The following is a 57671-nucleotide window of genomic DNA, read 5'->3' on the forward strand; positions in this document are numbered from 1 at the left end:
TCCCGAAAATTATCCGGTATTAGCACCGATTTCTCGATGTTATCCCAGTCTGAGGGGCAGGTTGCCCACGTGTTACTCACCCGTCCGCCGCTGAATCCCCTGACGTCATCCCGAAGGAATCAATCAGGTTCATCCGCTCGACTTGCATGTATTAGGCACGCCGCCAGCGTTCGTCCTGAGCCAGGATCAAACTCTCCATAAAAATGGTGAGCTGATTAAGCTCTTACGTTAATAATTTGACAGTCGCTTCACGCTGCATCCTGTGCAGGCTCCGCTGACTTTTTTACGGTGACATTCGTCACCTTTTTCGCTTGGCTTTTGTTCAGTTTTCAAAGAACTCGTTGTCGTTTATGGCGACTTTATAATAATACAAGCCTCCCACCAAAAAATCAAGAACTTTTTCAAGTTATTTTCTGGTGGGCCTGAGTGGACTCGAACCACCGACCTCACGCTTATCAGGCGTGCGCTCTAACCAGCTGAGCTACAGGCCCTAAAAAAGGCATAAAAAAAGCACCTTGCTTTTATTTCATATTGGAGCGGGTGATGAGAATCGAACTCACGACATCAGCTTGGAAGGCTGAGGTTTTACCACTAAACTACACCCGCATGACAATTCATAATACTACACTTTTCTGAACACGCTACTTTATGCCTCTTCCTCTACTCGTGATTCAATGAAGTTCAATGCGTCGAGGCAACTCGATGCTTTTTCTTGGATGTATGGCTCGTGGCTGAGGTTTTACCACTAAACTACACCCGCATGACAATTCATATACTATACTTTGCTGAACACGTTACTTTATGCCTCTTCCTCTGCTCGTGATTCAATGAAGTTCAATGCGTCGAGGCAACTCGATGCTTTTTCTTGGATGTATGGCTCGTGGCTGAGGCTTTACCACTAAACTACACCCACATTCACACTAATTCAGAGATGGTCGGGAAGACAGGATTTGAACCTGCGACCCCCTGGTCCCAAACCAGGTGCTCTACCAAGCTGAGCCACTTCCCGTTTCGATTTTCCAGTTGCTATCCAGCACATTATTCTTTCGACAAGAATTAATATAGCACGCTTCCCGCTCGAGATGCAAGCTTTTTTTTATTTAAATTAAAATCGATTTTGTTGCGCCGCTCAAAAGACTTGCCTGGCGCTTATTAAAAAGCAAGAAAGTGTATGAAAGACAGCTGCCATTCATACACTTCTTGTCAGCTATTTCTTATTCCTATAAAGATACATCGTCAGTGGCGCAAATAAAATAATCAGCACAGCCGAAGCTAGCAGCACCCAGCTAATATCCTGCAGCGTAGCCGTCCCATGCATCGAACCACGAACAGCATCGACCAACAGTGAAATCGGATTGATAGAAACAAAGCCCTGCAGCCAGCCTGGTAACGTCTCCGGCTCCACGAATACATTGCTGACAAACGTTAAAGGAAAGAGGACCATCATGCTCGCCATCATCAACGATTTTTCCGAGCGCATCACGATCCCGAGAGTCGTCCAGATCCAAGAAAGGCTGAAGCAGAAAACAATGATGAGGGCGATCGCTCCCAACACGCCAACGATCCCCCCTTCAGGCCGAAATCCCAGAATCAGCCCGAGAACAATCATGATTGATGATGCCATAATATAGCGGACGGAATCAACGAGCAACGACCCTGCCAATGCAGACGGGAGCCAGATTGGCAACGTCCGAAAACGGTCAAATATTCCTTTGCGAATATCATTATTAAGGTCAACACCTGTGTACATTGTAATTTGACAAACCGTCATGGCGAGGATACCCGGAAGCAAAAACTGCAGGTAATCACTAGTCGATCCGGCAATCGCACCTCCAAATAAATACGTAAACATTAGTAAAAAAATGATCGGAAAAGCGGTAACGTCAAATAGCTGTTCTGGAATATGCTTGATCCGCAACAATGCTCTGGTTGCAAACGCCATTGTTGAAGCAGCCGGGTTTGGCGGACTTGGTCGCTTACCTGATGCGATTGCCTTATGCAGCTTTACGCTGTCGACACGATCCTGCAAAGGAGCAGTAGTCGGTTTGTTCAATTTGACCCCTCCTCATTTGAGCGCTCAGCCTGAAGGACTGATTCTCCAGTTAAGGTTAGAAAAACCTCATCAAGGCTTGGCTGTCCTAATGAAAAATCACTTACTCCAATATTTTCGCGAATCAAATCATTCAGTGCTTCCGCGGCAAGAGAAGGTTCATCAAGCTGTGCAAGCAATGCCGACGCGTCCGCTGTCTCGTGAAGCGTCGTGCCGAGACGTTTTTCTAAAATCGCAGCAGCGCGATCCCGCTCTGATGAATCAAGCAACCGGACATGCAATGTTCCGGAACCGACAGACGCTTTTAATTCTCCACTCGTTCCTTCAGCAATGATTTTTCCTTTGTTGATGACTGCAATCCGATCGGCAAGTTGATCGGCCTCTTCCAAATACTGCGTAGTCAATAGCACGGTCGTTCCAACCTGCGTCAGCGCCCGGACGATATCCCACACTTGGTTGCGGCTGCGAGGGTCAAGCCCGGTCGTCGGTTCATCGAGAAACAACAAGTCCGGAGTGACAACAATACTGGCAGCAATATCAATCCTTCGTCTCATTCCGCCAGAGTAGTTTTTCACCTGGCGTCTGGCAGCCTCCGTTAAATTGAAAGCCGAAAGCAATTCACGCGCCCGCGCTTTCGCTTCACGACGTGGATAACCCATTAGCCGCGAAATCAAGACCAAATTCTCCATGCCCGTTAAATCTTCATCAATAGAAGCATATTGGCCGGTCAAACTGATTCGGCTGCGAATGGCTGCGGTCTCCGTCGCAAGATCATGGCCAAAAATCCGCGCGCTTCCTCCATCTGGGGTCAGCAACGTAGCCAGCATCCGGATTGTTGTCGTTTTACCAGCGCCATTCGGTCCTAAAAACCCGTATACTGATCCTTTTCGAATCTTTAAATCAACTCCGTCCACCGCCTTAAAATTACCGAATATTTTGACAAGTCCTTTTGCTTCTACCGCCCATTCTTCTGCCAGGTTTCTTGCTTGGTTAGTCGTCATCCTTCATCACCCTTCACTTTGACATTCGCCCACGATGATGGCCTTTCCTTTCATCAAGCAGCATAATACACTCGCACCAAAAGTCAGAAACCGCGGTTTCTGTTTGTCGAAGAGACATTAAGCAAACACGTCAGATCGCCCCATTCACCCTTTCTTCCCTGCTATATTAAAAAGGGATCCGTCAACTTTGCGGATCATCTTCCGCAACCCACTTCCCCATTATAAAATTTAACACTGAACCGAATCAATGAGAGATGGTCATTTCACACATCTTCTTTACATTCCGCCTATATTTGAGCCAATTACAGGCATCCCAATCCTAAGTCATCTGCCATACTCTATGCAGACGACAAAAAATACCAACGCTCAGAAAGCGTTGGTATAAATTCTTAAAAAGATGATGCGGTTGAGAGGACTTGAACCTCCACGGGATTTAACTCCCACTAGGCCCTCAACCTAGCGCGTCTGCCATTCCGCCACAACCGCTTATTCAATTCAAAAAACTAAAAACAAGTGCGGGTGAAGGGACTTGAACCCCCACGTCACAAGGACACTAGATCCTAAGTCTAGCGCGTCTGCCAATTCCGCCACACCCGCAAAAGTGTTGGCGGTCCGGACGGGACTCGAACCCGCGACCTCCTGCGTGACAGGCAGGCATTCTAACCAACTGAACTACCGGACCAAATATGGTGGAGGATGACGGGATCGAACCGCCGACCCCCTGCTTGTAAGGCAGGTGCTCTCCCAGCTGAGCTAATCCTCCATCTACTTTTCAAGGCTTGTCTCTCTAAACGTTTTGCTTATTTCTTAGCCGATCTAAAAAATGCAAATGACCCGTACGGGATTCGAACCCGTGTTACCGCCGTGAAAGGGCGGTGTCTTAACCGCTTGACCAACGGGCCAGATTTTTTAAAAGTGGCGGAGAAGGAGGGATTTGAACCCTCGCGCCGCTCGCGCGACCTACACCCTTAGCAGGGGCGCCCCTTCAGCCACTTGGGTACTTCTCCGTGGCTCCACAGGTAGGACTCGAACCTACGACCGATCGGTTAACAGCCGATTGCTCTACCACTGAGCTACTGTGGAATATATCATTGAAGTTGTTCATTCATGCGCTTGTGGTTCCTGTCTCTTCCTCTTGACAGTCTCGCTCCGATGCTAGCTGCGTCGAGACAACTCGTAGCCTCTCCAAACGAGGTTTCCCTTATCACCTAGAAAGTCCAAATATCGACTTTATGTATTATATAAAATCAGTAGAAACAAGTCAACTATTTCTTCTCTCCGTTCAGCGACTTCTATAATATAGCATAGGCGTATCAAAATAGGCAATAGGTTTTTTTATATTTTTTTCAGCTTGCTGCGACATCTCCCACACACATATTTTTGTAAATTTATCCGTCGTTTCCGTTCAAAAACAAGCTCACATTTCGTGCATTGATAAATATGAGTCGTTTGCTTCTTGTTAAGAGTACCGGGGATCACCTGACAATAGCGAGGTGCTCCAACCTTCTCCAATAACTGTTTAAATTCAGGATCGCGATGCTGATAGCCCTTCCCTTGCAAATGGAGATGATAATGGCACAGTTCATGCTTGATGATCCCAATCACTTCAGCCAATCCAAAATGTTTCAGCTGCTTCGGGTTAATCTCGATATTATGACTTTTCAGCATATATCGCCCCCCTGTCGTTCGGAGCCTGTTATTAAAGAAGGCCCGGTGCACAAAAGGAAGGCCGAAGTACTCCAATGATAGTTCCTCCACTAATGCTTGAAGCTGTTCATTCTCTAAATGCAAAAAATTTTTATCCATAATTTTCACCGTTTCTTCAACTTTGACAAACCTTGCTTCATATACTAACGAAAATAAGGCATGTTATAAGGAGATGGACGCTTATGCCTACTTGGCTAAGACAACAATTGAAACGTGCATACCTCCAAAAAGACAGCTACCAAATCAAAATTTTGAATCAATGCTGGTTTTATTACAAGCAAAAGTACACCCACACAAACACAAACACCAACAATAAAAATAAAGCCGGGAGATGACTCAAAAATCACCCTTTCACGCGAAAAATCCCTGCCAGGTCATCTTCCGGTGAGGAAGCAGGCAGGAATTAGAGGCCTGCTCTGCTTGCTTTGCGCCTGTCTTTTGAGCCAACCCGAACGGCTTCCTTTACTAGAGACTACGATGACTGCTTCATTGTCAGGGCTATTCTCCCCTTTTGTACATCGACCTGTTCCACCCAGACCGTGACAATTTCTCCAACAGCGACGACCTCAAGCGGATGCTTCACAAAACGATTCGTCAGCTTTGAAATATGCACGAGGCCATCCTGTTTGACGCCGATATCAACAAAAGCGCCAAAATCAACAACATTACGAACCGTCCCTTGCAGTTCCATGCCAACTTGCAGATCCTCAAGCTGAAGCACTCCTTGCTTTAACAGCGGCTTGGCTGCTTCATCACGTGGGTCGCGCGAAGGACGGATCAGGGAATCAATGATATCCTTTAATGTTGGAACGCCAATCTCCAGCTTCTCTGCCATCTCCCTGATGTTGACCTTTTGCAGCTTTTCTTTCAACTGGTCCGTGCCGAGTTCCTTGACCGAAGAGCCGATCTCCTCCAGCAGCCGTTTTGTATCCTGATAGCTTTCCGGGTGGATCGCTGTCGCATCAAGCGGCTGACTTCCATCCAATATCCGGAGGAAACCAATCGCCTGTTCATACGTTTTCGCCCCAAGGCGCGGAACTTTCTTTAGTTGGGCACGGCTCGTCAACCTTCCCTCTTCTTCCCGGCGCTTTACGATATTTGTCGCGACCGTTTTCGAGAGCCCTGCTACATACTGCAATAAAGCGACAGAAGCCGTATTCACATTAACACCGACCTGGTTAACGACCGTTTCGACGACAAAGGTCAACGACTCATTTAAACGCTTTTGGGACACATCATGCTGATATTGACCGACTCCGACAGACTTCGGATCAATCTTCACCAGTTCCGCTAATGGGTCCTGCAGCCGTCTCGCAATCGAAGCAGCGCTTCTTTCCTCCACCTGAAGATCCGGAAATTCCTCCCGTCCTAATTCCGAGGCTGAATACACACTGGCTCCCGCTTCATTAACAATAAGATAATAAATCGAGCTGTCCAGTTCCTTCATTAGATCAGCGATAAATTGTTCTGTCTCTCTTGAGGCTGTCCCATTGCCGATTGCAATCATTTCGACGCCGTGTTTCTTGATTAACCCTTTTATCGTCGTCGCTGCTTTTTCCTTCTCATTGCGGGGAGGCGTCGGATAGACTACTGCAATATCCAATACTTTTCCGGTTTCATCAACGACTGCCAGCTTGCATCCAGTTCGGTACGCCGGGTCAACGCCGAGGACGACCTTGTCCTTCATCGGCGGCTGGAGCAATAAATGGCGTAAATTCTCCGAAAAAATATGAATCGCCTGCTCTTCTGCTTTCTCAGTCAGTTCATTGCGAATCTCCCGTTCAATCGAAGGTTCAATCAGACGCTTATAGCCTTCCTCGATCGCCTCCTTCACGATGGACGCAGCAGGGGAATGGGGCACTGATATGTACCTTCTTTCGATTTCACTAAGAATACGATCGACTGGAAAGCTGAGGCTGACACGCAAAACCCCTTCCTTTTCTCCACGATTCATCGCCAAAACCCGGTGGGGGACAATTGCTTTGATCGCTTCTTCGTATTCATAGTACATTTCAAAAACGCCTTTTTCATCCTGTTCCTTTTCCTTAACGGCCGTTTTCACTTTTCCTTCCTTGACACCAGTTAAACGAATCATTTTGCGAATGTCGGCATCATCGGAAACCCATTCAGCGATAATATCCTTCGCTCCTTGAATAACCGACTCCACATCCGGCAGCTCGTATTCTTCCGAAAGATATGCCTCAGCTTCTTTTTCAACCCTGCTTTCGAGCGGGAATGTAATCAGCCACTCAGCAAAAGGCTCCAACCCTTTTTCTTTGGCAATCGTTGCTCTTGTTCTTCTTTTTTGTTTGTACGGCCGGTATAAGTCCTCAATTTCCTGCAGCTTTTGCGCCTGCTCAATCGCCTGGCGCAGCTCAGGCGTTAACTTTCCTTGCTCATCAATTAACCGAAGCACCTCCTGCTGTCTCGTATACAGCTGGTTTGCGTACTCCCACTTCTCCATAATGGCGCGGATTTGCACTTCATCCAGTCCACCAGTCATCTCTTTCCGGTAACGGGCAATAAAAGGAACCGTATTCCCTTCCGCCACCAGTTGAATAAGCTGCTTTATGTATGTTTCCTTTATCGTAAGCTCGTCAGCAATCATTTTTACAGTCTTGCTCTCCAATTGGCTATCCATCTTCCCACACCTCTTTTAAACGGAATAAATCTATCATAGCACACAATAAGAAAGCCGCGCAGCGGCTTTCTTAGAAGCGACGGGTGGTGCCGTTACAAGCTTGTGGAGGAGGGATGGGAGGGCCACTCCTGCAGGGGGGGAAGGGCAGGTTGAAATCCACCAGCGTGCCCCCATCCGGGAGTGAGGTCGAAGAGTCGAACCCTGACTACTAAACAAAAAAAGAGTTTGTCTCAAAAGGAAGATGCCAGCGTCCCTTTGAGACAAACTCACCTTATAATTTCCCAACAAGCAATGTAACATCGTCAATCGCGTATCCGTCGGCCGGAAACAGCTCATTTGCCACCTTTTTTGGAGAAGCCATTTTCAACAGAAGATGTTTCGGCGGGGGATTTTGAATTCCGTCCGAAAACAAGAGGAAAGCACTTCCTTTTTGATACTTGAAGCACTGACTTTTTATCGTTTGCTTCTTGCCTGACAAATACCCTCGTGACGGGATCGGCTGAATGGTTTTTCCATCTGGAAAATGAAAGATAAACCCTATATTCCCGACATTGCTATAGCAAATTTCAGACTGGACGTAATCCACTTTTATAATCGTCATAACCGCTCCTCTCATAAAAAGGAGCGACTCGTTACAGGCTTCCATCATTTCTTCGACAGTAGCATGATGATTCATCTCAATCGTCTCAATTGCCGCTTTTGCCGACTGCAGGGCCCCTTCCCCGCTGCCAAGTCCGTCGGCGACAGCACACACTGTGTAATCCTCCGTATGAATCACAGTATGCGCATCTCCGCAGCAGGTCTTCCCCGGCTTGGCTTGCTCTAAAATAGCGACTTCAATTTTCCCATCATCGTAATAGCTAATCATTATAATATCTCCGTCGGTTCCATTCGAATCGACTCTCTCAGCTTTTCCAGCGCTCTTCGCTGCAGGCGGGAGACGTGCATTTGCGAGATTCCAAGCTTTTCTCCCGTTTCCTTTTGACTAAGATTGTCGAAATACGTCAAATAGAGAATCTGCTTTTCTCTTTCATTTAAAATCTGAAAAGCTTTTTCCAATAGAATTTTACGATCGGTCATTTCATATCCGGATTCTTCTTTTCCAACGAGGTCGAGCAATGTTACTTCCCCGCCCTCCTGATCCGCTTCTAAAGATCGATCAACAGATAGCGCTTGATAACTCTTGCTCATTTCCATCGTTTCGAGGACATCTTCCTCGGAAACATCTAAATAAGTCGCAATTTCATGCACTAAAGGGGAACGCTGATACTCGACCGTCAATGCTTCGACCGCTTTCTTTATTTTCGGTCCTAGTTCTTTTATCCTCCGCGGGACATGCACGCTCCATGTCTTATCGCGAATAAATCGTTTAATCTCCCCGACAATCGTCGGAACAGCAAAAGACTCAAAGCTGCGGCCAAAGGTTTCATCATACCTTTCCAGAGCAGCCAGCAACCCGACCATCCCGACTTGGAACATATCCTCATCGTACTCTCTTCCTTTGGAAAACTTACGGGCCAGCGAGCGTACTAATGCTTCATAGTGCTTTACTAAATAATATTGGGCATCTTCGTCCTTCGTATCCTGGTAACGCTTAATCCATTCATAGATTTGTTCATTGTTCTGGCTGTGCTGAAGAGACTCCGCTGACATTATGTTCCACCTCATCTCCTTGTAGGAACTTCGTCATCATTAGGACCACACCTGACTCATCATTAATCTCCACTTTATCCATGAGAGTATTAATGAGAAACAAACCGAGCCCCCCCTCTTTTAAATCCCCGACAGGCTTTGTCGAGTCTACCGGTCCTAAACGATCACGCAAGTTGTCTACATCAAAGCTTTGCCCACGATCAGCTACAACAATCTCCATTCTGTCAGGATAGAGATAAAAAGAGACATTCATCGTCCCGCCCTCTTGATAAGCATGGTCGACAACGTTCGTACATGCCTCGGCGACAGCGATCTTCATATCTTCAATATCGTCATAGGAAAACCCGAGACGATTCGCCACTCCAGAAACAGTCAAACGAACAACACCTACATACTCAGGTTTAGCAGGAATGCTCATCTGGATGTGATCGGCTTCGTGCTGCTTCATTTCATTTCCTCCTCTTCAACCTTTTCAATAGCAATGACTTCATCTAAACCCGTTATTGTAAAAAGGCGCTGCACACGCTCTGACATGCCTGTTAGTTTCAATGTTCCGTTATGGTTATGAGTCGCTTTCAACGCGCCGATAAAAATGCCAAGCCCCGTACTGTCGATATAACCGACGTCAGATAAGTCGACTGTAATATGCTGTCCCGGCTGTTCTGCCAGCGGGATAAGCGCCTCACGTAGTTTTGGCGCTGTATAGGCATCTATTTCTCCCTCTAAAAACAAAATACTGAGCCCCTCTTTATCTTCATGACGTATAGATAAATTCATCATCGATCTCCCTTCTTGCGACCTTAATATAATGAACAATACCACAATAAGCCGTAAACTAAACGTCTCTTCGCATGATCATCAGCGTAAAATCATCTCTCAGAATGAAGCCTTGCAGCTTAACCAGCTCCTGATACACATTTTCAACAAGCTGCTGGGCCGATAAGTGCATATACTTGCGAATTAAGGAAATAATTTCACTGCGTTCAATAAAATTATCCCCAACCCGGCATTCGGTTACGCCATCGGACAGAAAAATAATAAAGTCCCCTTTTTGGACTTGTACGTGATATTCAGTAAATTTTGTTTTCCGTGATACACCGAGCACAAGACCTTTCGCACGAAGCTCCTCAAATTCGTCGCGATCAGCGTGATAGAAAAAGCCCGGCTCGTGTCCCGCTCCCGAATAGCGGAATTCATGGGTACGCGGATCATAGGACCCGTACATCATCGTAATAAACATGCTATCGTCAACATTCTGCTCAACGACACGGTTTAAATTCTCTAATAATGCCCCTGGCTGCAAACGCTGCTCAGGAAGGCTGTCCATCGCATATTTAATCATCGACATACATAAAGCTGCCGGCACACCTTTGCCGATAATGTCGGCAATCGCCACTCCGAGGCAGCCATGATCATCAAGGATATAGTTATAATAATCTCCGCTCATCTTATTTGCCGGCACACTGATGACGCCAATGTCAAGCGAATCAATGTCCGGGATAGCGGCCGGCAGTAATGTCTGCTGCATATTGGCAGCTACATCAATCTCGGATTCCAGTTCCCGCTGTCTGTTTCGCAAACTTTGATGCTCTCGGTAAGCCAAGCCGTAGCCCATCATCACTTCAAGCAATAAATCAAATGAATCAATCACTTTATCCGGGACGGTTGGAAACAGCTCCTCCAACACGGCCCGATGGATGCTGACGAATTCTTCTGGTGAAATTTGATGTTCAAGAAGCACTTTGCTAAATTGTTGAGCTTGATATAAACCTTGCTCCGTTTTGCGATGAAGAAAGGTTTCTAATATATGTTTATATGCTTGTTCGAGATTTTGAACAGTCTGCTTCACAGAAGCCCTCCTTTATCGGAGCCATTTTGTTGCGGTGACGGTTGTACCTTCACCGGTCTTTGAGTCAATCGTAAATTCATCCATTAATCGCTTTACACCTGGCAGTCCTGCTCCCATTCCTCCAGATGTCGTAAATCCGTCAATCATCACCTGTCTAATGTCTGGAATACCAGGCCCCCGGTCACGCGCGACAATTTGTATCCCTTTTTTCAATCCTGTTTTTGTTGTCTTTTCTACGACTTCTAAACAGATTTCCCCAGGCTTTGCGTATAAATAAATATTACGCGCCAGTTCTGAAATTGCTGTGGTAATCCGGGCCTGGTCTACACTTCCAAAGCCAATTTCTTTTGATAACGTCCGCCCGGCTTGTCTCGCCGCAACAATTCCCCATTCATTCTTCACTTCTACACAGGATTGGGTCTCCATGTTTATCCCTCCAATTCCTGTTGTAGCTTCTCTAATCCCTGCTCTAAATCCAACGCTGTTGGCACTGAATCAAGTTTGATACCCATATCAATAAGCGTGATTGCCACAGCTGGCTGAATCCCAGTCAGAACAACTTTCGCCCCCATCAAGTTTGACATATCAACAACATCGCCCAGTACCTTGGCAATAAACGAATCAATCATATCGACAGAAGTCAGGTCAATCACAACCCCCGAAGAGCCCTCCACATGAATTTTCTGCAGAAGATCCTCCTGAAACTCCAAGGCGGTCTGATCATCTAATTCAACTTGAATACTGATCAACAAATATTGATTTAATTTCAAAATTGGAATTCTCATTTTTTTCCCTCCAAACTACAAATCCACCATTTTTTTATTCGTCATCTCCAACGCCGATTCAATTCCCTTTTTCAATGTGCTCTTTGTCGGAAACTTGCTCAGATCAATTCCCAGATTGACGATCGTCTGGGCAATTTCCGGACGAATTCCAACAAGGATGCACGTCGCACCGACAAGCCTGACAGCCTCCGAAGCCTGGATAATATGATGAGCGACCATCGTATCAACGACAGGCACACCGGTAATGTCAATTAACACGACTTGTGAGCGGTGCTTGATGACGCCATCCAGTAAATTTTCCATAATAAGCTTTGCACGCTGGGTATCAATCGTACCGATCAGCGGCATGACTGTTACCCCCTGAAAAACCGGGATGAGCGGCGCCGACAACTCCAAGAGCGACAATTTTTGCATTTCAAAAATATCTTCCCAGGATCCCGTGTAATCGTACACGAGTTGATTAATCACGCCATCAATCCAATTTTCCAGTTCACTGAAGGTTTTAACAAGCTCGCTTACCTCGCTCTCATTCTCTGAAAGAGCGACGAGAAGGACCCGGCGAAAAGCTTGCAAGCCCTTTGTGAAGTAGGCAAGCGGCCAGCCGCTCTGAATATAGCGGTCTGCAAATGCACTCAACCGTTCCTTGGCCTGCTCTTGATCCATTTCTATGATTTCTATAATAAACTGCATAAAATCATGGCTCGTATTTTCAAAGACAGATTCAGAAACGGAGCCCAGGTAATTCTCGTCCCGGACAGCCCCCAGCTCTTCTTCCCAGCGCTCAATCAAGGTTTGACGGTTCTTTAAAATAAAAGAGACGATATAAGGTTGCATGCGTTTTTTTCCTCCAATTTAATCTTCTTCTATTATTATTTCATGAGTAATTTACAGTTGCAAAGATTATTTAAGAAAACCGCGCGGCGGCTTTTCTTAAATGCACTAGCTGAACAGGCATTCTCGCTCCTTCTTGCCCCCAGTAAAGAGTCGAGTATACTTTATCCATTCTTATTATCTTAAAAAATGACTGCATCCTTACTCATTACCCTTTATCAGTCTGCTAAAAACCACATATAGCAAAGAGGATGTCCAAAAAGCTAAGGCTTTTTGGACATCCTCTTTGTCATGCACGGAGCCGTGAGCGAAGGGCCGCTGTTTTGCCGAAAGCAGAAATCTTCCGGCAAAACACGTTAACGACGACTCCACTAAAAATCGATCAATCCCAAGCTAATGAACAAGGCATCATTCACTCGGTTCATCATATCATCATCCAAGTGAGTGATCTTATCGGTTAATCTTTGTTTGTCAATCGTTCGTACCTGTTCAAGCAAAATAACTGAATCACGATCAAATCCATAACGCTTTGCATTGATTTCAACATGAGTCGGTAATTTTGCTTTTTGAATTTGCGCAGTGATCGCTGCGACAATCACAGTCGGACTAAAGCGGTTGCCAATATCATTTTGAATAATGAGGACTGGCCTCACACCGCCCTGCTCAGAGCCAACCACAGGAGAGAGGTCGGCAAAATAGACATCGCCTCTTTTGACAATCAAAGGCTACACCCCGCTCACTAAGCGATCGAGGGTATTCTCTGCTTCCTCCTCGGCAAGAAAAGATTCTGAGGCAATGTTCAGGTTGATTTTTGCCATCTCCATATAGCCTTGCTGCATCGTTTCGCGAATATGACGTCTTTTTCGTTCACGTAAATACATCTTTGTTGCCTGTGAAATAAACTCACTCCGATTGACGTTTTCCTGTTTGATCACACCGTCCACCTCGTTCAACAAATGTTGTGGCAAATTTACTACAATGCGCTTAGTGCCTTGCTCCGTCACACACATCCACCCCCAGCATCAACCATGAAATCTCTCGTTAGTCGCTTTGTATTGCTTACTAAATACAACTCTTATATCCACCATTAATCATAGCATTTGCAACCCTCAATTGCAAAGGGCTTTTCAGCGTTCGGGATCATTATTTTTTTACTGTTCCAAAGCTTTGGCCGACACTCGTTTTTTGCCGCAAAATGAACCGCCTTTTTCATCCTTTATCATATATATATTCGCGGCACCCGTTCACTAATGACACATGGAATTTCATAATTGATCGTCTCCAGCCGTGCCGCTACTTCATCCATCGTAATCTCGTCATCGCCGTCTTTGCCGATTAACGTCACGACAGTTCCCTCTTCCACCGGTCCGGGCAGCCGAATCATGCATTGATCCATGCAAATGCGCCCGACAAACGGCGCTCTCTTGCCGTTGACAAGAACTTCACCGACGCGTTGACTATGGTAGCGCAGCCAGCCATCTGCATATCCGATCGGAAGGGTGCCGATCCACTCTTCTCCCGTCGTCCGGTATGTCGCGCCATAGCTGATCGCTTCTCCGGCTGGAAGCTTTTTCACCTGCACAAGCCGGCATTTCAGCGAAAAGGCGGGCTTTAACTCGACCGGCAGCTGTGCTTTAATCGCCGGCGAAGGCGTCAAACCGTACATTGAAATCCCGAGACGGAATAAGTCAAATGCCTTCTCCGGAAAACGCATGCCCGCCGCGCTATTGCCGGTATGCAAAAGAGGCGGCGGAACATTCCACTCCTCCAGCCAGCTTACCATTTCACAAAACCGTTTATGCTGTTGCTCATAATAGCCAAGGTCGAGTTCATCCGCCGTCGCAAAATGGGTGTAAATTCCTTCTATAGTAATTGCCTTTTGTTCCTTCGCGTATTCAAAGAAGGCGGCTGCCTCCTCCTTCGTCCGCATCCCGATCCGGCCCATTCCTGTATCAAATTTCACATGAATCGAAATCGTCCTGTTCGGTCCGATATAGGACGGCGCCTCTTCAAGCCATTCCTTTTGAAACACAGTAAGGCTGATCTTTTGCTCGGCTGCCAGGCCGGCATATTTAGGGCTGACCCGGCCAAGCACTAAAATCGGCGCCTTAATCCCCGCTTCTCTCAGCTGAATGGCCTCTTCAAGCAAGGCAACCGCCAAATAAGACGCACCGGCCTGTAACGCTGTTTCAGCGACCTGTAACGCCCCATGACCATAGCCGTTCGCCTTTACGACCGCAATAACCTCTACTTTTTTTTTGTCGTAGAGACGCTTAACTGCTTGTACATTATGAGCAATCGCCGCAAGAGACACTTCTGCCCATGTATCACGAAAATGCTGCTCCATCTCATTCATCCCTTCACTCTCACTCCACCGATTACCTCTCTTATTTTAGCACACCACCAGAGCGGATGATATGGGACGGACCACCTTGAAAGCAAGAAAAGGATGGACAAAAAGGTCTTCTCCCTTTTGACACATCCTCCACAAAACGTTGCATGAAGATACATTATTTTTCCTGCGTACCGTAAACTGAACGGGCAATCGCCATCATCTCATCCTCATTTAAAGCGGCGGATGCCAATAAGAAGTCGACTCCATTATAGGACCAGCTTAACGATTCTTCGGTCATCACGCCGATCGTAAAGCCAAGATCCACCGGCTCTCCTTCATTTACGCTCATTGGCGTCGAAACGGTCGAGGCAGGGACGACCTGGCTCTGTTCCTGAATTAAAGTAAACGGCTGCTCTCCCATATATTGCAGCACAACGCGCTGTCCGGTTTCAGCTTCAATCGTCTGGGAGGAATCAAACTCTGTTCCATCCGGAGTATACATCGGATAATGAACAGTCAACGCCTCGGACGGCTCAGCCATCGCCGGCTCTTCCGTCATCTGCGCTCCCGTCATATTCCGTTCCATATCGAAATCACCCTCATTGAAGCTTGTGTTCCATTCAAAGCTGTTGAAATCAAGCTGGACAAGCACTTCCAAATCAGTATTCATGATTTTCACTTGCACCGGAGAGAGATCCTTTTTATTCAACGTAATTTCCTGGGTGCTTAAATTCTTGTTTTGATAGTTGGTGTTTGTTTGAAAAACATAGTGATCATCCGTCGCCTGGAAGGAGCGTTCGGGATCCATTAAAATATCCTGGATGAGCGATTCATACAAATAGACTTGGCTGCTGTTTGTCGGCCAATCACTTTGAAAACGGAAACTCTTGTTTAAAGCGGGTGTTAACACGAAAACCCCGTCATCGTTTCGTAATATGATCTGGCTTTGGTCTTTTTCCTGGTTTTGCAAGGCAACGCGATAATAGTTTTTCGCCTGATACCACACCTCCACTTCATATGTCTGTGATTCATTCCCCGTTTCCAGCGTCATCGTGGAATTCGTCTTATACCCAGTCATTTCGGTAAGCTTTCCATCTAGGTCACTCATAATGTCTTCCTGTGATTTTTCACCGCAGCCTACGAGCATAATGGCCAATATAAGCGTAAGAGCGGCTACCCATCCTGCTTTTTTCATGCTTTCACCCCTTTGTCTCATTTGACGCCAAAGAAGAGAGCGAACTCATTTGAAAAGAGTATCAGAGTAACAGGGCAAGCAAACAGACTGGGGAGTTTGCCAACCGCCACCTCCTCTTCTCAAATGGGAAGCCTCTCTTATTCGCACTACAACTATATGAGACAACCTGGGGCAATATGCAGACTAGCTTTCCAAGCTTTCAATGATGACCTGGGCGATCGCCTGCGTCTTACTATGAGAAATAGACAAATGTACCTTTTGATCATAGTTCCTGGCAACGAGATACGGTTTGCCCGTCTCTTCCTTTCTCACTTCAAGATCAAGCCAGCTAAACGTTGCTGAAATTCCCGTGCCTATCGCCTTGACAAAGGCTTCCTTGGCGGCAAAACGTCCAGCGAGAAACTCTGTTTTTCTGCCTGCTGACAGCAGCGCATATTCTTTCTGTTCCGCTTCGGTCAAAACCCGGGTAATGAAACGCGGCTGACGTTCTGCCAGCTGTTGAATTCGTGCTAGTTCAACAAGATCGATCCCCGTGCCAATGATCATAAGTTAAGACCTCCTTTGCCGTCATGTTTTTCTATATCGTTCATAGGTTTTCTAAAAAAGGAAAAACGGCGATTCTCTGTTATAATAGCAAATATTGAAGGAGGGTGAAGCATGTTTATCCGAAATGAAAGCTTCTATTCATTTAGAAAGCAATATCCTGTTATTACAATTCTTGTGGCCATCCATCTGATTCTCTTCGTTTGGATGAACTTTTTGCCATTTGGCGATCTCATCCTGGCATACGGAATCGGATTTAATCTTGATGTAGCGAATGGAGAATACTGGCGGCTTGTTACGCCAATCTTTATGCATATCGGTATGGGCCATGTGCTATTCAATTCTTTTTCCCTCGTTATTTTTGGACCGGCTTTGGAACAGATGCTTGGCCGGTTTAAGTTTATTCTTACCTATTTACTGACAGGGATTGCCGCCAATGTGGCAACTTTTTGGGTTGGCGGTTTAATGTATGGTCCACACCTCGGTGCTTCGGGAGCGATTTTCGGGCTGTTTGGGCTCTATGTCTACATTGTTCTTTTCCGGAAAGAGCTGATTGATCAGGCAAATGCCCAGCTCGTTCTGACGATTATCGCGCTCGGCTTAGTCATGACCTTCCTCGGAACGAATATTAATATTTTCGCCCATTTGTTTGGATTAATTGCCGGGGCGGCCCTCGGGCCGATTATTTTAACCGGCGTTCGCCCCTATTCCGCCTATCGGCAGCGTGTATATGATGAAGGAGAAGTTGCCTTTGATCCAACCCGCTGGCAAAAGAGGCAAAACATGCGAAAGCGCCTTAAGCCGGTCATTTGGTCCATTCTCATTCTGCTCGTCGTCATCGGCCTTGCCTCCCGGCTGTTTTAAAAAAGAGCTTGAGACAAAACTAGCTTTGGACCTACTGGCAATGGCTTCACACGCCACAAGCCCGTTATGAGAAACCCACTCACAACGGGCTTTAAAAGATCGTGGCGGTTCCGCTCATTGCTTAGAGAGGCTGGGAAAAAGGTAAAAAAACAACCTTTTGACCAGTCTCTTTGTGCAGAACGGAACCACTGCCATTTTTTATGGCAAGCTCAGCTTCTGACCCATTCTTACGTTTTGCCAGCTTTTGAAGCGAACTGGCATTGCTCTTTGTTCATACAATTATATTCACAATTGCCAATTGCCTGATAAATCGAACACCACGAGCGCTTCGCGTAACATATCGGAATGTCTTGTTCAGCCGCTTTCTTTTTCAGCACAGATGTCAAATTATGATTGATAAAATCTGTCAGAACAAGAATTAAATCAATATGAGCGGGAATTTCCTTCTTTACCATTTGCACCTTTCTTCCACTAACATGATTAATCTCACTAAAACCCATTTGCTCCAGTTTTTTAGGAATCGATCCTAGCCGATCTGCGCCAACAATTAATAGTGATGAAGACATCCATAACAGCTCCTTATATTGATAATAATTCTCATTATCAATATTGTAATTGAAATTCATTCTCAATGTCAATGCTATTTCAACGATTCGTTCCACTCTGATTCCATTCACCTCTTCTTTCCTATTTCTCAAGAGGCAAAATCTTTAAAAAAAGAACATTTTACTTAGTCGGATTTTTTTTGTAAAGTGGTAGAGGATGATCAGAAATGAGGTGAACGAGATGATTGCCAATATGACAGAAGACCAATTGCTTGTATTAGTCATTAAGTATATAAAAGAAGCAAAAAGAGGAGCCTTGCAGCAGCTTTTAGATGAACTTCATCCTTATGATTTTGCGCAAATCTATCGGGGATTGCCGGAGAAGCATCATCATAAATTCTTAACTTTTTTAACCCCGGGGCAAATCGCCGATCTCATTCAGGAATTGGAGTACGACGTCCAGCTGGAAATTCTTCAGCAGCTGGGAATTGAACGTTCCTCAAAAGTTATGGACTTGATGGATAATGATGACTTGGCCGATTTATTAAACGAGCTGTCAGTCGATAAAATAAAAGAGTTTCTTGATGTCATGAAGAAAGAAGACTCGCAAAACATCCAGTCTTTAATGAGCTACCCAGCCGAAACAGCCGGTGGTCTCATGACCAACCAATTTGTCTGGATTCACGCCGATCAAACCGTTCGCCAAGCCGTTGACAAATTAAAGGCTTACGCGAGTTTTTCCGAAAACATTTATTATTTATATGTGATTAACCATGAAAAAAAACTTGTCGGCGTTGTTTCCTATCGCGACCTGTTGATCGCCGAAATCGATGATAAAATTGAAGATTTAATGTTTAACCGGGTCGTCGCCGTCCATGTTGACGCCGACCAGGAAGAGGTCGCCCGGACGATTGAACGCTATGACTTCATCGCGGTGCCGGTCGTCAATGATGATAACGTCCTTCTCGGGATTATTACAGTCGATGATGCCCTTGATGTTGTAATTCGTGAGGCCAATGAGGATATTGAAAAGCTATCGGCTTCCGGTAAGGACATCGACTTTAACACAAAGGCATTAACGGCTTCATTCCGGCGGTTGCCGTGGCTTATTCTTCTGTTGTTTATCGGGCTTGTTTCAGGCAGTATTATTAGTGGATTTGAAGAAACATTGGATCAGGTCGTCGCTCTTATTTTCTTTATGCCTATGATTGCAGGAATGACCGGTAATACCGGAACTCAATCGCTTGCTGTGGTCGTGCGCGGGATTATTTCTCATCACATCGACCGCCGGACGGTCATCAGTCTCGTTTTTCGCGAGCTGCGGGTCGGACTGATTATCGGCCTCACTTGCGGACTGTTGATTATGCTGATCGCCTTTGTTTGGCAGGACAATCTCATTCTCGGACTTACAGTGGGGATCTCCTTATTGATTACGCTAATTGTCGGAACGTTGGCAGGGACTGTTATCCCGTTGCTGTTATACCGTTTGGGAGTTGATCCGGCCGTCGCTTCCGGGCCGCTCATTACAACAATTAATGACATTTTTTCCTTAATGATTTATTTTGGAATTGCTACAATGTTTTTGTCCCGGTTAACCGGTTTGTAAATGTAAGGCCTATTTCCCCGGAAATAGAAAATGGCTGTCCAAAAATGTCGATTAACACATTTTTGGACAGCTCACATCCTCGAATCATGACAGGTACTTCCCCATCCTTTTTCTTCTATCACGTTGTAACAAAGTGCCCAATTATCCAAAATGCAAGTCCGTAAATGATCGTAATCAAGGCAATAAGTGCGAATAATTTTTTATTCGATAACTTCATTATTTAGCCCACCTTTTCTCATCTTCCTCATTAGTATACTACATTTGCAGAAAGATAAGCCTTGACACTCTCTTGAACAAACGTTTACTTAATCACGAGAACTGGGCAGAAAGCGCGCTTCACTACTTTATGACTGACGCTGCCAAGAACCATTTGCTGAAGCGGGTTTAGCCCGCGGCTGCCGATTACGATTAAATCCGCTTCGGCTTCTTTGGCAAATTTGACAATCGAGGCCGCCGGCTCCCCGCGGACAATTTTCACTTCATATTGAATGCCTTCCGCTTCCGCCCACTTTTCCACCTGTTTCAGTTTCTCCATCCGTTTTTCCATGATTCCCTGCACGTTCCAAGTGCTGATAATATCGGATTTACTCGTCGTTCCATCAACGACATAAACGACAAATACATACGACTTATATTTTTTTGCCAGCTCGATCGTTTGCTCTGCTGCCTTAAGTGATTGCTCCGAACCGTCCGCTGCGATGACAATTTTTGCAAACATGCTATCTCCTCCCGACCTTTACTATTACTATTTTATCATTATTGTCTAAACTTGTTACGCTAAACAACGAGATTCCCAAAAAGGTACCGCTTGCCGCAGTTTTTGAGCTCTCATTTCGACAATCCATAAGGCTCATCTACTTTCTGCCCGAGCATTATGGTAAACTTAAATGTGAACGAGGTGAGAAAAATGGATTACAGTACAATGTGCCCTAAGTATGAGCAGGCCATCGACTTACTTGGGAAAAAGTGGACTGGCTTAATTATTCGTGTTTTATTAGATGGCCCGAAGCGTTTCAAAGATATAAAGGCTCAAATTCCAGATATGAGTGATCGTATTTTAACTGAACGTATGAAAGAACTTGAGCAGTTGCAGGTCGTACGCCGGACGGTTTACCCGGAAAAACCGACGCGGATCGAATATTCTTTAACAGAAAAAGGCCTTGCTCTTGAACCGGTGATTGAATCGATTCAAGCTTGGGGTGAGAAATGGACTTGACGGCCCGAAATGGACAAAGAAGAGGCTTGGCAAAAGGTTGGTTTTTTACCTTTTGCCAAGCCTCTACGTAATGAGGAAGCCATTGCCTTTGTCTCAAGCTCCCTAAATCAACAAAGACGCAGTTTTTTCTTAAAAAAACCTTATATAAATATCTTCCCCCACAATGTCTACTTCATAGCGTTTGACGCAGCCCTCATCCGGCGCCTGAACGATGCCATCCCGAACATTAACCTTCCAGTCATGAAGGGGACAAAAAACATGCTCCCCACTGACAATTCCTTCTGATAGCGGCCCACCCTTGTGAGGACAACGGTTTTGAATCGCATGAACGCCTTGGTCCTCCTGCTTAAATAGCGCGATTTCTTCACCGGCGATTTCGACTTTTTTTCCGAGGCCGATCGATAATTCATCAAGGCGGGCCACCTTGACTTTTTTTACACTATTTGCTGTTTTCATTGCTTCCGCCTCCTCTTATACCAATGATTCCACTTGCTTCTTCTCGAACAGCTCTTTGCGCTTTTCCTCGCTTTCAATAATTTCCTTCCAAGGGTCCTTTCCGGTTGATAAGGCAACCTCCAAACGTTCAACTAATTCCTTTCGTCTCTTTGAATCATCAAGAACGACCTTCTTCATATGATCCAGACCGACGCGTTCGACAAAATGAGACGTCCTTTCTAAATAGCGGGCGTTCTCCCGGTAATATTGCAAAAATGCGCTAATAATCTCAATAATCTCTTCTTTTGTTTTCACCTTGCAGAACAGGTCGCCCGCACGCAGGTCGACGCCGCCGTTTCCTCCGACATAAAGCTCCCACGCTCCTTCCACGCCAACGACTCCGAAGTCTTTAATGCCTGATTCAGCACAGTTACGCGGACATGCCGAGACGGCCATTTTTACTTTATGAGGTGTATTAATGTATTCAAATTTCTTTTCCAGTTCAATGCCAAGGCCAATTGAATCCTGGGTTCCGAAGCGGCAGAACTGCTCCCCGACACATGTTTTTACAGTGCGTAACGCTTTCGCATACGCGGAGCCGGATCGCATGCCAAGCTCCTCCCACACTTTCGGCAGGTCCTCTTTTTCAACACCGAACATATCAATCCGCTGCCCGCCGGTCACCTTCAGCAATGGAATGTTATATTTATCGGCGACATCGGCAATTTGCCGAAGCTGGGCCGGATTGGTTACGCCGCCGTACATTCGCGGTACGACGGAAAAGGTGCCGTCGTTTTGAATATTGCCGTGAGCGCGTTCATTAATAAAGCGTGACGTATGGTCATCTTTATTTTTAAGTGGATCCACCATTCCTAAATAGTAGTTGATCGCCGGGCGGCACTTCGAACATCCTTCCTCCGTCCGCCAATGTAAAACATTCATCACTTCACGCGGATAGGATAAACCGAGCTCGCGAATGTTGGCCACGACTTCTTCATGCGTATAGTCGGTACAGCCACACATCGGTTCCTTCGAGGTATCGGCCTGCTCTCCTGTTGTCAATGCCAGAAGGTCAGCCACTAAAGGCTTGCAGCCGCCGCAAGAGCGTGAGGCGTTCGTACACTGCTTAATCTCCTCAACCGACGTTAATCCTTGATTCGTAATCGCCGCCACGATTTCTCCTTTCGAGACGCCATTACAGCCGCAAATCGTTTCATCCTCAGCCATCAGCAGGACAGGGCTTTCCTTTTCACCGGCTGACTGCTCCGTCGGCAAAATCGCCACTTTGCTCATTTCTGAAATATCCTGCTCTTTTTTCATCATGTCGAGAATGCGTGGTGAATCGCCGGTATCTCCGAACAATACAGCGCCGATGACTTTATTGTCCTGGACGACGACCTTTTTATAGATTCCCTCAAATTCATCATGCACGCGAATCGCTTTCGTTTCCTTGCTATCCTGAAATTTCCCGGCCGAAAACACATCAACGCCTGATACTTTCAGCTGCGTATAAACTATTGATCCCTGGTAGCCGGAAACCGCCGCTTTGTCTTCCGCGCAAATATGTTCAGCCAATACTTTTCCTTGCTCATACAGCGGTGCGACAAGCCCGTAAGCGATGCCCCGGTGCTCTGCACATTCTCCGACGGCGTAAATATTTTTTTTGCTCGTCTGCATATAATCATCGACGATGATCGCCCGATTTATTTCCAGGCCGCTCTCTTTCGCCAGCTCGACATTCGGCCGAATGCCGACGGCCATCACGACTAAATCAGCTTTTGTGCTCGTACCGTCCTTAAAGCGCAGCCCTTTCACCCGTGTATCACCGGTAATCTGCTCCGTCTGCTTGTTTAACAGGAAATTCATCCCCTGCTTCTCCAGCTCCTCACGCAGCATCGAGCCTGCCTGTTCATCCAGCTGACGCTCCATTAAATAATCGGCAATATGGACGACATCGACCTCCATATTCAAGTTAAGCAGACCGCGGGCTGCTTCAAGTCCAAGCAAGCCGCCGCCGATGACAACAGCCTTTTTGTAGTGCCTTGACGCTTCAATCATCGTCTCGCAATCTTTAATGTTACGGAAAGCGATCACGCCTTCTTTATCCGCTCCAGGCAAAGGCAGCATGAACGGATTAGAACCTGTCGCAAAAATCAATTTATCATAGCTGCACGTCCGTCCCTGCTCACTAATAACAAGCTGTTTTGACTCATCTACTTTCACGACCGGGTCCCCCGTGTGCAGCGTAATCCCGTTGCTTTCATACCAGTCATAATCATTCAGGACAATGTCGTTCACATTGGCGTCTCCCTGCAGTACAGAAGAGAGCATGATCCGGTTATAATTTGGATGCGGCTCTTCTCCAAAGACGGTGATAGCGTAGCGTTCTGGATCTCTTTTTAAAATCTCTTCCAACGTCCGGATACCAGCCATCCCATTTCCGATCAATACTAGTTTCTCTCGCACATGTATCGCTCCTTTTTCACGAAGTTCGTTTCTCTCGATTCGCTTTACCCTTCCATCACAATGCGCTCTTCTATATCAAAAATATCGAGAAGCCCCACCAGTTCATCGCCTTCGATCAAACTTTGCACCGCGATCTTCTGCGACTCGAGCAAAAGCTTCACATCTTTTCCTTTGCAAATCAGCTGCAAGCCGTTACAAATCTCAGCTTCGATACCGCTCAACGTTAAAAACGTCAGCAATTGCATCGCCTCGACTCGGCTCGTAATGAGCAGAGCATTTACATGTTGCTCTCTGATTAACCGTTGAAACGCCTCGATGTTTTTTTGGCTCACCTGTTGCTTTGTTAAAATCAGTTCCTCCGCCGGGCGCTCGTACTGATGCCTCATGCTTTCGACCTCTGCTTCTTTACCGATGAAGACCGGGAGCTCGAGACGCGAATCCTCCAGCAATTCAGCTTGAATGCCGACCGAGCGCAAAGTCTGCCTGACGGACGGGTCGACGGCATAGATTGGGGAGTGGACGTGCCGGAAATCTAGCTTATGTTCGCCGAACGCCTGTAAACATAACTGAACACTTTCTGCTGAAAGGAAGACGAGCTCTCTCGGTTTATTGCTTCCAAGCAAGCCCGCCAATTGATGGCGGTCGGCCGTTGCTCGCTCGGTCAAAAGCGGAAAGGCGAATACATCGGCACCTTGCTGTTTTACTTGATCGATAAGCTTAAGGTGCTTTTTCTCCGGACCAGGTATGAGAATACTTCGGCCCGACAGGCGTCTATTGTCATACCAGGCCAGCTTCGACCTTAAAGCAACGACCTCACCAACGACGATAATTGCCGGATTCGTTACCCCTGCCTGGGCCACTTTACGGGCAATGTTGGCAAGCGTTCCTTCTATCGTTCTTTGTTTGCTGTACGTTCCCCACTGAACGACGAGCACCGGCGTTTCGCTTACTTTCCCCCGGCTCATCAACTCAGCTGCGATTGTTTTTAGATGCTTGATCCCCATATAAAACACGATCGTTTTGACCCCTTTTGAGAGGGCCTGCCAATTGATTTCCGGCGTACCACTCTTTTTGCTGCCGTGTCCTGTGACGACTGCAAATGAATCCGAATGAACCCGGTGAGTAAGCGGCACACCGGCATAGGCTGTTGCGGCGATGCCCGCCGTGATGCCGGGCACTATTTCATACGGAATATGATGCTCCGCCAACAGTTCAGCCTCTTCACCAACCCTGCCAAATACCGCCGGATCACCTCCCTTAAGCCGGACGACGGTTTTGCCCTTCCTGGCATGAATCAAGATTTCCTTTTGAATATCCTCCTGCCGCAACGTATGGCGGCACGGCTGTTTGCCACAGTAAATGAGCTTGGCATCTTCCTTCGCATACGTTAGCAAAAAGGGATTGATCAATCGATCAAAAATGACGACCTCCGCCTGCTGTAAAGCCCTTTTTCCTTTAAGGGAAATCAGCTCTGCATCCCCCGGGCCTGCTCCTACCAAGTAGACCATTCCCCTTTTCATTCCTCACTCCCCCTTTTGCTTCTGCAAAACCATGATTTTAAATGTAGGTTAATCGTAAACTATGATTTGAAATACATGTTATCTTGTGTCATTTTATCTGACATGGTTTTTCCGGACTGGTGAAAAAAAGCGGGGTTCCCTTTTTTGCAGCTTCTACATTATGTGCCCAGCCGTGACAAATTTTAAAAAGCCTTGCCACGAGGAACCACTCGTAGCAAGGCCACAAAATGTACGAAACGCTCACTCTACCCTTGGATTCGTCTTTCGGCTTTGAGAGGACGCCGTGAGTTCGTTTAGTGCTTCGATCATCCATCGCTTCCTCTTAAATCCGTACCTGCTTGCCCGATACGGACCATTCCTTTCTCCATCCAGCCTGGGCATAGAGCAAAATCGCAAAAGCGACTAAAGCAACGATTGAGCATGTAATAAAGCCGGTTGCATACGTGCCTGTTATGTCTTTTAATGAGCCGAGCACATTCGGCAGGACAAAGCCGCCGATTCCGCCGGCTGCTCCAACAATCCCTGTCACCATGCCAATCTCATTTTGAAAACGTTGCGGAACCAGCTGGAAGATCGCCCCATTTCCCATACCGAGACAACCCATGCCGACAAAGAGTATCGTTACGACGAGTGCCAGTGGCGGCAACAGGCTGACCGCGAACATGCAGAGCGCCACGCCCAAAAATAAAAATTGCAGCAGCTTTACTCCGCCGATTTTATCTGAGATCAGCCCGCCAACCGGACGGAGGAAGCTGCCCGAGGCGACGATGAGCGTCACAATGTCTCCAGCCCGTACTCCCGATACGCCATATTGACTGACGAAAAAGTAGCTCAGAAAACTGGTCAACCCGACGAAACCGCCGAACGTCACACTGTACAGCAGACAGAAATACCATGTATCTTTTTCTTTGAAAACGGAGAAATACTGCTTTAACGGTTTCGGGGCCGGCTGATTTGGCGGCTCCTTCGCCATGAAAATGTATAAGCAGAGGACGATGCTCAACGGGATCAGCGCCAGCCCCATGACCCCGTTCCAGCCGACAACTTCAGCGAGACGCGGGCCAAACAAGGTCGCCAGCAGCGTTCCGCTGTTTCCGGCACCGGCAATCCCCATCGCAACACCTTGAAGATGGGGGGGATACCAGCGGCTCGCCATCGGCAGCGCCGCGGCAAAGCTTGCGCCGGCAACCCCAAGTAAAATTCCGATCATATAGAGCTCACTCAGTGTATAGCCAAATAACCAGCCCCATAATAGAGGAACCATCGTTACGATCATTCCGCCGATCGCTGTCTTTTTTGGCCCGAAACGATCTGTCAACACGCCCATAATGACCCGGAACAGCGATCCGGCTAAAATCGGGATGGCGACAATCATCCCGACTTGGCCGGCTGACAGATCAAAGTCAGCAGTCAAATAAACGCCCAGCGCCCCTAGTAACACCCAGATCATAAAGCTAATATCAAAATATAAAAAAGCCGAGAAGAGCGATGGAGCATGCCCACTTTTTTTCAATTCAGAAAGCTTCATTTCAAACACTCCTTTTCTTTATCATAGGCCCATTATGCCAAAGCTTCTGGAGAATAACAGGATCCGTGTAACAATTTCTGACAGTCTTTTCCTATATTTAAAATACTTCTTTTCAACCTGAAAAGAGAGGTTACCCCAAAAGGTATTGGAACAACCTCTATCGAGTTCCGGGATGCTGCCGGTACTACTGATCGACCGCTGATATCTTCACCGCACTTACTTTAAAGCCCGGCATCCCACAGGACGGGTCAAGAGTGCCGGCTACCAGACGGTTGACATTTTGCGACTCCGTCCAATGCAAAGGCACAAAGACCGTATCCTTGCGAATGGTTTGCGACCATTTGCTTCTGACGACAATGCTGCCCCGCTCCGATTCGACCTTGACCAGGCTTTGATCGTTTATCTGAAATTTTTTGGCCGTCGCAGGATGGATTTCCATATACGATTCAAATTCACGCGCAGCCAGAGTCGCGCTTTTTCTCGTCTGCACGCCGGTTAAATAATGCGACATGATCCGGCCCGTCGTCAGGAAGAGCGGATACGTTTCCGATGTTTTCTCCTTGGCGATTTTCGCTGTATTGGACACCGGCACCATCCGCGCCTTTTTATCTGGATGAGCAAAACCAGCTTCAAATAAGCGCTCGGTTCCGGGATGCGTTTCGTCCGGACACGGCCATAGCAGACCTTTTTCCCGGCGCAACCGCTCATAGCTCATGCCGGAATAGTCGGCAATGCCACCACGCGACGCCACACATAGCTCATGAAAGACCTCCTCCGGTGACGAAAAGGAGAAATATTCGCCTTTACCGAGAGCGTCGGCGACTTCACAAATAATCTTCCAATCATGCTTGACCTCGCCGCGTACCGGAAAGCTTGCTTCACGCAATAGGACCCGCCCTTCGACATTGGTCATTGTCCCTTCCGTTTCCAAATAAGAGGTCGTTGGCAAAATCAAATCGGCTAATTGCGCTGTTTCGGAAATAAACATATCGACCGCCACGAGGAAATCGAGCTTAGCCAATGCCTGTTTGACAAACTCGGCGCGCGGATGGGAGACAATCGGATTCGAGCACATCAGGAACATCGCCTTAATCTCTCCCTGATCGACCTTCTGTATCATTTCAAAAGCCGATACCCCTTTGCGTGGCAACTCATTGACATCAACTTTCCACACATCGGCGATATACTGGCGATCAGCTTCATTTTCAATCGAGCGGTAGCCTGGCAGCTGATCGGCTTTTTGCCCATGCTCTCTTGCCCCTTGTCCGTTTCCTTGCCCGGTCACCGCGCCGTAGCCGGAGTATTTCTTGCCGATCTTCCCTGTCGCTAAAAGAATATTAAGAAAATTGCGCACCGCACTTGAACCGTCCGTTTGCTGCTCCACTCCCCGAGCTGTAAAGATCATCCCCGACTCTTCTCTGGCAAAGACGGAAGCGGCCTTTCTGATTTGACTGAGCGGCACCCCTGTCATTTCAGCAATTTCATTAAGGTCGAGCGCCGAAACATACTCCCGTACTTCCTCAAAGCCGACAACATGGCGCGCCAGAAAGTCTTCATCGATTAAATCTTCATCAAGGATCACCTTCAGAAAGCCGTTCGCCAATGCTGCATCCATTCCCGGCCTTACTTTCAAATGAAGGTCGGCCAGCTTTGTCGTCGCTGTTTCCCGCGGGTCGATGGCAATGATAAAGGCTCCGTTTTCTTTCGCTTTTTCAAAATACGGCATAATCGTCGGCTGACATTCCGCCATATTCGTCCCGGCCAAAATCAGGCATCTGGAATGGGGAATTTCCTGAATCGTATTCGTAAAGCCGCGGTCCATGCCAAATGTCTTCGCGGCAGCAGAGGCTGCGGCCGACATACATAAGCGGCCATTGTAATCTATATACCTCGTCCCGAGCGCGACACGGGCAAATTTCCCGAGTAAATACGCCTCTTCATTCGTGATCGTCGCGCTGCCATAGACTGATAACGCATCTTTGCCATGTTGCGCCTGAATCGCCGTGAATTTTTCGCGAATCAGCTCCAGCGCTTCTTCCCAGGAAATCCGGACAAACTCACCGTTCACTTTGCGCAGCGGGTATTTGAGCCGCTCGGAATGAAGGGCGTGCTGATGGGCATGCATCCCTTTAATACACAGCCGGCCTTCTGACGTTGGATTATCGACACCGACTGTTTTGTATTTCTTACGTGTCACCGTCACCTGCTCGATTAGCTGCATTTTACACTGCATGCTGCAAAAAGGGCATTGCGATGGATAGACGGTTTCCTTTTCCACTTCCTGCTGCTTCGTTCGAAAATACCTTAATAGCATCTCAGTCATCGTCTCTCATCCTTTACTACGTATTTGTCTCTCCGACATCCTAGAAGGTTTTCGCCAATCTCGCTTTGATCTGTAAAGCATCCTGCTCCAAATTTCCGCTTAGCTGCTGCCTTAATTCCGGGGCAAACAGGACCTCACGAATGTGGAGCAAATTGACCCGGTTGATCCAATCCCAGGTCCGCTCGCCATACTTGGCCGTTTCCCGGTAATATTGAACGAAGGCAATCACCAGCTCGCAAGCTTCCTCTGCCGTCTCCACGACAGAAAGCAGCTGCCCCTGGCGGACATGTCTCCCGCTGCTGCCGCCGACATAGAGTTCCCAGCCGCGGGCGAATTGGATGATCCCTACATCTTTCGTAGTAGAACCGGCTCCGTTATGACTGCAAGCTGACACGCCTACTTTCAGCCGGTGGGGCGCCGGCACTGAATCCATTTTCTTCTCAATCTCGACCGCCAGCTCCAGCGCCCGTTCCTTTTCACACGTACAAGCTGTTTCCCCAAGGCAGGTTTTTATCGTATGCCCCCTGTTGCCGGCTGCGCTTCTCAATGGCAAGTCCAGCTCACGCCAAATAGCCTCCAGCTGTTCTTTCGGAATGCCGTACAAATGAATTCGCTGCTCACTCGTCACGGCAACGTTCGGAATGCGGTGCTTCTCAGCAATATCAGCGATTCTTCGCAGCTCATCAGCATTTGTTATCCCCCCGTACATTTGCGGCGTGATCGCATAGGTGCCATCGCTCTGCACAACCGCATTCATCCTCTCATTCAGGAAAAGCGCTTCCTGCTCTGCTTCATATTCGGGATAAATCATCCCAAGGTAATAATGCAATGCCGGCACACATGTCCGGCAACCGTCTTTCGTTTTCCAGCCAAGCTGCTCGATCACGTCATGAACAGAGCTTAGTCTACGGATCTGCATCTCTTGGACAATCTCTTCATCAGTCAGCGTTGTACAGGCGCACATCGCCTCTTTTTCGACGACTTCATCAAAGTCCTCACTTTGGATATAAGACAGCAGCTCGGAGACAAGCAGTTTACAGCCCCCGCATGCACTGGACGCCTTTGTACAGTTTTTAATTTCTTCGACACTCGCCAGCTCATGCGACTGACAGGCTTCAATAATTGCGCCCTTTGACACGGCATTACACTGACAGATCAGCTCCGTCTGCTCCATCGTCACTACTTCCGGTTCCGCGCCAGTGCTTTGCAAAAGCAGCTGCTTTTCTTCATCGGTGATCACTTTCTGCTTGGCTATCATATCCAACAGCTTATTGCTCGCCTTCGTATCGCCGAACATGACGGCGCCGATCACTTTCTCATCGCGCAGAACAATTTTTTTGTATGTCTGGGCCAGTTCATCAACGCTCATCATCGTTTTTGCCGGCGCATCGGCCTGAAAATTCCCGGCCGAAAAGACATTCACCCCTGATATCTTCAATTGTGTTGCAAGAGTACTTCCTTCGTATCCGGCTGTCTCTTTGGCGCATAGATGGGCGGCCAACACTCTTCCCTGTTCATAAAGCGGCTTAACAAGGCCGTACACCATTCCGCGATGCTCGACACATTCTCCAACGGCATAAACATCAGGCACGCTCGTCTGCAAGTAATCATTGACGAGGATCGCCCGGTTCGTTTCAATCCCGCTTTCTTTTGCCAGCTGGACGTTAGGACGGACGCCAACTGCCATAACGACCATATCTGCTTCCAGCGCTGTGCCATCGGTAAATCGAAGCCCTTCCACCCGTCTGGCGCCGATGATCTCTTCCGTCGTCTTCTCCAACAAAAACTTCATCCCCTGGCTTTTCAGCTCCTGTTCAAGCATTAGCGCGGCGGTTGGATCAAGCTGTCTTTCCATCAAATGATTGGCGATATGAACGACATTGACCTCCATCCCGAGATTCAGCAACCCTCTGGCGGCCTCCAAACCGAGCAGCCCTCCACCGATGACAGCCGCTTTTTGATAATTGCCGGCGATCTCGATCATCTTTTGACAGTCCTCAATCGTCCGAAAGCTGACAACTCCTTCCTTGTCAGCTCCGGGAATCGGCAGCATAAACGGAACGGAGCCTGTCGCGATAATCAGCTTGTCATAAGAAACCTTTCTGTTGCGATCCGCGCTCACTGTTTTTTCGACCGTGTCGACCTGAATGACCGTTTCCCCCGCATAAAGACGAATATCGTTGCGCTCATACCAGGCGCGGTCATGCAAGGTAATATCATCAACCTTCGTATCTCCTTGTAAAACGGTCGATAGCATAATGCGGTTATAATTATAATGAGGCTCACTGCCGAATACAGTCATCTCATACAAAGATGGGTTTACCTTCAGGATTTCCTCCATGCAATTTATCCCTGCCATGCCATTTCCTATTAAGACCAGCTTTTGTTTCATTTATAAACCCCCTCATCATCGAAGCTGCTGAAAAAGAAAGTTTTTTCAGTGGCCTCTCATCCTCTGGGCTGATTATCAGCTCTGCCACGTCAATTAAAGTCATATTAAAATTACTTCTTATCTAGTCATTTTCATTTTAGTAATAATAACGGTTCAATTCCTTAACCATGTCAGATGTGCTGACAAAGAATTCTTTGAAACCGCAACAAAAACAGGGCTGGAAAAAAGGTTGTTTTTTCACCTTTTTCCCAGCCCCTAAGCAATGAACGGAACGGCCCCAATCTATTAAAGCCCGCTATGAGTCGCTTTCTCACAACGGGCTTTTGGCGAGTGACGCTATGGCAAGCTAACTAGTTTTGTCTCTTCCTCTTAACGCCAATCGGATTCTCCATTTTTTTATGGAGACATCGGGGAAGGAGTAACGCATAGCCCGGATAAATCACGTCACCCGAGAAGCTATGCCTGTTTGCATTCGCATGCAGCAGCGCCGACACAGGAAGATCGCGTCTCTCGGCAATCCGCCATAAGGAATCCCCTTCTTCCACGATTTCAATTTGCACCGGCAATTCCAGCAATTGATTGGCGACGATTTTGTTTATATCGCTCAATTGCGGATTAAGCGCCTCCACTGCCTGAAGATCAAGACCGAACGAACCTGCGATCGAAGGAAGGGTTTCACCCGGCTGGACAAAATAAAGTACCTGTGCCTGCGGGGTAAAGGAATAAGGTACGATCAGCTGTCTTCCCTCATACAGAAGCTCTGGATCTGTAAAGGGAGGATAAAGGGAATTCAGCTGCTCTATTTCGTCAACCGTACTTCGAAGCATCGTCGCAATACCAAATACCGTATCATTTATCTTCACTGTATAAACAAAGTAAGTTCCTTCGTTTGCCAGCACATCACTTCCCCCTCGTACCCGAATAACCCCTCTTGTATACTATTGGCCGAGGCGAAAAGATGTGCCTACCTATATCTGATCGCTGTTCTTTTTTCGATTCAGCAGGCGCAAGCCATTCCCTGTCACAAGCAAGGTCGCCCCCATGTCGGCCAGAATCGCGATCCAGAGAGTCAGCCAGCCCGGAACGACCAGCAGCAGCGCGAGCAGCTTCAACCCGAGTGAAAAGGCGATATTCTGCTTAATAATTCGCAATGCTTTCCGGCTAAGAGAAATCAAGTAAGGCAGCTGCTTCAAATCATCACTCATCAAGGCGACATCCGCTGTTTCGAGCGCCGTATCGGTACCAGCTCCCCCCATCGCGATTCCGACCGTCGAAGCGGCCAATGCCGGCGCATCATTTACCCCGTCACCGATCATCGCGACTCGCTCATGCTCATTTCTTAATTGCTTCATATAGGCCAGCTTATCTTCAGGTAAAAGCTCGGCTTGAATCTCCTTCACACCAACCTGCCTGCCGACCGCTTCAGCCGTAAGCCAATTATCCCCCGTAAGCATCACGGTCCGTGATATTCCAAGCTGATGCAGGCGCTCAACTACTGTTTTGCTTAGCTCCCTCACTTCATCAGCGACCGCAAATAGAGCAAATACTTCTTTCTCCGTTCCGAAGAGCATCACGGTTTTCCCCTGTCTCTGAAGCCGGAAGACTTCCTCTTTTATTTCAGCACTGGCCTCAGGAAACAGCAGAAGATTTCCAATCTGGTATGTCACTCCGTCAATGCTGCCTTTAATCCCTTTTCCGGTCAAAGAGACAAAGTCATTGACCTCCACTTCATGATATGGAACCTGCTCCTCATCCGCCTTGCGGATGACTGCTGATGCAAGCGGATGAGCGGAGCGTGACTCCAAGGCGGCGATGGCAGCCAGAGCTTCTTTGTCCGTATAATCTTTGTCGCAGGTAATCAAATCCGTCACATGCGGGCTGCCTTTCGTTAACGTTCCCGTCTTGTCAAAAGCAATGGCCTTTAAGCCACCCAGCTCCTCTAAATAAACTCCGCCTTTGATCAATACTCCATTCCTCGCCGCATTGCCGATTGCCGTCACAATCGCCACCGGAGTGGAAATAACGAGCGCGCATGGACAGCCAACGACAAGGACGGCCAATCCTTGATAAATCCATGTCTCCCAGCTTGCTTGGAAAAACAATGGCGGGATCAGCGCAATGAACAAAGCAACGAGCATAATCGCCGGTGTATAATATTTGGCGAATTTATCAATAAAAGCTTGAGATGGAGCGCGCTCGGCCTGCGCTTCTTCAACGAGATGGATGATCTTTGAAATCGTCGTATCCTCGACGCGCTTTGTCACCTCTACTTCAAGCAGTCCTTCCTCATTTAACGTTCCGGCAAACACTTCATCCGCTGCGTGCTTTTCCACAGGAACGGATTCTCCGGTAATGGCTGCCTGATTGACCGAGGAACGGCCGCTAACGACGGTTCCATCCATAGCGATTTTCTGTCCGGGGCGCACGATCATCCGATCGCCAATTTGAATGTCGTCAACAGACACCAGCACCGTCTCCCCGTTCCGCTGAATCAATGCTTCTTTTGGCGCGATGTCCATCAACGAACGGATCGATTGCCGCGCCTGATCCATGGAAAACCGTTCCAACGCTTCACTGATCGCAAACAGGATGACGACAATCGCTCCTTCCGTCCATTCACCGATAATCGCCGCTCCAATAACCGCGATCGTCATCAATGTTTTCATATCAAATTGTGCTTTCATTAAATTCGCCAGGCCGACTTTAAAAAGCGAATAGCCGCCGACGACAATCGCTACGAGAAAAGCGGCGATAACCGCTCCGTTTCCTTCTCCAAGCATTGATTGGCCGATGATGCCAAGCACAAGGAAGATCGCTGAAATAAACACATGAATATGCTTTTTGAGGAAGGAAAGAGGTGTTGTCCGTTCTACTTCTGCTCTTGTTTCGTGCTCTGGCGTCAGCTTCAGCTGTTCAAACGCGCCGGCTTTTTCGAGCTGCTCAAGCGTTGCCTCTCCATAGACGGATATTTTCGCAGCGCCGAAATTCACCCTCGCCTCGTGTACGCCCTCAAGCTCCTTGACATTGCGCTCAAACTTGCCGGCGCAATTTATACATGTAAAGCCTTCTACCCGGTACACTTTCTTTTCCGCTTCATTCACGCACCCCCACCTCTCTTCCATGTACGACAGCTGTCGTGACAAGCATTTCGACATGGTCATCATCCAGCGAATAAAAAACAAGCTTGCCTTCCCTTCGGCTTTTGCAAATGCCGAGGCTGCGCAAATGCCGTAAATGATGGGAGACGGTCGCCACCGTCGCTCCAATAATCGTCGCGACATCACAAACGCACAGTTCCTCCTCCTGACAGAGGGCGTAGGCGATTTTCAAACGGGTTTCATCAGCCAGAGCTTTAAAAATCCCGGCAACCGGGCTAAGATTCTCCGCTTCTATCATAGAGGAGACTCGTGTCACCTTCTCCTCGTCATAGCAAAACACATCACATGTATCTACCTGATTCTTCACTTTCGTCATTCTTCATCCCTCATTCAAATGATCATTTGATTATAGTCTATGCCAGCAATCGAAAAACGTCAATCAACATCCGGTAAAAGGGCTCTGCGTGAGGGGCAGCAACTGGAGAAGGATAATGGCTCTGCATACTGCACACATTGCTTCAGGATTGTTCTGAAATTTCGGGACAAGCCTGCAAAAATTTAAAAGACAATATTTCGCTTGCATTGCTACTTATGTTAAGTTATAAGATGTAGAAGTTTACATAAAGGAGTGTTATTATGGAAAAAGTTCTCGTATTCGGTCACAAAAATCCCGATACAGATTCAATTTGCTCTGCTATTGCTTACGCTCACTTAAAAACAAAGGTGAACATCCCCGCTGAGCCGGTCCGTTTAGGCGACATTAACGGCGAAACACAGTACGCACTCGATTATTTCCAGGTGAACGCACCACGCTTGACAGAATCAGTTGCCGAAGCAAAAGAGGTCATTCTCGTCGACCATAATGAGCGCCAGCAAAGCGCCTCTGACCTCGATCAGGTTCGCGTCATTGAGGTCATTGACCATCACCGGATCGCCAACTTTGAGACAAGCGACCCGCTTTATTACCGGGCTGAACCGGTAGGCTGCACAGCGACAATTCTTTATAAGCTATTCAAAGAAAATGAAGTTGACATTCCAAAGGAGATTGCCGGACTGATGCTTTCCGCGATTATCTCTGATTCATTGCTGTTCAAATCACCAACATGTACGGAAGAAGATGTGGTGACGGCAAAGAAGCTTGCCGAGATTGCCGGGGTTGACAGCGAGGAGTACGGTCTTGCGATGCTTAAAGCCGGAGCCGATGTCAGTGATAAATCGGCGAAAGATCTACTCAGTCTCGACGCGAAGGAATTCCAAATGGGACAGCATAAAGTCGAAATTGCCCAAGTGAATACGGTCGATGTGGAGGAAGTGTTTGCAAAGCAAACAGAATTAGAAGCGGAAATCGAAGCCGTCATCGCCGAAAAAAGCCTCGATCTCTTCCTGCTCGTTGTAACAGACATTTTAAACAACGACTCGAAAGTTCTCGCCCTCGGCTCACAGGCTGAAGCAGTCAATAAGGCCTTCCAGGTCACACTTGACGGGAAGACAGCTCTGCTAAAAGGCGTCGTATCACGCAAGAAACAGGTCGTTCCTCAGCTTACAGAAGCACTAAAGTAACAATCACAATGGCGTAGCTCTATGCCCGGGCAAAAGGAAAAAATCAACCTTTTATCCAAGGCTGCTGAAAAAGTACAATTTTCACTTTTTCAGCAGCTTTTTCGTAATGAGCGAAGCCGTTGCCTGATTTTGAAAGCCTGGCGCAACGCGTGGAGCCATTACTCTTCTTCGAGTTACGAAAAAGGAAGGTTTTTCAGTGGGCTCTTTTTTCCATGCTATGAAAGGGGAGGTACTCTTGAAAAGAAATTTGTTGATGACAACTTTATTGATGCTGACCGTTCTTCTTTTAAGCGCGTGCACCACGGAACGGTTTCAGCATATTGAAGTGTTTGTAGCAGAGACATCCGAAAAAAACGAGGATGGTTTTTATGAGCCAACCGGCTATAAGAAGATAAACGCGATTACGACTGTCGAAGAAGGGGAACATCATGTAGCCACCGATGTGAAAGCGATTGAGGACTTTTTCGATACAGATGGCAACTACATAAAGACGGAAATCATCCATTCAGCGTTTAGCAGATCAAAAGTAACGAATACAGAGGATGGAGACGAACATAAAAAAAGCTGCAGGAACCGGCAACAATCCTCATCCCGGCTGAAGCACGAGATCCCTTTCACTTGGAAAAAATGACGGAGGAAGAAAGGGAAAGAGTCAAGCAGCATGTATTATCGTTTACCGACACACTCGGCTAACGCGTAAAAAACGTAAAAAGGCTGGACAAAGGTTCATTCCCCTTTTGTCCAGCTTCTACACAATGAGCGCAACCGCCTACTCAAGCTTCTGGCCTTTTACCGGATAAAACAGACCTTTTAGCCTTTCATCATTTCTGTCAGCTGGTCAGCTGTTGCTGAAAGCTGGGCTGCCGCTTGATTAATTTCTTCTGTCACGCGGGAAATATGCTCCATTTCTTTTTCAACGCTGACATTTTGAAGATTGCTTTTTTCTGTTGATTCGACAATTTCATCAAAGAAATCACTCGTTTCCTTCATCCCTGATGACGTCTCTTTGATTAGATCGTTTATGTTGGCGATGTAACTTGACATGACACCAATTTGATCATTGGTACGGATAATCAAATCAGATACTTTGCTGACTGAGTTTTGCGTTTGATCGGAAAGCTTGCGAACTTCCTCTGCTACAACAGCAAACCCTTTTCCAGCTTCTCCTGCCCGGGCCGACTCAATCGCTGCATTTAGTGCAAGCAAATTGGTTTGCGCCGCAATCGATTGAACAAGGCCGACAATTTCATTAATCTGTTCCGCATTTCCTCTCAGAATTCCCATTTCTTCGGAAATTTTGCCGATCGTGCCATCTATTTCGCTCATTTGCGCAGACTGAGCCTGCAGCTTCTCGGCGCCATCCTTTGAAATCTCTTCCACCTTCTGGGAATGCTTAGACACGGTATGTGTGTAGGCGAGGATTTCATCCGACCTCGACTTCAGCTCATCTGTTGAGGCACTTGTTTCCCCGGAAACAGCCGCCAATTCTTCCACTGTGGCGCTAACCAGTTTGACGAGCTCATTTTGTTTTTCCTGATTTTGTTGAATGATCCGTTCTATTTCTCTTTCATAGGCTTCCAGAACGAGCTGCTGCTCCAAATTAAACATCTTGGCTACTGCTTTTATGTACATTCTGCAAGACTTGTTATCTTCATAATGCTCATAAATTAAATCAATCATCGACTCTAACAAATCCTGAAAAGCACCGACATACCATTTGGAGTCGAGACCGATCCGCACGTGTGTATGGGCAATCCGGATTCGCTGTTCAATGTAAGCGCCATCTATCGTCCCGTTAAATATCTCTTTTATATGCTGCCTCAATGTTACCCGCAATCGCTCGACAGCGCTATTCGTATCAATAATTGTTTTCAGCTCACTGTTTTTTTCAAGGTTTTCATAAAACCGCTTGACGATTTCATCTACATGCTTTTCCACCAAAGGCTGAAGCTCTTTCACGGCAATTAAATCAGCCGTCGTTAAATGAATCATCGCAAGCTGCTTTTGCACCGCCGGTGAGACACGAATGGCAACATTATGTACTGGCTGCTGGGCCTTAATTGTGGAAGGAGCTTCCTTCCGCTTCGTCCGAAACCTTAATTTCATTGAAATCCCCCTTATCTCGTCACACGATGATTTAACACCATTGTCGCATGATAAATAACCTATTTTACATGTTATCACAGAAACAGGAAGGGAGTTCAATTAATTTTATTAAACATTAGTTTTCTTGCATAATAGTATCGGCAAAGTCTTTCAGCTCCTGATTAAATCTCTGTTCCTGTTCCCAAAAAGGCATATGTCCCGTCTCCTCATACGAGGAAAGCGCAGCATGCGTCAGCTGGTTCCTGTTATATACCGCATGCGACGGCAGAACGACCTGATCTTCTTTTCCATGGGTAATTAAAAACGGGGTACTGAGCTTTGTCATGATGTCCTCGTTCGACAGAGTACGCTTCATTAAAGCCTGTCGGACATATGGAGGAATCATCGCATTGAACCCAAGAAAATAGTAATACTCTTCTGGTGGAAGCCGTCGTTTGCTGCACAGTGCCAGAAAGGTCGCAATCCCCTCGAGTGCAGCCGTCATCTCATTTGCCAGCAGCTTCGGTTTCAGCGCATGATAGTCTTCCCCCGTCTCTGCCGCAGCCTCCGTCGTCCCAATCCGCGAGCGTGCCCCTACCAAATTGACGCCGCCGATCGCTTTCTCCCCGATAAAACGCAAATAGTCAAAAACAACTAATCCGCCGTATGACCAGCCAATCAGAATCGGCTTCTTCACTTGCAATTCAGTCAGCACCGCATCCAGGTCTTTTGCCCACCATTCTGACTCCTGATACGCTTCAACCGGCTTCTCCGACCAGCCATGACCGCGATTATCGAAGGCAATGAGTCGGAAGTCCTGCAGCAATTCAGACTGAAATTGCTTAGCCCATACGTAGCGGCTCTGGTTGAAGCCATGAATAAAGACGAGCGGCTGGCCGTCAGGATTCCCGCCTTCCTCGACATACAATTTCGTTCCTCCGCCTCCCGTAACGATATAGCTCTTAGCAGCCCGAAGTCCCTTCATGCCTCTTTCCCTCCTTACCATCAATCTTGCAGAACGACTTCCTTCAAAGAAACACCAAGCTCATCTGAAAGCTGATAGAGCTCCTGTAAAACGTTCTCTTCCATCGCGATTCCCGACTCCTTGTTCTTTCTCTCTCGTTCAAATTCAATTTCTCCCGGCATATAAAGGTCATCGACACCTGGCGCCTTTTTTGACTCCTTGACGAATGACGTCAATGTTTTGATCCGATTGCCGTATTCCTCTCCGCTGACAAACTGTGATAAATCAATCGCCAGCATAAAATGGGAAATCGACTGCTTTTCTTTCATGTCGTACATCGACGGAATCGATTTTGAAAACTGGCTTCCGGTCAGGATTCCTGTTAAAATTTCCGCGAAAATCGCGAGACCGAATCCTTTTGGGCCGGCGACCGGAGAAAGAAACCCTCCATCCAGTACTTGAGCCGGATCAGTTGTTGCTTCGCCGTTTTTATCAACACCCCACCCTTTCGGAATCTCCTTTCCCTGCGCCTGGGCAAACAGAATTTTCCCAAGCGGGGCATTGCTTAAAGCCATATCAAGCACGATTGGATCCCCTTCTGCCGTTGGGCTGGCAAAGGCGATCGGGTTGTTGCCAATTACTTTTTCCGCTCCGCCGATAGCCGGCATCAATGGCTCCACATTGCTCATCACGATGCCAAGCATATTCTGCTCAGCCGCCATGAGCGCATAGTGGGCGGCAATGCCGAAATGATTGCTATGCTTGGCAGTCGCCATGCCGATCCCGTGATTTCGAGCCAACTCCATCGCCTTTTCCATCGTTTTCTTTCCAACAACCTGCCCTGCTGAATAATGACCGTCCAACAAAGCCATCGCTTCTGTTTCCATTTCTACCGTTACCTTGGATGGAACCTGAATAAAGTTTTTCTTTATTCGTTTGACATAGATCGGCAAGCGTAAAAATCCATGACTATGGATCCCCCGGTAATCCGCTTCAAGCATTGTCGTTGTCACCGTATCGGCATCCTCTTCACTCATCCCCAGCTTCGTGAAGCTCTCTCTTGAAAAACGGCTGATTTTAGCAGCATCTACGATCATGGCTACACTCTCCTTCTGTCCTATTCAAAGGTTTTTTCTGTTATCTCCCTGAAATTCGTCAACGATTGCAGCCTCTTTTGCACATCAACCAAATGGCTTTCCATCGTCTTTTGCGCAAGCTCGTCCTCTTTCGCCACCAGCAGCTGATAAATTTGTTGATGGTAGTCATGCGAGGCCGCCAAAACCGTACTGTCATAAGCGACCTGCTTTTGCACCTTGAAAATCAAGTGGGAAATCGTATTGTACACATACATCAGTACTGAATTTCTCGCCGCTTTGGCAATCATCTGGTGAAACTCCATATCCGCCTTCACAAATAAGCGCTTATCATTTTGTTCCACCGCCTCACGCAAAGTGGCCAGCTGCTCCTCCATCGCCTGTAAATCCTCGTCCGTTCGCCGCTGCGCTGCAAGGGCGGTCAGCTCCTTTTCCAGTGCCAGCCGCGTCTCCTGTACTTCATCGAACGTCGCTTCGTTTAACAGAATTTGCATCGTTAACGAATCCTCAATTACTTTAGAAAATTCAGCCGTCACATACGTTCCCGACGTGATCCGGGTAATCAGACCTTGCTGGGCAAGGACCTTTAACCCTTCACGCAAGGAAGATCGGCTCACTCCAAGCAGCGTGCATAATTCTCTTTCATTTGGCAGCTTATCACCGATTTTGAGCTTGCCCTTTACAATGAGATCCTTTAATTGAAGAATGACATCGTCTCCTAGGTTCGTTTTCTTAATTGGTTTAAAATCCATTCTCTGTACCTTTCTCATTCATTTTTTTGTTAGCGCTTACATTTTTACTTAATGGAATGATGGTCTGACCATACACTGCTTTTATTATACAGATTACCGCGCGAGAAATCAATGAGTATTTGCAACAGTCTGATTTTTTGAAAGATTCGTCGCGATATGAGGCTTGAGGAAACCTCTTCATGCTGTCTAGGTCCCGGTGTCAGAGGTTCCATCGTCTCCTAATCCTTACAGCCAATATATACATAATCAGGTGGCAGCTGAGAAGTGGCTGAGACTTTCACTGGGTACTCATATACTCGATCAAATTTCTCCTTCAACAGTTGGAAAAAAGCTTGAGAGCGGGACGCACTCCAAAAAGAAACGGCTCCTCCCTGCGTCACTCGATGATAAAGCAAATCAAGGCCTTCATTCCGGTACAGTTTGGCGTTACGATCGGCTACTATCCAGTCTGGCCCATTATCGGTATCGAGGCAGATCAAATCGTAGCAAAGAGGGTTCCGTTCCAGCCAGAAGCCAATATCGGCAATGATCAACGAAGCTCCCTCGCGCTGCAATATCCCGTTGGAGAATGGATAAAGATATTTATATTGCCACTCCACAATTTTCGGTTCAATCTCAACAATATGAACATTTGCGTCATCCCCCTCACGCAACACCTGATCGGCCGTGTGCCCCACGCCAAGACCTCCGACCAATACACGATGAGGGTTCCGCTTCATAACGGCCTTCGCTTTCTTTACCATTTCCCGTTCCGATTGTCCATTTTCCGTTGACATCAGAAAAACGCCATTGCTAATAATCTCAAAGTCTTGTTCGCGTTGCTGCAGCTGGATTTCGTCACCAAACACACTTTTTCCCCGCTCAAGCACGACGACCTTTTTCATTTGCTACACCTCTTTTCCTGTTTACCGTTCTTCCGCCGCCTTATGCAATGCCTGCAAAAACGCTTCACTCGGTTGAGCGCCGGAGACCGCATATTTTTCATTAAACAAAAAGAACGGAACTCCTCTTATTCCATACTTTGCCGCCTGTTCGATATCGCTCTTGACCTCGGCTCCGTAGTCATCGCCCGCAAGCACTTGCTCAGCAGCCGCTTTTTCAAGTCCGACTTCTTCTGCCAGTTCAAGCAGTCTCGCCTTGTCGCCGATATTGATTGAGTCGGAAAAATGAGCCTGTAACAGGCGCTCGGCCAGCTCTTTTTCCTTCCCCATTTTAGCAGCAAAGTGATGTAAACGATGGGCATGAAACGTATTGGCGGAAACGGCGGTATCAAAATGGAACGTTAAGCCGGCTTCCTTCGCCTGACCCGCTACACGCTCGCACATGTCCCGCGCTTGCTGAATCGTCGTGCCGTATTTCAAGGCAAGACCTTCATACACCGTTTGCTTTGATCCCGGCGGAACATCAGGATCAAGCTGAAAGCTGCGGAAATGAACCTCAACCTGCTCTCTTTCCGGAAACAGCTTTAATGCCTGTTCAAATCGCCGTTTGCCAATGTAACAAAAAGGACAGACAAAATCAGACCATATTTCGACTTTCATTCTCTTCCTCCATTCGCTCATTTGTTAGATCCTACCATTACTATACCACATTTGCTCCATTGTCCGGTCATTTGAAACGGCGGCCTCCTGTCTCCTTTTAGAAAACCGCTTATGTAAATACAAGTAAGTTCACAGCCGCCAGAAACACAATGCACATGGCAAACAGTTTGATCTTCTCCTGCGGCAGCTTTTCAAACAGCTTCATCCCGACATTGGCTCCGACAAACACACTGACAAGTCCGACGGCAAAATAAAGGAGGAACGAAGAATCAAAGTCACCATGCAAGCCATGCAAAAACATGCTAAACAAGCTTGTAACGGCAAATGTCGTTTGAAGATTGGCGTTATAACGATGCTTCTCCTTGTAAATCATTAAAAAATAGAACACAAAAAAAGGACCGCCCACCGCGAAAATCCCGCCAATCAATCCGCCGATAAAGCCAAAGGTGATCGGAAAGATCGGCTTCAGCAAAAGCTTCGACGGCTCTCCCTTTTTTTTCGTTAAAAGATAAATAACCATGCCAATTAAAAAGAAGCCAAGCACCTTCTTGAGAATGTCCATCTCTCCATAAGAGGTTAAGAAGAAGAAAGAGACCACTCTTCCCGATAAAGCAGCACATAAAATAACAAGGAATCCTTTCAATTCAATATAACGATAAATACGAAAAACAATCGTAAGCGAAATAAATAACGTTAAGGAGAGGACAAGCAATGTGCTGTCCTTCAATGTAAACATTAGCGGCAAAAAGCCCATCGCAAACAAGCCAAAGCCAAAACCGCTTACCCCCTGAATAAAACTGCCAACCAAAAAGATCAGAAAAATAAAAAGAAATTCTATCGGCATAACCATCAACCCTTCCCGCTGCTTATCCATGCACTCTTTCTTATTATAACATGCCTGAGAGAAGGGGCGTTCTTGATCAAGCCCTTGCTTTCTTTCGGATCAAGCCGACGATATAGAGCAAGAGCGGAACAAACAAGCCGAGAAAGAGAGAAACGGGAATCCAGGTTTCCCCCGCAAATTCCCGAATGGAGCCGGTATTAACCGGAATCGCATGAGACAGCGCCAGGACAATAAACGACATCGGCACGACAAAAATATGATAGCGTTGCAAATTGGCAAGCTGCTTAAACAGAAAGAGGGAAATATACATCAAGATCGCAATCTTGACGAATGATGTAATAATCCATTGGACGGCGATCACCGCTTCGATTCTTTGTAAAAAGTCCCCCAGTCTGATTTTCTTGGCGGCAAAAAAACTTGGAAAGTTGAGCGCGGCAGACAAATTGGCGCCGATCGTTAACAACGTCACCATCGCAATCGTAAAAATAATCAAACCGCCGACCAAAACACCAGCTATGAAATAGGTTCTTTTTTTCTTCGTTTTATTGACGACGGGCAAGAGCGGAAGAAATAAAACAAGCTCCAAAAAGGGAATCGACAGCATTAGCAGAGAACCGTCGACAACTTGACGTGGGCCATTGCCGAGAAACGGCTTTAAATGGGAAAAGTCGATATTATTAGCCGTTAACAGAACAGGGGCGATCACGACAAGCACGACGATCGGAAAGAAGATCTCCGCCCCCCTGGCCATCGTTTCAATGCCGTACAGCAGGGCGACAATAACAGCGGCGAGAAGTAAAATTTGCAGCGCGTACATCGGTGTCTCAGGCATCATTTGCGTTTGGAGGAAATCACTCGTATCGCGCAGCACCATGCTCGTTAATAAGATCGAAAACAGAAAGTACACGATAGCAAGGAAGGTTCCGAGCCACGTCCCGAGTATGCTTTTTATCATGTCGACAAACATAAGCTGAGGATACAGTTCATGCAGCTTAAGATAGAGGTACACAAGCAGAAGGCTACAGCTAATCGCGATCACCCCGGCAAGCCAGGCATCCTGCTTTGCATATTCGGCAAGAGCGGATGGCAGCACCAAAATCGTGCTGCCCATAATAAACAGAGCGACGAGAACGGTAAATTGATAGCCATCTATCTTTTCTGTCTGCTTCATGATCATTTCCTTTCTCAATTGAACAAGTGTACTAGCCATTCAAGTCCTTTTAACGGATCAGGCAGCTTCCCCTGTAGACTAAGGATTAGATTAAGGCTTATCCCGCCAACGGCCAGCAGGCCAAACAGAACCCATTCTTTTTTCGTGAACTTGTTTTTCACCATATAAGGGATAGAAGCACCAACCATCATAATCGCCAGCGTGATTACCATTGCGAGCGGCCACAGCATTATTCTTCCTCCATAAGTTTTTTCACCGATTGATTCGTGTTTCCGGTTCCGATCAGCGTCACTTCAACATCCACCTCAACATCCATCGTCGCAAAACGCTCATTCCAATCGCTTTCGACGCTTTTCCATTCCTTTGGCCGCTGCTGATACAATTCCTTACCAAATCCAAAAACATCAGCCTTCAGCTCCTGTGCTTTGGCGATTGATTGTTCGACCTCCGTTGCAATTTGCTCTGATGTTCGCTTTTCGATTTCAGCCAGGCTATGTCCTGTAGCTGTATCGATACTGCATTGAACGTTGCCAAGTTGTGCTTCCGCCTTGATCGTCACCGTTCCGCTTGGATGGCCATTATTCATGTCGGTACGAAGCTTCGCTTTCGTACGAAGCAATTCAACGCCGATAAAGGAGTCTTCCGCGGTCGGACAGGCGACATTCACGATTGTGCTCGTTATATTATTCTGGGCATAATTTAACCCGATGCTTTCCCGCTCATTTAACCAGCCAATCAGCCTGTCCCGGGAAAAAACCGCCATTTGCTTAAACGAAAGCAATGCAGGAAGCTCACTTTCCTCCAGAGCTTCAAGCTCCCCGCCGACATCCGGATCTCCTTCAATGATGACTCCCGTGATCGCTGCCTCGATTCCTTTGCCGGCGAGCTCGGTTAGCAGTTGATCAATTTCAATTGTTTTCGATGCTCCCCATGAGCTTTGCGACGCCTTTAATGACTGGTGCATCTCATTGGCCGGCAGCTTATCAATAACGGTCAGCACTTCCAGCACATCACTCGGTCTGGCATTTCTCGCTATTAAAAAATAAAAATCCGTCCGAAATTCATGATCTCGAACCAGGAAATCAAGCGCTTCAATAATGCCTTCCTTAGCCAGCTCCTCATCGATCACAACAACCTGGGTGTAGGATTCATATATTTTACGCGGAACCGTCATCGTTAATCTGCGCAACGCTTCAAACATCGTCATGCCCGTCTCTGAATAAACGACAACCGGGGTATACGTTCCGGTACCCGGCTCCTGCATCGCAATCGCGGAAGGATTAATGACTTGGACGGTCACCCGGAATTCCCCGGCTTCCGTTTTTTCAATTCCCATTGCATGCGAGATCGCAAGTTCATTTAGCTCGCGGCGATTCCAGCAACCAGACAGAATGACGAGTAAAATCAGAAGAAGAATCATCATCCGTTTTTTCTTCATGTCTCTGGGTCACTTTCTCTAATTTTGTCGGCATGGTTTAACAGCTTCGGCCGCCTGATCATATCCCACATCGGAACACGCAATAAATTATCTTTCTGATCGTTTATGTTAAACGGCGCCATCGGCGACATATACGGAACTCCGAATGAGCGCAGGCTGCACAAATGTAACGACAGGACGATACAGCCAATCGTTACGCCGAACAAGCCGAAGCTCGCCGCCAAACCCATCATCGGAAAACGCAAAATCCGAAATGCGACTCCCATATTAAAAGCAGGAATGACAAAACTGGAAATCGCCGTAATTGCGACGATAATTACCATCGCTGCTGAAACGAGCCCTGCTTCTACAGCGGCTAATCCAACGACCAGTGTGCCGACGATCGACACGGCCTGTCCTATCGCCCGCGGCATTCGCAATCCGGCTTCCCGAATAATTTCAAACGCCACTTCCATAATCAACGCTTCCACAAAAGCCGGGAAAGGAACACCTTCACGTTGCGCATACAAGCTAATAAGCAATGTCGGCGGCAGCATCTCGTGATGGTATGTCGTAATGGCAATGTACAAGGAAGGGCCGAGCAAAGAAATCAGTAACGTCAGCAATCGCAAAATACGTAGTAGCGTAATATAATCAGAACGCTGATAATAATCCTCCGGTACTTGATAAAACTCCGTAAACAACGAAGGAACAACTAAAGCAAATGGCGTCCCGTTGATCAGAATCGCCACTCTGCCTTCCAGAAGCTTCCCGGCAACGGCATCAGGCCGTTCAGTACTTGAAACGGTTGGAAACGGTGTAAATGTCTCGTCCTGAATCAGTTCTTCGACATACCCGCTTTCTAAAATAGAGTCAACTTCAATCTTTTTTAGTCTTTCAAATACTTCTTTTACAATTTGCTTCTCAGCGAGATGGTCAATATAGACTACTGCGATATCGGTATTCGTTCTCGTTCCGATTTCCATGGAAACGATCCGCAGATCGGTCGTGCGCAGCCGCTGGCGGATTAATGCCGTGTTCGTCCGCAAAACCTCCGTAAACGCATCGCGTGGACCACGAACAAGCACCTCCGTCTGTGATTCCGTAATCCCCCGCTCCTGGTAAGACTTTGAATGAAGCGCGAGCCCTTCAGCGACTCCGTCTATTAACAGAAGCGTATTTCCGGCCAGCAAAGAGCGGTAACAGCTTTCAAAATCTCGAACAGCCGTGACGTTACTGCTTGCCAGCCTCCCCTTGACCTCACCCAGCGGAGACTGCGGCTCCCTGTCTTTCTTCTGTTCAAGCAGCGGAGTTATCATCGACTCTTCAATAAGCTCAGTATTGGTCAGCCCCTCGATATACATCAGCATCACCGGAATTGAAGTGGAAGCGGTCATCATTATTTTCCGGAACACAACATCACTGTCATGACGAAACGTCTCCCTGACCTGAGCTACATCCGCTTCCAGATTGCCCGTCAAGGCCTGAGGAAGCTGTTCCGCGCGCTCAGCAGGCCCGTGGGCTGTTTTTAACGTATTTGTTCGCTTTTTTTTCGAAAACAGCCGCACGCTTCTCATCCTCCTTCGCACAAGTTCCGTGACCGTAGTTTGTTCTTATACATACTAAATTATTCCTTTCCAGCACAAAAAAAGATGCGTTTAAAAAGAAGAAAAAAATTCTTTTTGAACGCATCGTTACGTACGGTTAATGCAATGTGACAAGCTTTATATTATTCGATTTGAAGTAATCGATGATGTCCGGTAGTGCTTCCAATGTATGCGACCGTTCATGCAACAAGAAAATACCACCAGAAAGTTCAGCATCGCGAAAATACTGCAATACTTCCTCCGCGCTCTCTTTCTGCCAATCCCGCGGATCGCGGTTCCACATCACAAGATTAAGCCCCGCCTCTTGCGCATTTTTTTGTAAAGCTTCATCAATATTTCCATATGGCGGGCGGAACAACCCGACGTTCTCTTTTAAAATTGAGGTCACCACTTCGTTTGTCGCGATAAAGTCTTTCATTTGATTATCACTTGATAATGTCGTCAAATCTTCATGAGACCAGGAATGCACGCCGATTGCCATGTCATGCTCCTTCACATATGTAACACTGTCAGAAAATCGTAAAGCGTTTCGACCGACAAAGAAAAAAGTCGCTTTCACCCCGTGCTCCTGTAATACATTGACAATTTCCTTTGTATACGCGGAAGGGCCGTCATCAAATGTAAGCGCCGCATAGCCTTCAGGAAGACCGTAAACAATGTCAGATTGAATATGGAATTTTTCCGTTTTTGCTTCCGCCTGTTCGGCTACTTTTTCTTCTTCACTTGTTTCCTTACCTGCTGTATTGGTCCCCTCTTCAGGTTCCTGGGCATGAGCCGAGTTAGCCTGTTTCTGTATTTCCGAACTAACATCGACAATCGGCTTTTCATGCTCTGAATTTGTAAACACATTTATGTTAATGAATATATTATTCATAGAGAGAAATAAAAGTAGAATAACGCTGGCAATCGCTACGACCGGTTTCATAAACTTAGAGGACATTCGCTGAGGAAATACGGATGAAAGTGTCCGTCTTTCTTTCTTTTTGTTTCCTTGTTTATCCAGTTGATGGATATAAGTCAAACTTTTGAAATCACTTTTCTTTATTGTATGGATCGTATTCAACTGCTCTAATACTTCTACATATTTCTTAGAACAGACAAAGTCATAAGACGTCAGGCTTGTCCCTTCACTCCTGGTGATCGTACTTAAATATTCTCGCCGGAACGGATCCCACATCGCTTGTAATGAAAGCCGGTAGCGAGCGTTTTTCCCGCGCTGAACAATTTGATTCATATGCCGGTATGTCTCCTCATCAATTTCCAGCTCCAAATAAACCATTGTTTTTTTCATCATCGTTCGTACTTTCACAAAGTAAGTGCTTTTTTCATCCTGCAGGTCAAGGAATTCAATTAATTTATGTGAAACATGATCCACGTCAATCTTCCCCCTCTCATTCTGCATCAATTACTCTAGTATTTAACGCTCATCAGCTTCATTTTCATAATCTAAAAAAGGTGCAGACATACGGCTCGTGAAGTCCTTGACCATTTTCAGCAGATATCTATTTTCTTTTTTAATTTGATCATTTCTTTCTATTAGATTTGTATTTTCTGACTCGAGTGCAACAATCCGATCTTCGCGCTGCTTGACTTTGTTTAGCCAGTCCACCATTTCATTTTCATATTGCTCATTTAAAGCAGCGAACTTCTTCTGTTCCACCGTTATGATGTTTTTCAACTCGTCAATTTCATTCGTCAAATGAGATTTTAATTCATTATAGTCTTCTGCCAGTTGATCAAACTTTAAATTTTTATCGGTGATTTTTGTTTCGAGCACGGCAATGTTATCATTTTTTTGATTGATCGTACGCTGCAATCTATTAATTTCTTTTCGCTGCTCCTCCAGTTGATCAGATAAATGCCGCGTGCGGTCCTGCTCCTGATTCAGTTTATGCTCGGTTAACTGATATTGGTGGGCAACCTGCTCTACAGCAACAATCAAATTCATGATCTCTTTGCTGCTATTTTTAATGCTGCTGGAAACGTGAAATAAAGCGCCAGAATCCTCCTCTTCTTTTCTGTCTCTTTCGCTTTCGCTTTCTTCAGCTTCCATGCTTGACTCCTGTTGATACTCATCTTGTTTAGACATTTCCTCTACTTGCGTCCCGGTCTCTTTCTTTATTAACATCTGAAACTTGTTAAGCATGTGCCTTCCCTCCTGTACTGATCGTTACTAAGGAATCTATTTAAAGGAAATTTGCGTATTCTTTTTTTCTTACTGGTTTCAATTTTTTATACTATCATTTCGACATATACAGCTTCTATACAAGGAGCTGCCGCACATTTCTTTTGCTGATTACAAAAGACTGAGCGCAAGGCTTGCATGCTCTTGCGCTCAGTCTTTCTATTACTCTACAATCTGTTCGTGCCCATCCTCATCCAGCAGGTAATAATGTGTTCGCGCTGCTTCCTCAATATGAGCAAATGCCCAATGACTGTTTGCCACATCAGGAAAACTCGAATCATTAATACCATAAAGTGGACCGCGTTCAAACATACCATTTATCATCACGACCGCTTCTGCTCGTGTTAATCCCCCGTTTGGCTTAAAGCTGCCGTCCTGATACCCATTGATGATCCCCGCTGTGCGGTTAGCCTCAATGATATCTGCGGCCCAATGCCCGGCCGTATCGCTAAAGCTGATGCTGCTACCACGTTCAATTGCTAACTGACGATAATTGGCAACAACCGTCGCCATTTCCGCACGTGTTACGCGGTCATTGGCACGGAAATCACCATGCTGGTCTCCGGTCATGATCCCCTTTTCATGAACAAAGGCAATTTCTCCAGCAGCGTAATGCCAGTCCGGCACATCCTCATACGGCATCAAGCCTGTCCATTCTCTTTCGTCATAATCAAGATTTCTGGCAATCATCACTGCCAGCTGTGCTCGGGTCACCTGTCTTGATGGCTTGAACTCACCATCCTGGAAGCCTTGAATATAAGCGTGGTGAAGCCCCTCAGCAGCTTCATCGCTCAAGAAATGAATAATCGTAAACGTACTGAACTTTTCTACTGAAAACTGTAAACCGAGCGTTCCATCCTGCATTGTTACCGGCGTTCCTCTAACTACTTCCTTATCACCATCGGAATGCTCGATGAAAATTCCCAATTGCTGTAGGAATACCGCACGTTCGGCTTCGTCCTCAGGAAGTTCAACATCCCTCAATGGTAATGTTAAAACAACCGGGCGGCTCGAGAGGTTCGTCTCAATTGTCTTCGGGCGGGCGACAACCTCAATGTTCCTGTCTCCTGCCACAGCACGAACAACCTGTTCCACCCGTGCTCGTTCTTCTATTTCCTCCCGCTCGTCTCTATCTTTCACCGGTACTAAACGGAAAAAGAAATCTTCGTCTATCCCTTCCAGCGATGTATGAGGAAGTTGAATCGTTGCATTCTCTGTAAAGATCTCCAAGTCGATTCCATTTTCTTGCAGCAACGCTACAGTTGCTCTTGGCACATCAACAAGGACTTCACTGACTTCGTCATTTTGGTCAGGAATCACAATGCGCACGATCTGCTCTTCCGCCTCGATTGCCTTCTCGATCGCTTCTTCCGCTTTTTCTTCCGTAAATGTTACGTGATCCGAGATCGTCCCATCTCGATGAGTTGTCCGCTCAATTGGCGCCTTCGTGATATCAACCTCATTATCGCCGCCAATGATGACATCAACTTCAATAATTTCGGTAACCGGACCTGGGGTGCCACCGCCATTTCCGCCACCTGAACCTCCGCTTCCGCCGGAGCCGCCGTTACCTCCACCGGAGCTGCTGCCGGCTCTTGTCACAATAACTTCATAATAACCGAGTAAAACATGCGGGTTCTCCTTGTCATAAATCCCGACCGTAATGACATTTTCACCGACTCGCAATGGAAGACGGTCGAAATCATCGACTGTCGTGCCGTTCACCTGCACGACTACAATCGACTCTTCTTCATTTACGGCTTCTGGCGACAGACTGATACTGCTTACGGAATGCGGTACACGTGCCGAATAGCCGCCCGGAATCGTCGCTGTAAACTCAGCCGGCTCAACCTCAATTGGATCGGCTCCATTCATGAGTCCAAATCCGGCATTTGTTAACCGTCCTCCTGGATTAACAAATGGTACTGCAAACGCATCTGCCTCAGTAAACGGCTGAAGCTTGTTAGCACCGTTACCGACCTCTTTAATATTACCTGGCGAATAGGTCAGCACATCTCCCGGCTGGTAGTCCACCGGCAATGCAACAGTCAGCATATTGCCATTCACTTCATAAGGTTTAAGCACAGGCGCACCACCAAGCTGTAAACCTGACAGATCCAAGTCGTCACCTGAAGCGACCTCCTTATTAAAGATGACCTTTAACTTGCCGTCCTGTATATATGTCGTCACTACTTCTAACGGAATAATCTCGTTTTCCTTCGTGATTCCGCTTTGATCAGCTGCCGAAATCGGCCCTAATTCATTTGTCGGATCATCCGCAGCTACGATCGATCCCGCCTCATCATCATATTCAACAACTAACGGAGCTTCAGGCGCAAACGGCTCTGCAAACCTTACAACAACCTCACGACCATTAATGCTTTTCACTTCTGTTACCTGCTTGCCATCAATGACGAAGCCGATAAAATCATTTACATCCAAATCACCAGCTACTACTTGATTAAACGTTAACGTCGCTTCATTCGGCGTACGATCAGCGACGCTGACATGTTCAAGACGTAATGGTCCACCAACGATCACGGTAAAATCATCTACCGCCACCCCGTTTGTCCCTTTAACATTTCCTAACCCGTCATAACTGATCGTAACTTCTTTTCCTGTCGCGTCCGTTCCAGCTGGCAATTTCACCAAAAGCTTCGCCGGATCAGCAGGATCGCTTTCAACCGTTGCTCCTGTAATCTCTGTTCCATCTACAGTCACAGTAAAGCCTTCAGTATCTACCACAGTCACTTCACGATCAAAGGTAATCGCAATTTCGTCCGCCTCCTGAAGCACCGACCCCGTTTGTGCCGGCACAGGAGCAGCAAATGTAAAGTAGCGTCCATCTGTCAAAATGCTGCTATTAATCGTTACTTCACCGTCCGTCAACGGATAAAAGTTGTTGCCAGAGGCAAATGACGATCCATTGTTCACGACTAAATATTGCGGTCCTGTTGTTGCCCCTTCCAGAGCATCTGCCTGGAGCGTAATTTGTGTATCTGCCCAATTATTCGTTTTTTCTACTTTAAAAACACGGTCAAGCCGTTTTACATTTTCGTCATCCTTATTAATAGCTGTATTATATTCAGCTGCGCCATTATCATCACTAAATGTAAAAAATGATAAGTCTCTTGCAATGTTATTGGTATTAGCTGAATTCGATAGCGCGATCTCGTCGCCTAAAGCAACGGTTACAAGCGCACCAGTCTCCTGTGATTGCGACTGCTTCTGCACAAGACCGCTGGCATCATCGCGGCCAATCCCGGTAATCCGGTGACCATAACCGACATTCTCATTTTTCGTCCACATCGTTGTAGAGCCATCACTAGCAACATAATCGTCCGGCAACGTCAGTCCATATTTAAGCGCCAAATAACTATTGACCTGCTGCCGTTCTTCATCCTCAAGCACGCGGTTAAACAAAATGACTTCTGAGATGGAGCCATCAAACCGTTGATAATGGCCTCCACCAATATAATACATACTACTAGAAGAGCTTGTATTTGTTGTTACTTCATTGCTGGGATATTCCTCCAATGTTTGTCCATCAAGCGCAAGAGACCAGTGGTTTGTAGCGCTTTGGATATTTAATACACGGCTTTTAAATAGATCGTAGCCGTCAACAGAAACGTCTCTAACTTCCGTTGAGGAAAAACCTGCACGGATGTGCTGTTCTCCGTCAATGTCTACTCCATATTGATGATTGCGATCAGCATCTATTCCTCCAAAATTCCATGGATATCCCGATCTGTCTGGATTCGTCCTCGCCTGTACAGAGAAAATTTCTCTTGCCTCATCCTCGTGTCCAAATCGGTTGGTCTCATAGAAACCTGTTGCTGCTGTAATCGTCACGCCAGGATTAAAGTTAATGGTGTTCGCTTCATATCTTTGCTCTGGTGGACTCACACGCGAACTCCAGACTCTCTCATCAGCCAAATCATCCAAGTCTGTTACAATTCCATCGATAACATTCGCACTCTTTTCCACCTCGACCCATGACGTTAATCCGTCCGAAATACCGCCGGGACTTTGAACATTGGCCGGTGCTTCAACCTCAATTGTCTTCGTTGCGGATAGGGTGACGACCGGATCATCATCTGCCCCACCGTATTCCACAATGTATCCTGTAACACTGTTGTCAATAGGGAAATCATTCCAATATCCATGATTGGTAGTACCCGGACCATAAATATGGGCGACATATTCCCTTCCGCTGGAATCATTTGGCTCACCCGTTGCCCAATTGTTATAGGCACCAGGAACAGGACCAGCTTCTGCTTCCCCATCGTAGCCAAGATAGAATGGGGTTCCCTTCCCGTCATCCGCTTCGCCTTCCGGACCTGTCACCCAGCGCCAATCGCCGCGCTCAGCTTCGGCAACCGCATCATCGCCACGGGAAATATCCTTTGCACCGATCCAGCCGAGACCTTGTGTCTTTCCTTTGATAAATTCATTTTCATCCTCATCCGTGATCGTCACGAGATAGCCTTGCAGCCCAAAGTAGTCACTTTCGCTTGCTGCATCTCTTGCTTGATACCACGTTAAAGATGAACCATTATCCACAAATTCATAAAAATGACCGTTCTCACTAAATGGCAGGGCACTACCAAGACCAAACGTAATCGTCCGTTCACCGGCGTGTTCGGAATCCGTAGAGAACGTGACACTTTGTAAGGCGGCTTCAAATTGTTCCGCTGTCGGCACTGTTGCCCCATTTCCTGTAATCGTCAGAATGGCGGAGCTCGGATCATAGTGTCCTGTAAATAAGCTACTACTATCGTCAAAATCCAGCGTATCCCCCGCTTGAGCGTTATCGATGCTGACCGTCACCGCTTCCAATGTACCTGTCTCTATATTCAGTGACACTTCTTCATCAATGATGACCGGAGCATTGTCTATTACATAGTTAGTAGCTCCTGTTGAAGTCGAGATCCCTGTCACTCCATCCGCTGCCGCCACCGGTCCTGCGGCAGCAAAAAAACCGCTCGCTACTAGCAGCGCGCTCATGGTGGCTGCAAACTTTTGCTTCAACCATTTCTTTTGCCTGCTTCGTATTTTCATGTTCTCCCTCCATCCATTACTAGTGTTTCGAATTGTTCCTTATCGACATTTCCTTTCCTTGCTTTATCCGCTTCCTCCACCTCCTTGTCCATCCGCCTGCCAAAATCAGACATTTTCTACCCCCTTAATTCACGCATAAGTATAAAGAGCGGACCTTTACATTATCTATACACCGAACTTATAGACCTGGGACTTTACTCCTTCCACAGCTCCCTCTTACTATTCCAGCAAAGAGGAATCTCTTTCTCGGCCCCTGTAAAATCAAAAAACCCGAAAAATGGCCATCTCCATTTTTCGGGTTTCGAGCGGTGATTTCTCGAAAACAATTAGTTAGACCTATTTCGTAAGGCCCTCTATCTGGTGTTTGATTGTCTTATTTGCTTCCACTGCTTATACCAAACTAGAACGACTTCACTCGGCTGTAATTCGAGCTCCCGCTTAAATCTTGATAATAAAAGCTGGTATTGTTCTTCGACATCTGTTTCGGAGCCAACCGCATCATAACATCGCATCAGCTCGAAATAACTGTCCTCCTCTAACGGAAACAGCTCCTGCATCCGTTCTGCAAGTGGAATGGCGGCTTCATAATCGCCTTTTTCCTCGTAGTATCTTATCATTTTTTCATAATTTTGGCGCCACAAACGTCGCAGTTTTTCCCGCTTTGCCTCCGCCCACATATAATCGTAGACACCAAGATAATCCTCCTCGTAGGCAAAAAGCAGCTTTTCATAGTCTCTAATTGTGTGAGGAGCAGGCTCTTTGATACGTTTAAGCTGTTCTTCCCATTCAAGGTAATCAAGTTGAATGCTTCCTCCCAGCTCCAGTCTGTAACTGCCACCCAATTCTCTCCCGCTCCTAATCGTAATTTCCGTTAACCCGGCTTGTTGCAAAGCCTGGCGAATATGGTAAACCGTCGTATACAATTGCTGAAGTGCTCTATCCACATCAAAATCCGGCCATAATAAGTCAAGCAATGTCCCTCTTTCCACATACTTACCATGATGGTGAAGGAGGAAGGCAAACAACTCCTGCGCCTTTGCCGTCCGCCATTTCATCTGCTTACGCTCTTGACCTGGCGCTTGTACCGTGAGCGGCCCGAAGCAACGAAGCATGACTCCTTCCTTCTGCTGTTCAGGGCTCGTTTCTATCTTCTGTCGCAAACGTTGGATCGTCTTCTTCAAACGGGGTAATCGCAATGGTTTCAATAAATAGTCAAAAGCAAATAGTTCAAATGCTTCTATCGCATAACGATCATAGCCTGTGACAAATACAATTTCCACCGCCGGATGGACTTCCTGGATATGGGCGGCAAGCTCAAGACCGTTGATTTCAGGCATATGTATGTCCAGAAACACGCTATCCGGGTTAAGTGTACTTACTTCTTCAAGTGCCTGATGAACATTTAAATACGTTTTGAGCACGTTAATTCCCTCAAACTCTGACTCCAGCATTTTTTTTAATTGCCTAAGTGGTAAATGTTCATCATCAATTAAAATCACATCCACTCGTGTCCTTCCTCCTTTCTTAATCCTCGTATCCTCCTACGCTAACTTAACTATATGTAACATATCATATAAGCAAAATGAATTATTTGACAAGTCAAATAGCACACTCCTCTAAGAGAGTAGTATCGATATTTTTCAATGTCATTGTTTAAATTAATGAAACAAGGTTCAAATTCTTTATTTATCCAAAATAAATCTCTTTGACACTTATGTTAAAATGGGTTACTTTTCATAACAGACATCATTTTCACCCCCTTAATTCACATTTTCAAGAAATTGGGTGAAATGATGAAAAAAAAGAAAATCTTCCTGGTAATCAGTTTATTCCTTGTTTTTCTCACATGTATACGTTTACTGTGGTTATCATTTATCGCGATCCCTGAACATTATTACGCTGTAGATGGCGTGATAGACTTCCGCACCAACGCGTTACCGAAAGCTAGCACGCTCATCCTTGGTGGTGAGTGGAACTTTATATCTGCACAACTGCTCAGTCATCAAGGTGATCCTTTGCTCCCTACTAGGCGTGAACTTGTTCCGGGTGAATGGACAAAGCGTGACACAACTGACTCTTTTCAATACGGCACGTACCATTTGCAATTGATACTTGCTGAAGAAGATTTATATAAAACGTATGGTATGCGTATTCCTTCTATCCGCTCGTCTTCCCAAGTCTTCATCAATGGCCAATTACTTGGTAGCTCCGGCGTGCCAGCCGATAGTCCAAGCTCATATATGGCCAGCAACGTTCCCTATTCCGTCTCCTTCTATGCCGATCAGCCGGAAATAAATATATTCATCCAGGTTGCTCACAGTTCTCTGGACCCTAGACCCGGCGCAATTCAACAAAGCATTACATTCGGTTCAATGGAGGCCATTAATCAGGAAAGCATGATCAAAACCGGCAGTGAAATTACGGTTGCTGTCATCTTTCTGATTCATGCCTTTTACGCCGGCATTCTTTACCTGCTCGGAGCAAGACAAAAAGTCTTGATTTACTTTATGCTGCTTACATTAGCTGCCACACTTATGATATTTGTTAGTGACAGTAAACTCTTTTTTTCTTTTTTTGACGTTAGCTATCCGTGGCAAATTAAAATTGTTTTTCTTACGTATACGTGCGTTGCTTTGTTCTTACTGTTATTTTTTAAACATTTGCTGCCCAACTTTACAAATCATTGGGTCTTTTTCGCCATTCCTCTGCTTTGGATGCTCTATCTTTTGTACATCCTTTTCGCACCATTAGAATCTATTTTACGCTTCAGTTTCATCTTATTATTTATTTTGCTCATCCCGGCTTTC

50 protein-coding genes, 10 tRNA genes and 1 rRNA gene (1 of these 61 running past the window's edge) are annotated in these 57671 nt (G+C 46.7%); 7 read left to right on the plus strand and 54 right to left on the minus strand.

Annotated elements, in window-relative coordinates:
• The 14 genes from M3202_RS11235 to M3202_RS11300 form a co-directional block, all read right to left on the minus strand.
• Window positions 1-202 (minus strand): 16S ribosomal RNA (locus tag M3202_RS11235); the annotation flags it as partial.
• A gap of 212 nt (window positions 203-414) precedes the next feature.
• Window positions 415-491 (minus strand) — tRNA-Ile (locus M3202_RS11240).
• A gap of 41 nt (window positions 492-532) precedes the next feature.
• Window positions 533-606: transfer RNA gene (locus tag M3202_RS11245), tRNA-Gly, on the minus strand.
• Between the two features lie 326 nt (window positions 607-932).
• Window positions 933-1009: transfer RNA gene (locus M3202_RS11250), tRNA-Pro, on the minus strand.
• 198 nt (window positions 1010-1207) lie between these two features.
• On the minus strand, window positions 1208-2053 hold the full coding sequence (locus M3202_RS11255; RefSeq protein WP_251223436.1) for an ABC transporter permease: 846 nt from the start codon (window positions 2051-2053) through the stop codon (window positions 1208-1210).
• Window positions 2050-3051 carry an ATP-binding cassette domain-containing protein gene (locus M3202_RS11260; protein ID WP_251223437.1) on the minus strand — a complete coding sequence of 334 codons (1002 nt, stop codon included), beginning with the start codon at window positions 3049-3051 and terminating at the stop codon, window positions 2050-2052. The genes M3202_RS11255 and M3202_RS11260 overlap by 4 nt, the downstream gene beginning before the upstream one ends.
• Window positions 3052-3452: 401 nt before the next feature.
• A tRNA-Leu gene (locus tag M3202_RS11265) sits at window positions 3453-3537 on the minus strand.
• 28 nt (window positions 3538-3565) lie between these two features.
• Window positions 3566-3648 (minus strand) — tRNA-Leu (locus M3202_RS11270).
• 8 nt (window positions 3649-3656) lie between these two features.
• A tRNA-Asp gene (locus M3202_RS11275) sits at window positions 3657-3733 on the minus strand.
• 5 nt (window positions 3734-3738) lie between these two features.
• Window positions 3739-3814, minus strand: a tRNA-Val gene (locus M3202_RS11280).
• A 67-nt stretch (window positions 3815-3881) separates the two neighbouring features.
• A tRNA-Glu gene (locus tag M3202_RS11285) sits at window positions 3882-3953 on the minus strand.
• A gap of 14 nt (window positions 3954-3967) precedes the next feature.
• A tRNA-Ser gene (locus M3202_RS11290) sits at window positions 3968-4058 on the minus strand.
• Window position 4059: 1 nt separating this feature from the next.
• A tRNA-Asn gene (locus M3202_RS11295) sits at window positions 4060-4134 on the minus strand.
• Between the two features lie 252 nt (window positions 4135-4386).
• Complete coding sequence (locus M3202_RS11300; RefSeq protein ID WP_251223438.1) at window positions 4387-4857, minus strand: SprT family protein; 471 nt, start codon at window positions 4855-4857, stop codon at window positions 4387-4389.
• A gap of 83 nt (window positions 4858-4940) precedes the next feature.
• On the opposite strand from M3202_RS11300, the gene cmpA reads away from it, so the two are divergent.
• Window positions 4941-5093, plus strand: a complete 153-nt coding sequence (gene cmpA, locus M3202_RS11305) for a cortex morphogenetic protein CmpA (RefSeq protein ID WP_251223439.1) — start codon at window positions 4941-4943, stop codon at window positions 5091-5093.
• 137 nt (window positions 5094-5230) lie between these two features.
• On the opposite strand, the gene M3202_RS11310 is transcribed toward cmpA, so the two are convergent.
• The 14 genes from M3202_RS11310 to acpS form a co-directional block, all read right to left on the minus strand.
• Window positions 5231-7399 (minus strand): Tex family protein, encoded by a 2169-nt coding sequence (locus M3202_RS11310; protein ID WP_251223440.1) that lies wholly within the window; start codon window positions 7397-7399, stop codon window positions 5231-5233.
• Window positions 7400-7670: 271 nt separating this feature from the next.
• Window positions 7671-8267 (minus strand): SpoIIE family protein phosphatase, encoded by a 597-nt coding sequence (locus tag M3202_RS11315; protein WP_251223441.1) that lies wholly within the window; start codon window positions 8265-8267, stop codon window positions 7671-7673.
• Window positions 8267-9052 (minus strand): RNA polymerase sigma factor SigB, encoded by a 786-nt coding sequence (gene sigB, locus M3202_RS11320; protein ID WP_251223442.1) that lies wholly within the window; start codon window positions 9050-9052, stop codon window positions 8267-8269. The genes M3202_RS11315 and sigB overlap by 1 nt, the downstream gene beginning before the upstream one ends.
• Window positions 9015-9500 (minus strand): anti-sigma B factor RsbW, encoded by a 486-nt coding sequence (gene rsbW / locus M3202_RS11325; RefSeq protein WP_251223443.1) that lies wholly within the window; start codon window positions 9498-9500, stop codon window positions 9015-9017. Before rsbW ends, sigB begins: the two co-directional genes overlap by 38 nt.
• On the minus strand, window positions 9497-9829 hold the full coding sequence (locus M3202_RS11330; protein ID WP_251223444.1) for an STAS domain-containing protein: 333 nt from the start codon (window positions 9827-9829) through the stop codon (window positions 9497-9499). The genes rsbW and M3202_RS11330 overlap by 4 nt, the downstream gene beginning before the upstream one ends.
• Before the next feature lie 58 nt (window positions 9830-9887).
• Window positions 9888-10901, minus strand: a complete 1014-nt coding sequence (locus M3202_RS11335) for a PP2C family protein-serine/threonine phosphatase (protein WP_251223445.1) — start codon at window positions 10899-10901, stop codon at window positions 9888-9890.
• A 12-nt stretch (window positions 10902-10913) separates the two neighbouring features.
• A complete protein-coding gene (locus M3202_RS11340; RefSeq protein WP_251223446.1) occupies window positions 10914-11327 on the minus strand; it encodes an anti-sigma regulatory factor in 414 nt (137 codons plus the stop codon).
• Between the two features lie 2 nt (window positions 11328-11329).
• Window positions 11330-11686, minus strand: a complete 357-nt coding sequence (locus M3202_RS11345; protein ID WP_251194400.1) for an STAS domain-containing protein — start codon at window positions 11684-11686, stop codon at window positions 11330-11332.
• A 15-nt stretch (window positions 11687-11701) separates the two neighbouring features.
• Window positions 11702-12520 (minus strand): RsbT co-antagonist protein RsbRA, encoded by an 819-nt coding sequence (locus tag M3202_RS11350; RefSeq protein ID WP_251223447.1) that lies wholly within the window; start codon window positions 12518-12520, stop codon window positions 11702-11704.
• 368 nt (window positions 12521-12888) lie between these two features.
• Window positions 12889-13239, minus strand: coding sequence for a type II toxin-antitoxin system PemK/MazF family toxin (locus M3202_RS11355; protein WP_251194402.1), 351 nt, complete (start codon window positions 13237-13239; stop codon window positions 12889-12891).
• A 3-nt stretch (window positions 13240-13242) separates the two neighbouring features.
• Entirely contained in the window at window positions 13243-13527 is a 285-nt protein-coding gene (locus M3202_RS11360) for a CopG family ribbon-helix-helix protein (RefSeq protein WP_251194403.1), read from the minus strand.
• Window positions 13528-13736: 209 nt separating this feature from the next.
• On the minus strand, window positions 13737-14864 hold the full coding sequence (gene alr, locus M3202_RS11365) for an alanine racemase (protein WP_251223448.1): 1128 nt from the start codon (window positions 14862-14864) through the stop codon (window positions 13737-13739).
• Window positions 14865-15027: 163 nt separating this feature from the next.
• Window positions 15028-16047 carry a LolA family protein gene (locus tag M3202_RS11370; RefSeq protein WP_251223449.1) on the minus strand — a complete coding sequence of 340 codons (1020 nt, stop codon included), beginning with the start codon at window positions 16045-16047 and terminating at the stop codon, window positions 15028-15030.
• 183 nt (window positions 16048-16230) lie between these two features.
• Entirely contained in the window at window positions 16231-16593 is a 363-nt protein-coding gene (gene acpS, locus M3202_RS11375) for a holo-ACP synthase (RefSeq protein ID WP_251223450.1), read from the minus strand.
• A 111-nt stretch (window positions 16594-16704) separates the two neighbouring features.
• On the opposite strand from acpS, the gene M3202_RS11380 reads away from it, so the two are divergent.
• Complete coding sequence (locus tag M3202_RS11380) at window positions 16705-17454, plus strand: rhomboid family intramembrane serine protease (protein ID WP_251223451.1); 750 nt, start codon at window positions 16705-16707, stop codon at window positions 17452-17454.
• Window positions 17455-17681: 227 nt separating this feature from the next.
• Here the strand turns inward: M3202_RS11380 and M3202_RS11385 are convergent, their stop codons facing one another.
• Entirely contained in the window at window positions 17682-18020 is a 339-nt protein-coding gene (locus M3202_RS11385; protein WP_251223555.1) for a DUF2325 domain-containing protein, read from the minus strand.
• A gap of 220 nt (window positions 18021-18240) precedes the next feature.
• On the opposite strand from M3202_RS11385, the gene mgtE reads away from it, so the two are divergent.
• On the plus strand, window positions 18241-19605 hold the full coding sequence (gene mgtE / locus M3202_RS11390) for a magnesium transporter (protein ID WP_251223556.1): 1365 nt from the start codon (window positions 18241-18243) through the stop codon (window positions 19603-19605).
• A 301-nt stretch (window positions 19606-19906) separates the two neighbouring features.
• On the opposite strand, the gene M3202_RS11395 is transcribed toward mgtE, so the two are convergent.
• A complete protein-coding gene (locus M3202_RS11395; protein ID WP_251223452.1) occupies window positions 19907-20323 on the minus strand; it encodes a universal stress protein in 417 nt (138 codons plus the stop codon).
• A 189-nt stretch (window positions 20324-20512) separates the two neighbouring features.
• Here M3202_RS11395 and M3202_RS11400 point away from each other — a divergent pair, with 189 nt between their 5' ends.
• Entirely contained in the window at window positions 20513-20821 is a 309-nt protein-coding gene (locus M3202_RS11400; protein WP_251223453.1) for a winged helix-turn-helix transcriptional regulator, read from the plus strand.
• A gap of 129 nt (window positions 20822-20950) precedes the next feature.
• Here the strand turns inward: M3202_RS11400 and nirD are convergent, their stop codons facing one another.
• The 9 genes from nirD to M3202_RS11445 form a co-directional block, all read right to left on the minus strand.
• Entirely contained in the window at window positions 20951-21277 is a 327-nt protein-coding gene (gene nirD / locus M3202_RS11405; protein WP_251223454.1) for a nitrite reductase small subunit NirD, read from the minus strand.
• Between the two features lie 15 nt (window positions 21278-21292).
• Complete coding sequence (gene nirB / locus M3202_RS11410) at window positions 21293-23722, minus strand: nitrite reductase large subunit NirB (protein ID WP_349775616.1); 2430 nt, start codon at window positions 23720-23722, stop codon at window positions 21293-21295.
• 44 nt (window positions 23723-23766) lie between these two features.
• Window positions 23767-25242 (minus strand): uroporphyrinogen-III C-methyltransferase, encoded by a 1476-nt coding sequence (gene cobA, locus M3202_RS11415; RefSeq protein ID WP_251223455.1) that lies wholly within the window; start codon window positions 25240-25242, stop codon window positions 23767-23769.
• A 322-nt stretch (window positions 25243-25564) separates the two neighbouring features.
• Window positions 25565-26770, minus strand: a complete 1206-nt coding sequence (locus M3202_RS11420) for a nitrate/nitrite transporter (RefSeq protein WP_251223456.1) — start codon at window positions 26768-26770, stop codon at window positions 25565-25567.
• Window positions 26771-26954: 184 nt separating this feature from the next.
• Window positions 26955-29093 carry an assimilatory nitrate reductase catalytic subunit NasC gene (nasC, locus tag M3202_RS11425; RefSeq protein ID WP_251223457.1) on the minus strand — a complete coding sequence of 713 codons (2139 nt, stop codon included), beginning with the start codon at window positions 29091-29093 and terminating at the stop codon, window positions 26955-26957.
• Between the two features lie 40 nt (window positions 29094-29133).
• Complete coding sequence (nirB, locus tag M3202_RS11430; protein WP_251223458.1) at window positions 29134-31485, minus strand: nitrite reductase large subunit NirB; 2352 nt, start codon at window positions 31483-31485, stop codon at window positions 29134-29136.
• A gap of 350 nt (window positions 31486-31835) precedes the next feature.
• Window positions 31836-32384: a LysM peptidoglycan-binding domain-containing protein gene (locus tag M3202_RS11435; RefSeq protein ID WP_251223459.1), complete on the minus strand. Its 549-nt coding sequence runs from the start codon at window positions 32382-32384 to the stop codon at window positions 31836-31838.
• A 69-nt stretch (window positions 32385-32453) separates the two neighbouring features.
• Entirely contained in the window at window positions 32454-34607 is a 2154-nt protein-coding gene (locus tag M3202_RS11440) for a heavy metal translocating P-type ATPase (protein WP_432805973.1), read from the minus strand.
• Window positions 34579-34959, minus strand: a complete 381-nt coding sequence (locus tag M3202_RS11445; RefSeq protein WP_251223461.1) for an ArsR/SmtB family transcription factor — start codon at window positions 34957-34959, stop codon at window positions 34579-34581. Before M3202_RS11445 ends, M3202_RS11440 begins: the two co-directional genes overlap by 29 nt.
• 260 nt (window positions 34960-35219) lie before the next feature.
• Between M3202_RS11445 and M3202_RS11450 the strand changes: the two genes are divergently transcribed.
• Both M3202_RS11450 and M3202_RS11455 read left to right on the plus strand, forming a co-directional pair.
• Window positions 35220-36143: a manganese-dependent inorganic pyrophosphatase gene (locus M3202_RS11450; RefSeq protein WP_251223462.1), complete on the plus strand. Its 924-nt coding sequence runs from the start codon at window positions 35220-35222 to the stop codon at window positions 36141-36143.
• A 235-nt stretch (window positions 36144-36378) separates the two neighbouring features.
• Window positions 36379-36774 (plus strand): hypothetical protein, encoded by a 396-nt coding sequence (locus M3202_RS11455; RefSeq protein ID WP_251223463.1) that lies wholly within the window; start codon window positions 36379-36381, stop codon window positions 36772-36774.
• 179 nt (window positions 36775-36953) lie between these two features.
• On the opposite strand, the gene M3202_RS11460 is transcribed toward M3202_RS11455, so the two are convergent.
• The 15 genes from M3202_RS11460 to M3202_RS22570 form a co-directional block, all read right to left on the minus strand.
• The gene (locus tag M3202_RS11460) at window positions 36954-38249 is read right to left on the minus strand and encodes a globin-coupled sensor protein (protein WP_251223464.1); all 1296 of its coding nucleotides are present in this window, start codon (window positions 38247-38249) and stop codon (window positions 36954-36956) included.
• Window positions 38250-38364: 115 nt separating this feature from the next.
• Window positions 38365-39213, minus strand: a complete 849-nt coding sequence (locus tag M3202_RS11465) for an alpha/beta fold hydrolase (protein ID WP_251223465.1) — start codon at window positions 39211-39213, stop codon at window positions 38365-38367.
• A gap of 20 nt (window positions 39214-39233) precedes the next feature.
• Window positions 39234-40289, minus strand: coding sequence for an Ldh family oxidoreductase (locus M3202_RS11470; protein ID WP_251223466.1), 1056 nt, complete (start codon window positions 40287-40289; stop codon window positions 39234-39236).
• A 20-nt stretch (window positions 40290-40309) separates the two neighbouring features.
• Window positions 40310-41038, minus strand: coding sequence for a FadR/GntR family transcriptional regulator (locus tag M3202_RS11475; protein ID WP_251223467.1), 729 nt, complete (start codon window positions 41036-41038; stop codon window positions 40310-40312).
• 218 nt (window positions 41039-41256) lie between these two features.
• Window positions 41257-41922, minus strand: coding sequence for a spermine/spermidine synthase domain-containing protein (locus M3202_RS11480; RefSeq protein WP_251223468.1), 666 nt, complete (start codon window positions 41920-41922; stop codon window positions 41257-41259).
• Between the two features lie 21 nt (window positions 41923-41943).
• Window positions 41944-42579, minus strand: coding sequence for a DsbA family oxidoreductase (locus tag M3202_RS11485; protein ID WP_251223469.1), 636 nt, complete (start codon window positions 42577-42579; stop codon window positions 41944-41946).
• A 109-nt stretch (window positions 42580-42688) separates the two neighbouring features.
• Window positions 42689-43453 carry a sulfite exporter TauE/SafE family protein gene (locus M3202_RS11490; RefSeq protein ID WP_251223470.1) on the minus strand — a complete coding sequence of 255 codons (765 nt, stop codon included), beginning with the start codon at window positions 43451-43453 and terminating at the stop codon, window positions 42689-42691.
• 46 nt (window positions 43454-43499) lie between these two features.
• Window positions 43500-44594, minus strand: coding sequence for a GerAB/ArcD/ProY family transporter (locus M3202_RS11495; protein WP_251223471.1), 1095 nt, complete (start codon window positions 44592-44594; stop codon window positions 43500-43502).
• A gap of 14 nt (window positions 44595-44608) precedes the next feature.
• Window positions 44609-44824: a hypothetical protein gene (locus M3202_RS11500; protein WP_251223472.1), complete on the minus strand. Its 216-nt coding sequence runs from the start codon at window positions 44822-44824 to the stop codon at window positions 44609-44611.
• Window positions 44824-46032: a Ger(x)C family spore germination protein gene (locus M3202_RS11505; RefSeq protein WP_251223473.1), complete on the minus strand. Its 1209-nt coding sequence runs from the start codon at window positions 46030-46032 to the stop codon at window positions 44824-44826. The genes M3202_RS11500 and M3202_RS11505 overlap by 1 nt, the downstream gene beginning before the upstream one ends.
• Window positions 46029-47588: a spore germination protein gene (locus M3202_RS11510; protein WP_390188862.1), complete on the minus strand. Its 1560-nt coding sequence runs from the start codon at window positions 47586-47588 to the stop codon at window positions 46029-46031. The genes M3202_RS11505 and M3202_RS11510 overlap by 4 nt, the downstream gene beginning before the upstream one ends.
• A gap of 127 nt (window positions 47589-47715) precedes the next feature.
• The gene (locus M3202_RS22565; RefSeq protein ID WP_251223475.1) at window positions 47716-48993 is read right to left on the minus strand and encodes a polysaccharide deacetylase family protein; all 1278 of its coding nucleotides are present in this window, start codon (window positions 48991-48993) and stop codon (window positions 47716-47718) included.
• Between the two features lie 42 nt (window positions 48994-49035).
• Entirely contained in the window at window positions 49036-49764 is a 729-nt protein-coding gene (locus M3202_RS11520; RefSeq protein WP_251223476.1) for a coiled-coil domain-containing protein, read from the minus strand.
• A 201-nt stretch (window positions 49765-49965) separates the two neighbouring features.
• Complete coding sequence (locus M3202_RS11525; protein WP_251223477.1) at window positions 49966-54864, minus strand: DUF8202 domain-containing protein; 4899 nt, start codon at window positions 54862-54864, stop codon at window positions 49966-49968.
• 353 nt (window positions 54865-55217) lie between these two features.
• Window positions 55218-56369, minus strand: a complete 1152-nt coding sequence (locus tag M3202_RS22570; protein WP_251223478.1) for a response regulator — start codon at window positions 56367-56369, stop codon at window positions 55218-55220.
• Between the two features lie 288 nt (window positions 56370-56657).
• Here M3202_RS22570 and M3202_RS11535 point away from each other — a divergent pair, with 288 nt between their 5' ends.
• On the plus strand, window positions 56658-57671 hold the 5' portion of the coding sequence (locus M3202_RS11535; protein ID WP_251223479.1) for an ATP-binding protein. The gene runs 2031 nt beyond the window's last position; the window shows 1014 of its 3045 coding nt (coding positions 1-1014); its start codon is at window positions 56658-56660; its stop codon lies off the right edge, out of view.

This window comes from Halalkalibacter oceani (assembly GCF_023715605.1).
In the GTDB taxonomy this organism is placed as follows: domain Bacteria; phylum Bacillota; class Bacilli; order Bacillales; family Bacillaceae_D; genus Halalkalibacter; species Halalkalibacter oceani.

What these genes read in the sequence shown, in the direction of transcription:
- M3202_RS11465 (WP_251223465.1), bottom strand. Translation starts at nt 39,213, where the DNA reads ATGAAGGGACTTCGGGCTGCTAAGAGCTATATCGTTACGGGAGGCGGA.
- M3202_RS11310 (WP_251223440.1), bottom strand. Translation starts at nt 7,399, where the DNA reads ATGGATAGCCAATTGGAGAGCAAGACTGTAAAAATGATTGCTGACGAG.
- M3202_RS11400 (WP_251223453.1), top strand. Translation starts at nt 20,513, where the DNA reads ATGGATTACAGTACAATGTGCCCTAAGTATGAGCAGGCCATCGACTTA.
- M3202_RS11445 (WP_251223461.1), bottom strand. Translation starts at nt 34,959, where the DNA reads ATGACGAAAGTGAAGAATCAGGTAGATACATGTGATGTGTTTTGCTAT.
- M3202_RS11520 (WP_251223476.1), bottom strand. Translation starts at nt 49,764, where the DNA reads ATGCTTAACAAGTTTCAGATGTTAATAAAGAAAGAGACCGGGACGCAA.
- sigB (WP_251223442.1), bottom strand. Translation starts at nt 9,052, where the DNA reads ATGTCAGCGGAGTCTCTTCAGCACAGCCAGAACAATGAACAAATCTAT.
- mgtE (WP_251223556.1), top strand. Translation starts at nt 18,241, where the DNA reads ATGATTGCCAATATGACAGAAGACCAATTGCTTGTATTAGTCATTAAG.
- M3202_RS11260 (WP_251223437.1), bottom strand. Translation starts at nt 3,051, where the DNA reads ATGACGACTAACCAAGCAAGAAACCTGGCAGAAGAATGGGCGGTAGAA.
- M3202_RS11480 (WP_251223468.1), bottom strand. Translation starts at nt 41,922, where the DNA reads ATGAAAAAGGTCGTCGTGCTTGAGCGGGGAAAAAGTGTGTTTGGTGAC.
- M3202_RS11385 (WP_251223555.1), bottom strand. Translation starts at nt 18,020, where the DNA reads ATGTCTTCATCACTATTAATTGTTGGCGCAGATCGGCTAGGATCGATT.
- M3202_RS11360 (WP_251194403.1), bottom strand. Translation starts at nt 13,527, where the DNA reads ATGTGTGTGACGGAGCAAGGCACTAAGCGCATTGTAGTAAATTTGCCA.
- acpS (WP_251223450.1), bottom strand. Translation starts at nt 16,593, where the DNA reads ATGATCATTGGCACGGGGATCGATCTTGTTGAACTAGCACGAATTCAA.
- nirD (WP_251223454.1), bottom strand. Translation starts at nt 21,277, where the DNA reads ATGAAAACAGCAAATAGTGTAAAAAAAGTCAAGGTGGCCCGCCTTGAT.
- M3202_RS11460 (WP_251223464.1), bottom strand. Translation starts at nt 38,249, where the DNA reads ATGAAATTAAGGTTTCGGACGAAGCGGAAGGAAGCTCCTTCCACAATT.
- cmpA (WP_251223439.1), top strand. Translation starts at nt 4,941, where the DNA reads ATGCCTACTTGGCTAAGACAACAATTGAAACGTGCATACCTCCAAAAA.
- M3202_RS11315 (WP_251223441.1), bottom strand. Translation starts at nt 8,267, where the DNA reads ATGATTAGCTATTACGATGATGGGAAAATTGAAGTCGCTATTTTAGAG.
- M3202_RS11490 (WP_251223470.1), bottom strand. Translation starts at nt 43,453, where the DNA reads ATGGATAAGCAGCGGGAAGGGTTGATGGTTATGCCGATAGAATTTCTT.
- alr (WP_251223448.1), bottom strand. Translation starts at nt 14,864, where the DNA reads ATGGAGCAGCATTTTCGTGATACATGGGCAGAAGTGTCTCTTGCGGCG.
- M3202_RS11510 (WP_390188862.1), bottom strand. Translation starts at nt 47,588, where the DNA reads ATGAGAAGCGTGCGGCTGTTTTCGAAAAAAAAGCGAACAAATACGTTA.
- M3202_RS11330 (WP_251223444.1), bottom strand. Translation starts at nt 9,829, where the DNA reads ATGAATTTATCTATACGTCATGAAGATAAAGAGGGGCTCAGTATTTTG.
- M3202_RS11370 (WP_251223449.1), bottom strand. Translation starts at nt 16,047, where the DNA reads ATGAAAAAAGCAGGATGGGTAGCCGCTCTTACGCTTATATTGGCCATT.
- M3202_RS11395 (WP_251223452.1), bottom strand. Translation starts at nt 20,323, where the DNA reads ATGTTTGCAAAAATTGTCATCGCAGCGGACGGTTCGGAGCAATCACTT.
- M3202_RS11380 (WP_251223451.1), top strand. Translation starts at nt 16,705, where the DNA reads ATGTTTATCCGAAATGAAAGCTTCTATTCATTTAGAAAGCAATATCCT.
- M3202_RS11500 (WP_251223472.1), bottom strand. Translation starts at nt 44,824, where the DNA reads ATGCTGTGGCCGCTCGCAATGGTAATCACGCTGGCGATTATGATGGTT.
- M3202_RS11350 (WP_251223447.1), bottom strand. Translation starts at nt 12,520, where the DNA reads ATGCAACCTTATATCGTCTCTTTTATTTTAAAGAACCGTCAAACCTTG.
- M3202_RS11300 (WP_251223438.1), bottom strand. Translation starts at nt 4,857, where the DNA reads ATGGATAAAAATTTTTTGCATTTAGAGAATGAACAGCTTCAAGCATTA.
- M3202_RS11485 (WP_251223469.1), bottom strand. Translation starts at nt 42,579, where the DNA reads ATGAAAGTCGAAATATGGTCTGATTTTGTCTGTCCTTTTTGTTACATT.
- M3202_RS11475 (WP_251223467.1), bottom strand. Translation starts at nt 41,038, where the DNA reads ATGGATTTTAAACCAATTAAGAAAACGAACCTAGGAGACGATGTCATT.
- M3202_RS11340 (WP_251223446.1), bottom strand. Translation starts at nt 11,327, where the DNA reads ATGGAGACCCAATCCTGTGTAGAAGTGAAGAATGAATGGGGAATTGTT.
- rsbW (WP_251223443.1), bottom strand. Translation starts at nt 9,500, where the DNA reads ATGAAGCAGCACGAAGCCGATCACATCCAGATGAGCATTCCTGCTAAA.
- nirB (WP_251223458.1), bottom strand. Translation starts at nt 31,485, where the DNA reads ATGAAACAAAAGCTGGTCTTAATAGGAAATGGCATGGCAGGGATAAAT.
- nasC (WP_251223457.1), bottom strand. Translation starts at nt 29,093, where the DNA reads ATGACTGAGATGCTATTAAGGTATTTTCGAACGAAGCAGCAGGAAGTG.
- M3202_RS11420 (WP_251223456.1), bottom strand. Translation starts at nt 26,770, where the DNA reads ATGAAGCTTTCTGAATTGAAAAAAAGTGGGCATGCTCCATCGCTCTTC.
- M3202_RS11525 (WP_251223477.1), bottom strand. Translation starts at nt 54,864, where the DNA reads ATGAAAATACGAAGCAGGCAAAAGAAATGGTTGAAGCAAAAGTTTGCA.
- M3202_RS11495 (WP_251223471.1), bottom strand. Translation starts at nt 44,594, where the DNA reads ATGAAGCAGACAGAAAAGATAGATGGCTATCAATTTACCGTTCTCGTC.
- M3202_RS11505 (WP_251223473.1), bottom strand. Translation starts at nt 46,032, where the DNA reads ATGAAGAAAAAACGGATGATGATTCTTCTTCTGATTTTACTCGTCATT.
- M3202_RS11440 (WP_432805973.1), bottom strand. Translation starts at nt 34,607, where the DNA reads ATGGAAGAGAGGTGGGGGTGCGTGAATGAAGCGGAAAAGAAAGTGTAC.
- M3202_RS11450 (WP_251223462.1), top strand. Translation starts at nt 35,220, where the DNA reads ATGGAAAAAGTTCTCGTATTCGGTCACAAAAATCCCGATACAGATTCA.
- M3202_RS11470 (WP_251223466.1), bottom strand. Translation starts at nt 40,289, where the DNA reads ATGATCGTAGATGCTGCTAAAATCAGCCGTTTTTCAAGAGAGAGCTTC.
- cobA (WP_251223455.1), bottom strand. Translation starts at nt 25,242, where the DNA reads ATGAAAAGGGGAATGGTCTACTTGGTAGGAGCAGGCCCGGGGGATGCA.
- M3202_RS11345 (WP_251194400.1), bottom strand. Translation starts at nt 11,686, where the DNA reads ATGAGAATTCCAATTTTGAAATTAAATCAATATTTGTTGATCAGTATT.